The sequence below is a fragment of the Tunturiibacter empetritectus genome (assembly GCF_014201375.1).
In the GTDB taxonomy this organism is placed as follows: domain Bacteria; phylum Acidobacteriota; class Terriglobia; order Terriglobales; family Acidobacteriaceae; genus Edaphobacter; species Edaphobacter lichenicola_D.
Genome location: NZ_JACHDZ010000001.1, coordinates 225,634 through 283,304 on the forward strand (window position 1 = coordinate 225,634; position 57,671 = coordinate 283,304).

The 57,671-nt window shown below is 57.6% G+C and carries 48 protein-coding genes, 4 tRNA genes and 1 riboswitch (2 of these 53 only partly in view); of the genes, 24 read left to right on the top strand and 28 right to left on the bottom strand.

What is annotated here, in order from left to right:
• From HDF10_RS01110 to HDF10_RS01120, 3 genes are all read left to right on the top strand, one after another.
• Window positions 1-847, top strand: partial view of a tetratricopeptide repeat protein gene (locus tag HDF10_RS01110; RefSeq protein ID WP_183809655.1) — the 3' portion only. The gene continues 20 nt to the left of window position 1, outside the view; only the last 847 of its 867 coding nucleotides appear in the window; its start codon lies beyond the left edge, outside the window; it ends in the stop codon at window positions 845-847.
• A gap of 124 nt (window positions 848-971) precedes the next feature.
• Window positions 972-2,138, top strand: coding sequence for an acyl-CoA dehydrogenase (locus HDF10_RS01115; protein WP_183809657.1), 1,167 nt, complete (start codon window positions 972-974; stop codon window positions 2,136-2,138).
• Between the two features lie 70 nt (window positions 2,139-2,208).
• Window positions 2,209-3,447: an MFS transporter gene (locus HDF10_RS01120; protein WP_183809659.1), complete on the top strand. Its 1,239-nt coding sequence runs from the start codon at window positions 2,209-2,211 to the stop codon at window positions 3,445-3,447.
• A 153-nt stretch (window positions 3,448-3,600) separates the two neighbouring features.
• On the opposite strand, the gene HDF10_RS01125 is transcribed toward HDF10_RS01120, so the two are convergent.
• From HDF10_RS01125 to HDF10_RS01145, 5 genes are all read right to left on the bottom strand, one after another.
• A tRNA-Arg gene (locus HDF10_RS01125) sits at window positions 3,601-3,677 on the bottom strand.
• A gap of 60 nt (window positions 3,678-3,737) precedes the next feature.
• Window positions 3,738-4,337: a hypothetical protein gene (locus HDF10_RS01130; protein ID WP_183809661.1), complete on the bottom strand. Its 600-nt coding sequence runs from the start codon at window positions 4,335-4,337 to the stop codon at window positions 3,738-3,740.
• Between the two features lie 11 nt (window positions 4,338-4,348).
• The gene (locus HDF10_RS01135; protein WP_311732623.1) at window positions 4,349-5,389 is read right to left on the bottom strand and encodes a YheT family hydrolase; all 1,041 of its coding nucleotides are present in this window, start codon (window positions 5,387-5,389) and stop codon (window positions 4,349-4,351) included.
• The gene (locus HDF10_RS01140) at window positions 5,386-6,183 is read right to left on the bottom strand and encodes a DUF72 domain-containing protein (protein ID WP_183809663.1); all 798 of its coding nucleotides are present in this window, start codon (window positions 6,181-6,183) and stop codon (window positions 5,386-5,388) included. The genes HDF10_RS01135 and HDF10_RS01140 overlap by 4 nt, the downstream gene beginning before the upstream one ends.
• Window positions 6,184-6,215: 32 nt before the next feature.
• Window positions 6,216-6,290 (bottom strand) — tRNA-His (locus HDF10_RS01145).
• 66 nt (window positions 6,291-6,356) lie between these two features.
• Between HDF10_RS01145 and HDF10_RS01150 the strand changes: the two genes are divergently transcribed.
• Both HDF10_RS01150 and HDF10_RS01155 read left to right on the top strand, forming a co-directional pair.
• Window positions 6,357-6,899: a DUF4112 domain-containing protein gene (locus HDF10_RS01150; protein ID WP_183809665.1), complete on the top strand. Its 543-nt coding sequence runs from the start codon at window positions 6,357-6,359 to the stop codon at window positions 6,897-6,899.
• A gap of 38 nt (window positions 6,900-6,937) precedes the next feature.
• Window positions 6,938-7,014 (top strand) — tRNA-Pro (locus HDF10_RS01155).
• Here HDF10_RS01155 and HDF10_RS01160 read toward each other — a convergent pair.
• The 15 genes from HDF10_RS01160 to purS all read right to left on the bottom strand — a co-directional run bounded on the left by HDF10_RS01160 (window position 7,015) and on the right by purS (window position 21,512).
• Complete coding sequence (locus HDF10_RS01160) at window positions 7,015-8,130, bottom strand: aminotransferase class I/II-fold pyridoxal phosphate-dependent enzyme (RefSeq protein ID WP_183809667.1); 1,116 nt, start codon at window positions 8,128-8,130, stop codon at window positions 7,015-7,017.
• The gene (gene cbiB, locus HDF10_RS01165; protein WP_183809669.1) at window positions 8,127-9,080 is read right to left on the bottom strand and encodes an adenosylcobinamide-phosphate synthase CbiB; all 954 of its coding nucleotides are present in this window, start codon (window positions 9,078-9,080) and stop codon (window positions 8,127-8,129) included. The genes HDF10_RS01160 and cbiB overlap by 4 nt, the downstream gene beginning before the upstream one ends.
• Window positions 9,077-10,669 carry a cobyric acid synthase gene (locus tag HDF10_RS01170; protein WP_221271343.1) on the bottom strand — a complete coding sequence of 531 codons (1,593 nt, stop codon included), beginning with the start codon at window positions 10,667-10,669 and terminating at the stop codon, window positions 9,077-9,079. Before HDF10_RS01170 ends, cbiB begins: the two co-directional genes overlap by 4 nt.
• Window positions 10,670-10,683: 14 nt before the next feature.
• Window positions 10,684-11,373 (bottom strand): 5,6-dimethylbenzimidazole synthase, encoded by a 690-nt coding sequence (bluB, locus tag HDF10_RS01175; RefSeq protein WP_183809673.1) that lies wholly within the window; start codon window positions 11,371-11,373, stop codon window positions 10,684-10,686.
• Window positions 11,364-11,942, bottom strand: coding sequence for a cob(I)yrinic acid a,c-diamide adenosyltransferase (locus HDF10_RS01180; protein WP_183809675.1), 579 nt, complete (start codon window positions 11,940-11,942; stop codon window positions 11,364-11,366). Before HDF10_RS01180 ends, bluB begins: the two co-directional genes overlap by 10 nt.
• Window positions 11,939-12,808: a hypothetical protein gene (locus tag HDF10_RS01185; RefSeq protein WP_183809678.1), complete on the bottom strand. Its 870-nt coding sequence runs from the start codon at window positions 12,806-12,808 to the stop codon at window positions 11,939-11,941. Before HDF10_RS01185 ends, HDF10_RS01180 begins: the two co-directional genes overlap by 4 nt.
• Window positions 12,805-13,392, bottom strand: a complete 588-nt coding sequence (locus HDF10_RS01190; protein ID WP_260177531.1) for a histidine phosphatase family protein — start codon at window positions 13,390-13,392, stop codon at window positions 12,805-12,807. The genes HDF10_RS01185 and HDF10_RS01190 overlap by 4 nt, the downstream gene beginning before the upstream one ends.
• A complete protein-coding gene (cobS, locus tag HDF10_RS01195) occupies window positions 13,389-14,153 on the bottom strand; it encodes an adenosylcobinamide-GDP ribazoletransferase (protein WP_183809682.1) in 765 nt (254 codons plus the stop codon). Before cobS ends, HDF10_RS01190 begins: the two co-directional genes overlap by 4 nt.
• Window positions 14,150-15,202 carry a nicotinate-nucleotide--dimethylbenzimidazole phosphoribosyltransferase gene (cobT, locus tag HDF10_RS01200; protein WP_183809684.1) on the bottom strand — a complete coding sequence of 351 codons (1,053 nt, stop codon included), beginning with the start codon at window positions 15,200-15,202 and terminating at the stop codon, window positions 14,150-14,152. Before cobT ends, cobS begins: the two co-directional genes overlap by 4 nt.
• Window positions 15,203-15,216: 14 nt before the next feature.
• Window positions 15,217-16,608, bottom strand: coding sequence for a cobyrinic acid a,c-diamide synthase CobB (locus HDF10_RS01205; RefSeq protein WP_183809686.1), 1,392 nt, complete (start codon window positions 16,606-16,608; stop codon window positions 15,217-15,219).
• Entirely contained in the window at window positions 16,605-17,159 is a 555-nt protein-coding gene (cobU, locus tag HDF10_RS01210) for a bifunctional adenosylcobinamide kinase/adenosylcobinamide-phosphate guanylyltransferase (RefSeq protein WP_183809688.1), read from the bottom strand. The genes HDF10_RS01205 and cobU overlap by 4 nt, the downstream gene beginning before the upstream one ends.
• Before the next feature lie 125 nt (window positions 17,160-17,284).
• Window positions 17,285-17,459: riboswitch (cobalamin riboswitch) on the bottom strand.
• A 25-nt stretch (window positions 17,460-17,484) separates the two neighbouring features.
• The gene (gene hemG / locus HDF10_RS01215) at window positions 17,485-18,897 is read right to left on the bottom strand and encodes a protoporphyrinogen oxidase (protein WP_183809690.1); all 1,413 of its coding nucleotides are present in this window, start codon (window positions 18,895-18,897) and stop codon (window positions 17,485-17,487) included.
• A gap of 79 nt (window positions 18,898-18,976) precedes the next feature.
• A complete protein-coding gene (locus HDF10_RS01220; RefSeq protein ID WP_183809692.1) occupies window positions 18,977-19,999 on the bottom strand; it encodes a ferrochelatase in 1,023 nt (340 codons plus the stop codon).
• Window positions 19,996-21,132, bottom strand: coding sequence for a uroporphyrinogen decarboxylase (hemE, locus tag HDF10_RS01225; RefSeq protein ID WP_183809694.1), 1,137 nt, complete (start codon window positions 21,130-21,132; stop codon window positions 19,996-19,998). Before hemE ends, HDF10_RS01220 begins: the two co-directional genes overlap by 4 nt.
• Window positions 21,133-21,266: 134 nt before the next feature.
• On the bottom strand, window positions 21,267-21,512 hold the full coding sequence (gene purS / locus HDF10_RS01230; RefSeq protein ID WP_179581391.1) for a phosphoribosylformylglycinamidine synthase subunit PurS: 246 nt from the start codon (window positions 21,510-21,512) through the stop codon (window positions 21,267-21,269).
• A 139-nt stretch (window positions 21,513-21,651) separates the two neighbouring features.
• On the opposite strand from purS, the gene HDF10_RS01235 reads away from it, so the two are divergent.
• Window positions 21,652-22,209: an inorganic diphosphatase gene (locus tag HDF10_RS01235; protein ID WP_183809696.1), complete on the top strand. Its 558-nt coding sequence runs from the start codon at window positions 21,652-21,654 to the stop codon at window positions 22,207-22,209.
• A 172-nt stretch (window positions 22,210-22,381) separates the two neighbouring features.
• Here the strand turns inward: HDF10_RS01235 and HDF10_RS01240 are convergent, their stop codons facing one another.
• Window positions 22,382-23,764, bottom strand: a complete 1,383-nt coding sequence (locus tag HDF10_RS01240) for an APC family permease (protein WP_260177532.1) — start codon at window positions 23,762-23,764, stop codon at window positions 22,382-22,384.
• A 133-nt stretch (window positions 23,765-23,897) separates the two neighbouring features.
• On the opposite strand from HDF10_RS01240, the gene HDF10_RS01245 reads away from it, so the two are divergent.
• Window positions 23,898-23,989, top strand: a tRNA-Ser gene (locus tag HDF10_RS01245).
• A 295-nt stretch (window positions 23,990-24,284) separates the two neighbouring features.
• Window positions 24,285-26,657 (top strand): spermidine synthase family protein, encoded by a 2,373-nt coding sequence (locus HDF10_RS01250; RefSeq protein WP_183809698.1) that lies wholly within the window; start codon window positions 24,285-24,287, stop codon window positions 26,655-26,657.
• A gap of 413 nt (window positions 26,658-27,070) precedes the next feature.
• On the opposite strand, the gene HDF10_RS01255 is transcribed toward HDF10_RS01250, so the two are convergent.
• Window positions 27,071-27,991, bottom strand: a complete 921-nt coding sequence (locus HDF10_RS01255; protein WP_221271345.1) for a hypothetical protein — start codon at window positions 27,989-27,991, stop codon at window positions 27,071-27,073.
• A gap of 21 nt (window positions 27,992-28,012) precedes the next feature.
• Here HDF10_RS01255 and HDF10_RS20535 point away from each other — a divergent pair, with 21 nt between their 5' ends.
• The 7 genes from HDF10_RS20535 (at window position 28,013) to HDF10_RS01285 (ending at window position 38,237) form a co-directional block, all read left to right on the top strand.
• Window positions 28,013-28,249, top strand: a complete 237-nt coding sequence (locus HDF10_RS20535; protein WP_221271347.1) for a hypothetical protein — start codon at window positions 28,013-28,015, stop codon at window positions 28,247-28,249.
• Window positions 28,250-28,671: 422 nt separating this feature from the next.
• Window positions 28,672-31,884: a TonB-dependent receptor gene (locus HDF10_RS01260; protein ID WP_183809702.1), complete on the top strand. Its 3,213-nt coding sequence runs from the start codon at window positions 28,672-28,674 to the stop codon at window positions 31,882-31,884.
• A gap of 25 nt (window positions 31,885-31,909) precedes the next feature.
• Window positions 31,910-33,637 (top strand): carboxylesterase/lipase family protein, encoded by a 1,728-nt coding sequence (locus HDF10_RS01265; RefSeq protein WP_183809704.1) that lies wholly within the window; start codon window positions 31,910-31,912, stop codon window positions 33,635-33,637.
• Window positions 33,638-33,644: 7 nt separating this feature from the next.
• The gene (locus HDF10_RS01270) at window positions 33,645-35,228 is read left to right on the top strand and encodes a carboxylesterase/lipase family protein (protein ID WP_183809706.1); all 1,584 of its coding nucleotides are present in this window, start codon (window positions 33,645-33,647) and stop codon (window positions 35,226-35,228) included.
• A 115-nt stretch (window positions 35,229-35,343) separates the two neighbouring features.
• A complete protein-coding gene (locus tag HDF10_RS01275) occupies window positions 35,344-35,775 on the top strand; it encodes a glycoside hydrolase family 3 N-terminal domain-containing protein (RefSeq protein WP_311732625.1) in 432 nt (143 codons plus the stop codon).
• A 301-nt stretch (window positions 35,776-36,076) separates the two neighbouring features.
• The gene (locus HDF10_RS01280; RefSeq protein WP_183809708.1) at window positions 36,077-36,754 is read left to right on the top strand and encodes a response regulator transcription factor; all 678 of its coding nucleotides are present in this window, start codon (window positions 36,077-36,079) and stop codon (window positions 36,752-36,754) included.
• A gap of 4 nt (window positions 36,755-36,758) precedes the next feature.
• Window positions 36,759-38,237: an ATP-binding protein gene (locus HDF10_RS01285; protein WP_183809710.1), complete on the top strand. Its 1,479-nt coding sequence runs from the start codon at window positions 36,759-36,761 to the stop codon at window positions 38,235-38,237.
• Between the two features lie 127 nt (window positions 38,238-38,364).
• Here HDF10_RS01285 and HDF10_RS01290 read toward each other — a convergent pair whose 3' ends face one another.
• Window positions 38,365-38,748: a hypothetical protein gene (locus HDF10_RS01290; protein WP_183809712.1), complete on the bottom strand. Its 384-nt coding sequence runs from the start codon at window positions 38,746-38,748 to the stop codon at window positions 38,365-38,367.
• 386 nt (window positions 38,749-39,134) lie between these two features.
• On the opposite strand from HDF10_RS01290, the gene HDF10_RS01295 reads away from it, so the two are divergent.
• From HDF10_RS01295 to HDF10_RS01325, 7 genes are all read left to right on the top strand, one after another.
• Window positions 39,135-40,061, top strand: coding sequence for a bifunctional 5,10-methylenetetrahydrofolate dehydrogenase/5,10-methenyltetrahydrofolate cyclohydrolase (locus HDF10_RS01295; protein WP_183809714.1), 927 nt, complete (start codon window positions 39,135-39,137; stop codon window positions 40,059-40,061).
• A 36-nt stretch (window positions 40,062-40,097) separates the two neighbouring features.
• The gene (locus HDF10_RS01300; RefSeq protein WP_183809716.1) at window positions 40,098-43,457 is read left to right on the top strand and encodes a TonB-dependent receptor; all 3,360 of its coding nucleotides are present in this window, start codon (window positions 40,098-40,100) and stop codon (window positions 43,455-43,457) included.
• Between the two features lie 31 nt (window positions 43,458-43,488).
• Complete coding sequence (locus HDF10_RS01305; protein ID WP_183809718.1) at window positions 43,489-45,084, top strand: ATP-binding protein; 1,596 nt, start codon at window positions 43,489-43,491, stop codon at window positions 45,082-45,084.
• A gap of 14 nt (window positions 45,085-45,098) precedes the next feature.
• Window positions 45,099-45,548 (top strand): response regulator, encoded by a 450-nt coding sequence (locus HDF10_RS01310; protein ID WP_183809720.1) that lies wholly within the window; start codon window positions 45,099-45,101, stop codon window positions 45,546-45,548.
• Window positions 45,545-47,779: a sigma 54-interacting transcriptional regulator gene (locus HDF10_RS01315; protein WP_183809722.1), complete on the top strand. Its 2,235-nt coding sequence runs from the start codon at window positions 45,545-45,547 to the stop codon at window positions 47,777-47,779. The genes HDF10_RS01310 and HDF10_RS01315 overlap by 4 nt, the downstream gene beginning before the upstream one ends.
• 98 nt (window positions 47,780-47,877) lie before the next feature.
• Window positions 47,878-48,183, top strand: a complete 306-nt coding sequence (locus HDF10_RS01320) for a hypothetical protein (protein ID WP_183809725.1) — start codon at window positions 47,878-47,880, stop codon at window positions 48,181-48,183.
• A gap of 190 nt (window positions 48,184-48,373) precedes the next feature.
• On the top strand, window positions 48,374-48,784 hold the full coding sequence (locus tag HDF10_RS01325) for a sensor histidine kinase (RefSeq protein WP_183809727.1): 411 nt from the start codon (window positions 48,374-48,376) through the stop codon (window positions 48,782-48,784).
• A 244-nt stretch (window positions 48,785-49,028) separates the two neighbouring features.
• On the opposite strand, the gene HDF10_RS01330 is transcribed toward HDF10_RS01325, so the two are convergent.
• On the bottom strand, window positions 49,029-51,539 hold the full coding sequence (locus tag HDF10_RS01330; protein WP_183809729.1) for a glycogen/starch/alpha-glucan phosphorylase: 2,511 nt from the start codon (window positions 51,537-51,539) through the stop codon (window positions 49,029-49,031).
• A 356-nt stretch (window positions 51,540-51,895) separates the two neighbouring features.
• On the opposite strand from HDF10_RS01330, the gene HDF10_RS01335 reads away from it, so the two are divergent.
• Complete coding sequence (locus HDF10_RS01335) at window positions 51,896-52,132, top strand: hypothetical protein (protein WP_183809731.1); 237 nt, start codon at window positions 51,896-51,898, stop codon at window positions 52,130-52,132.
• 368 nt (window positions 52,133-52,500) lie between these two features.
• On the opposite strand, the gene HDF10_RS01340 is transcribed toward HDF10_RS01335, so the two are convergent.
• The 3 genes from HDF10_RS01340 to HDF10_RS01350 all read right to left on the bottom strand — a co-directional run bounded on the left by HDF10_RS01340 (window position 52,501) and on the right by HDF10_RS01350 (window position 55,393).
• On the bottom strand, window positions 52,501-53,799 hold the full coding sequence (locus tag HDF10_RS01340) for an MFS transporter (protein ID WP_183809734.1): 1,299 nt from the start codon (window positions 53,797-53,799) through the stop codon (window positions 52,501-52,503).
• Between the two features lie 127 nt (window positions 53,800-53,926).
• Window positions 53,927-54,313 (bottom strand): MliC family protein, encoded by a 387-nt coding sequence (locus HDF10_RS21300; protein ID WP_221271349.1) that lies wholly within the window; start codon window positions 54,311-54,313, stop codon window positions 53,927-53,929.
• Window positions 54,314-54,814: 501 nt separating this feature from the next.
• Window positions 54,815-55,393 (bottom strand): RNA polymerase sigma factor, encoded by a 579-nt coding sequence (locus tag HDF10_RS01350; protein ID WP_183809736.1) that lies wholly within the window; start codon window positions 55,391-55,393, stop codon window positions 54,815-54,817.
• Window positions 55,394-55,785: 392 nt separating this feature from the next.
• Between HDF10_RS01350 and HDF10_RS01355 the strand changes: the two genes are divergently transcribed.
• Window positions 55,786-57,327, top strand: a complete 1,542-nt coding sequence (locus tag HDF10_RS01355) for a CoA-acylating methylmalonate-semialdehyde dehydrogenase (RefSeq protein ID WP_183809738.1) — start codon at window positions 55,786-55,788, stop codon at window positions 57,325-57,327.
• Window positions 57,328-57,429: 102 nt separating this feature from the next.
• Here HDF10_RS01355 and HDF10_RS01360 read toward each other — a convergent pair whose 3' ends face one another.
• Window positions 57,430-57,671, bottom strand: partial view of an aminotransferase family protein gene (locus HDF10_RS01360; RefSeq protein ID WP_260177533.1) — the end only. Its footprint extends 1,144 nt past the window's final position; 242 of the gene's 1,386 nt are visible here — the last part of the coding sequence; the start codon falls outside the window, past its right edge; it ends in the stop codon at window positions 57,430-57,432.

A 57,671-nucleotide genomic window follows, 5' to 3' on the forward strand; every position in this document is an offset into this window, starting at 1 on the left:
AGCGTGGGAGCGAGCGGGACTTATCTCTCACAAGGACGACTACTCTTTTGACGCGCTGGGGCAGCTGCGCAGACTGCGTGATCTGCAGGCGACGACAAAGATCTCTGCGAAAAATATACGAGCGTCGGTGGAGGCCATGCAGCGGCTGGGGGGAGTGCGAAATCCGCTGCTGGAGGCGAGCTTTGTGCGGCGCGGGTCGCGGTTGAGCTTTCGGCATGGCGGCGCGCTGATGGATCCGCTGACGCAGCAGCTTGCCTTTGACTTTGAGACTGCGCCGGCGCGTCAGCTTCGTGTCGTGGGCTCGGGAGATGCTGCCCTGCGGCAGGCGGCAGAGATTCAGGAGATGTTTTTGCGGGCGGTGCAGCTGGAGGAAAATCCGGCTACGATCCAGGAGGCTGCCGAGATCTACGCGGCGATTCTGGTGATGCGTCCGCAGCATGCGCCGGCATTGATCAATCTCGGGACGATCCACTACAACCTGCGACGGTTTGAGGATGCGGAAGGACTCTATCGGCAGGCGACGGTGGCCGATCCGGAGTATGCGCTTGCGTTCTTCGATTTGGGCAATGTGCTGGACGAGATGCAGCGGCTGGCTGACGCGACGACCGCTTATCAGAAGGCTGTTGCGCTGGTTCCGCAGTATGCGGATGCGCACTACAACCTGGCGCTGGCGTATGAGCGGCAGGGGCAGCGTCGGCGGGCGTTGCGGCACTGGCTGGCTTACGTGCGGCTCGATCCGGTGGGGCCGTGGGCCAATCATGCCAGAGAGCAGGCTCGGAAGATTTTGAATACCGAGAAGCTCTCGATCGTCACCCGGCGTGGGCGGCTGGTGAAGGTCGCGGGATAGCTTCCGTCCTCTTTCGCCGGAGACTTGACACATCTTCTTGGCCGCCCGGTGGGTGAATGGCTATTCAGTCGAGGGTTCAAAGTGCTAGACTCGCCTTTTCCTGAATACTGGTTGAGGTGAGTGGATGTCGCAGCAGGTTGGACCGATGGGGTTGACGCAGTTGGGGGATGATGAGCAGCTTTTTCGCGATACGATACGGCGTTTTGCGGTGGAGCAGATCGGTCCGCTGGTGCGCGGCATGGATGAGTCGCAGCAGATGGATGCCGGGCTTATTCGAAAACTCTTTGAGCTTGGGTTGATGGGGATCGAGATTCCCGAGGAGTACGGCGGGGCGGGTGGGACGTTTTTCAACGCGATTCTCGCGGTCGAGGAGATCTCTGCGGTCGATCCGTCAGTCGGGGTGATGGTCGATGTGCAGAACACGCTGTGCATCAATGCGCTGGTGCGTTGGGCGAATGAAGAGCAGAAGAAAAAATATCTGACACGCCTTGCGACAGACACCATTGGATCGTATGCGCTCAGCGAAGCGTCGTCCGGGTCTGACGCCTTTGCGCTGCAGACGCGGGCGGTGAAACGTGGGGACGACTATGTTCTCAACGGACAGAAGCTGTGGATTACGAATGCGAAAGAGGCAGGACTGTTTATTGTCTTTGCCACGATTGATCCGGCGGCTGGGTACAAGGGGATTACCGCATTTCTGGTCGAGAAGGGTGCGGCTGGATTTACGCTTGGGAAGAAGGAAGACAAGCTTGGTATTCGCGCGTCGAGTACGTGCGAACTTATCTTTAACGACTGCGTTGTGCCTGCGGCGCAGGTGCTGGGCGAGCCGGGCAAGGGATACAAGATCGCTATCGAGACGCTGAACGAAGGCCGTATTGGGATTGGCTCGCAGATGCTGGGGCTGGCCGAAGGTGCGTGGGGCTATGCGGCCAAGTGGGCGAAGGAGCGCAAGCAGTTCGGCAAGACGCTGGTGGAGTTTCAGGCGATGCAGTTTCAGCTGGCCGAGATGGCGACTGAGATCGAGGCGGCGCGGCTGATGGTCTATAACGCAGCTCGGCTGAAGGACGCGAAGCTCGACTTCCTGAAGGAGGCGGCGATGTGCAAGTACTTCACGTCGCAGGTGGCGGAGCGCGTTGCCAGTCTCGCGGTCGAGGTCTATGGGGGATCGGGCTTTGTGAAGGACTACCCAGTCGAGAAGCTGTACCGCGACGCGAAGATCGGCAAGATCTATGAAGGCACTTCGTTTATGCAGCTAGCGACCATTGCTAAGTTGACGCTGGGCAAGGTTTAGCGGCGCCACATCGATCCCGGCCTCTGGTCGAATCTGCTCCAATGCTTTACACTTGAGTTAGAGCATTGGTATGACCACTTTATTGCAATCCGAAAAACGTGCCCCACTGCCTTTTCTGGGGATGGCCTGCGCTGTGGGCGTTTCGACGATGTACTACAACCAGCCGCTTCTGCTGGAGATGGGCCGCTCCTACGGGGTTACGGCTGGTCATGTGGGCTTCGTGGCGGTGGCGACGCAGGTGGGTTACGCGTGTGGCTTGCTGTCCTTTGTTCCGCTGGGCGATGTGCTGGAGCGCCGTGCGTTGATGATGAAGATGTATGGCGCGGAGGCGATTGCGCTTCTGCTGGTTGCGGTTGCCCCTGGACTAACCTGGCTGATTGCTGCGAGTGTGTTGATTGGACTCTTTGCGTCGGTCACCCACGTTGCGCTTCCGATTGCGCCCGATCTGGTTTCGCATGAAAAGCGCGGCCGGGCTATCGGTACGGTGATGACCGGGCTGCTGCTGGGTATTCTGCTGGCGCGCACCTTTGCTGGGTGGGTGAGCGGCATCCACGGCTGGCGCTGGGTCTTTGTGGTGGCGGCGGTGGTGAATGCAGCCTTTGTTCCGCTGATGGGGAGGGTGATGCCCAAACTGCCGCCGAAGCAAAAGTTGCGCTATGCGGATGCGATGAGGTCGCTCTGGACGCTCTTTCGCACGCAGCCTGTGTTGCGGGAATCCTCTGTTGTCGGCGCGCTTGTCTTTGCGTCGTTCAGCTGCTTCTGGACGACGCTGGCTTTTGTGCTGCATAGCCATTACGGGCTGGGTGCGGGGGTTGCCGGTACCTTCGGGGTGGTGGGCGCGGCGGGAGCATTGGTCGCACCACTGGCGGGGAGGCTGTCGGACAGGCATGGGTCACGGTGGGTGATCTCGGTTGGGGGAGGACTGCTGACGTTTTCCTACATCCTGTTGTGGGTCGAAGAGTTGACTAGGCTGCCGATTGCAGTCCACATCATTGCGCTAGCGGCCGGAGTGCTGGTGCTCGATATCGGGGCGCAGATGATCCAAGTGGCGAACCAGACGCGGATCCTCGGGCTGGTGCCCTCTGCGCGCAGCCGGATCAACACGGTCTATATGACGGTGTACTTCAGCGGGGCGGCCGTGGGGTCGGCTCTGGCGACGATCGCGTGGGAGCACTGGAAGTGGAACGGAGTCTGTTGTCTGGCGATCGGCTTTATCGCGCTGGCTGGGCTGCGACATGCGGCCGGAAGCCGCGATGCTGGAGCAGATCACCACCGGATCACGGAAGAAGATATTTTGCTCGAGGCTTAGGAGCTGTCCTGCCGGACGGGCCTCCTGCGCGGAGGGCGGTCACTTCGTGACGCGTATACCCCTTCGGTTGGCGCTCCCGTTGGTCGCGAGGAAGATGATTCTGACCAACGGGAAGGGTAGGGAGGTTTGGGAGTCGCAGACGCCTGGTGCGGATGGTGGGCGAGGCGGGGATCGAACCCACAACCCCGAGCTTAGAAGGCTCGTGCTCTATCCAATTGAGCTACTCGCCCGCGCGCGTCTCTATCGATTGTATCGGGGAAGGCGAGGGTTCGGGTTTGGAAAATTGGCGGCTAGCCCAGGGCAAGATCCTTGCTGCGCAACAGTGCGACGACCGCGTCCAGAGCCGAGGCCCAGTTCTGTTCCGCGGCGTGGGGGTCGTGGCCGATGGCCTTCACATACAGGCTGACGGCAAAACCCTCCTGCGGGCCAGCGAGATCGACGAGTGCAGGACGGATGACGCAGTCGAGCATGGCGTAGGGCTGATCGAGCGGAGAGGAGTGGCGTGTCAAACGATGTACCCTCTGCTCCATCTGGTGGTAGGAGGCGAAGAGAGATCGCTCACGCCAGAGGAGGTCGATGTAGCTGCCGAAGCCTGCCGGGGCATCGTCGGAGCTGGCGTCAAGATTTGCGCGAAGATCGTCGAGCTCATCTGCTTCGAGCGGCCATGCATCGCACTTCGCGGTGAAGACAGCGGATCGCGGGGCGTTGAGCGCGCGCAGGGCATGCATCAGCGGGGGATGCTGTTCGACTTCGGGGAGGTGGTCGAGATCGTAGGGGTTTTCGCGGAGATCGATGAATCTGCGATTGCCGGAGGGATCGGATGGGTCAGACCAGGGAACCACGAGTACAGGATCGTCTGAAGAACATTCGGCGGACCAGTCAGAGAGCATTAGGAACTATCTTATGCGTTGGCGAGCAGGAAGCGCAGCAGGGTGTGCTCGGCCCAGTAGCCGTCGTAGCCGGTGTCGGCGTCGGGCTGCGCAAGAAAGGCGCAGTGGCCGCCGTGATGGGTCGTGATCAGCTGGATATTCGGATTCGCATCGAGTCTGCTGCAACTCTCATCGGTGATGCGGACGAAGGGATCGTCCAGCGCATGGAGGACGAGTGTCGGTACGGCGATCTGGTCGATGACGCGGGCGGCAGCGGCACGATAGTAGTAGTCTTCCGCGCCGGTGAACCCTGAATAGAAGGCGGTGATGCGATCATCCAGCTCGCGCAGAGAGCGTATTCCGGTGGCGAGATTGGGATTGTAGACATGGGGAAACAGTGCGACCTTGCGGCGATAGCGACTTAGGAGAGCGCGCAGGAACTTCATCTCGTAGATCCGATTGTGCGGGCGATGCAGAGCGTCAGCCGATGCGCCAAGATCGAGCGCGGGCGATACACCGATGACGGAGTGCAGCTCTGGTGGAGCAGCGGAGCCAAGCTCGCCGGCAAGCTTGAGGACCAGATTTCCGCCCATCGAGTAGCCGATCAAGGAGATCGACCGCAGCCCGTGTTGTGCGACGAAGAAGTTCACTACGGCGAGTACATCGTTGGAAAGCCCCGAATGGTAGAGCGTCGGCGTGAGCGCCTCGGTGCCTCCGCAGTTACGCATGTTCATGCGGATGATGTTGCATCCGGCTCGCCAGAGCTTGTTCGAGTTGCCGATGACGTACTGCGAGTTCGAAGAGCCTTCCAGCCCATGCACGAGGATGGCGGTTGGGCGGGAGGAGCGAACGTCCTCGGGCTGCCAATGACAGTGGCATAGGACCTGGCTTGCGATCTGGCTGGTTGTGGTCGGCGAAACCTCGACGAGCGTTGCCTCGGGCGCGGGCAGACTGTTGAGTCGCGGCAGGTAGTTGCCCATGATCGTCTGCAGATGTCCGTTGATGATGAAACGCCGAGGCTGAAACTCTACGGCGTGGCTCTCGATGCTCTCGATCTCGGCTGTCTGCGTCACTGTTTCTCCGCCAGTGCCTGGATGCGAGCAAGAAATTGCGTGGCGTTGAGTGCTCCGGTTGGCTCGTCCTCGTGCTTGAAGTAGACGTAGACATCGCGCTGCTGGGCGAGAGTTGCGAAACGCTGCGCGAAGGCGTCAAGCTCGATTGGCGAGTAGCCGCTGCTTCGCCGCAGCCGGTAGCAGGTATGGTCCTTCGCGGTGTGTACCTCCGGCGTTAGCAGGTCATCGCTCTCGGCGATGCAGACCGCTGCGTTGTGTTCGCGCAAGACCGCATAGATCTTCTCGTCGAACCAGGACTCGTGGCGAAATTCAAAGGCGATCGGCGGGGCGCTGTTTTCGTGAAGGGCGGAGAGAAAAAGGAAGGTGCTGAGAAGTTCGGCGTCAGCCTTGAAGTTAGGGGGAAGCTGAAAGAGCAGAAGGCCAAGTTTGCCCGCCTGACGAACTGGTTCAAGGGTTGCCACAAACTGAGCTACAAGTTCTTCGCAGTTGCGCAGTCGCTTGAGGTGGGTGATGCGTTGTGGTGCCTTGAAGCTGAAGCGAAACTCTGACGGGGTCGAAGCGAGCCAGCTCTCAAGTATCTTCGCCGTCGGCAGGGCACGGAAGGTGTAGTTGACCTCTACCGAGGTGAGTTGCGAGGCGTAGAACTCTAGAAATTTCTTCGCTGGCGTGCCCGCAGGATAGAACTCCGGCTTCCAGCTCGGATAGGCCCAACCCGATGTCCCGGCGTAGAGGCGCGCGAAGGGTTTCGGAGCGGCGACCGGGACGGGCGTTGAGGATTTGGGAACGCGGGGCAAGGTTGATCCGCAGTCTGAAGATTTGAGAAGTTTGGGGCGGCTAGTGGGTTTCGAACCCACGACATCCGCTGCCACAGAGCGGCGTTCTGCCACTGAACTATAGCCGCCGTATACTGGAATTATAGCACTGGCCGCCTGCGGGACAATCTCTCGGTTGGGGCGAGGAGGGTCCGATGCCGTTTACCGCAAAGCCTGAGGTCCTGTCCCCTCGCCTGAAGCGTGGTGGAAAAGCCTTTGATGACGAGAATCTGGACCTGCTTTCGCATGTTTTAGACGATTTCATCAGAATTCCCGGCACCTCGATCCGATTCGGTCTGGACGGGATTGTGGGCTTCATTCCCGGCATCGGAGATTTGATCGGCGGGATCGCCTCTTGCATCATCATCATCGCGGCGTGGGTGCGTGGCGTATCGTATGCCACCGTGGCGCGCATGGTGGCCAACGTTGCGATCGAAGTTGTGGTGGGGTCTGTTCCGGTTCTAGGCGATATGTTTGACATCGCGTGGCGTGCGAATCGACGGAACTACGCTCTTCTAGTCGGCAGCGTAGATGAGCCGCGCAAACATACGCTGCAGAGCTGGCTTTTTCTTGGGGTGCTCTGTCTTGTGTTGGCTGGGCTGGTCATTCTGCCGCTCCTTCTGCTCACGTGGGTCTTTGACGGTCTCTTCCACGCACTCTTCGGTACAAGCAGCCACGGCATGTTTCGAACACTCTGATCGCGGTGGCTGGCTCGATGCGATAAACTAAATGAAGTCGGGGCGTAGCGCAGTCTGGTAGCGCATCTGGTTTGGGACCAGAGGGTCGGGGGTTCGAATCCCTCCGCCCCGACCATTACTCTTTCGCTCGGCAGAGCGCTCCCTCCAGACCGCGAATCAATTTCTCATTGTCTGCTTCGGAACGGACTGCGATTCGCAGGTGACCTGCTGCGAGTCCTTCAAAGTTGATGCAGGAACGAAGCACGATCTGGTGTTCAACGATCATCTTTTTCCAAAGCAGCGAGACGTCCACCTCCGCGGAAAATCGTAACAGCAGGAAGTTCGTGCTCGAGGGATATGTGATGATCTTCAGGCGAGCGAGTTCCCGCACCAGACAGTTTCGTTGCAGGGAGTTCTTTCTGCGAGTGTCCTCCGCATAAGCGTCGTCCTGCAAAGCAGCGCAGACCGCACTCGAGGCTAAAGTTGTAACTGGCCAGGGCGCAAGCCTGCGATTCAGATCGTCTATTGAGGAAGCACTGCTGACGGCATAGGCGACGCGTAATCCGGGGATGGCAAAAAATTTTGTGACAGAATGGAACACAACCAAATTCTCGAGTTCGGTGGCAGTCTGCGTGAGGGACTGTGCTGGAACATAGTCTATGAAAGCTTCATCAAGCAGCACCTTGATTCCATGCTCTGCGGCCATATCCACGAGGCATCGCAGCCTCTCGGCTTCGCAAAGTACGCCAGAAGGATTCTGCGGATTCGCCAGCAGGATTGCGTCGCACCCCTCTTCCAGCACAGCCTGCAACACGGAGTCCGGAGCGTACGAGAAACTATTTTCCTGAGAGAGGCAGTATGGAACGACCTCGACGCCGGCGTTCTCGAGCGTGCGCCGATACTCGCTGAACGAGGGCACAGGCAGAAGACAACGTGCAATCCTGAGCGAACGCAGAGCGGCTTCGAGCAGCGGTACGAAGCCATTCGCCACGGCGATGTTTTCTGGCAAGATCTTCGCAGTTTTCGCCAGTATCTTCTTGAGCTCGGTGAGTTCAAGGTCGGGATATGCTGTCAGCGTGGTGGGGTCTGCTAAGGCTCGATTTAGAGCCGCAAGCACCGACGGAGGAGGACCAGTCGGGTTGATGTTGGCGCTGAAATCAATAAGTTTCTCGGCCGGAACTCCATATCGCGCAGCGATCAGACGGAGTTGCCCACCGTGTGCCGGCAAGAAAACCTGCGGAGGATTCTTCATCTTCGTCCCCTGTGCAGTAACAGTACAGCAGCTGCTGCAACGGCAGAGACGACTGCGACAATCCTGATTGCCTGTCTTGCCTTGAGCGCATCAGGCGGCGGAAAATCCGCTCCAAGCAGAGGCGCTGCCATTGGCTCACCAGCGTAGTAATTTTTCCCTCCCAGCCGAACACGCAGCGCACCCGCCATGGCGCTCTCTGGCTGTCCGGCATTCGGACTTTTGTGTTTCATGCCGTCGCGTCGCCATGTTTCAAGCGCCGCCGCAGGATTCGCGTCTTCTACGGTGGCTGCTGCCGCTATGCCCAGGGCTGTCAATCGTGACGGTACAAAATTGGTCACATCATCGAGCCGCGCTGCGATCTTTCCGAAGTAAAAATATCTATCATCTGCATGGCCGATCATCGAATCGAGAGTGTTGATCGCCTTGTAGGCCATAGCAAGCGGAACCCCTCCGATAGCCATGTAAAAGAGCGGCGCGACGACGCCATCCGAGCTACTCTCTGCAACGGTCTCGATTACCGCGCGGCTGATCTCATGCTGGTCGAGTGCCTGAGTATCGCGACCGACGATTCGTGCCAGCCGCTGTTGCGCTAGAATGTTGTCGCCTTCCTCCATAGCGTCGATGACAGCGGAAGCTTCGTTGTGCAGACTGCGCGATGCAAGGCACGTCCATGCGAGCAGCATCTCCACCGCGAATCCCAGCCGCCGGTCCCTTTTATGCGCCAAGACAATCGTCTTTGCCGTAGCTAGATACGTCGCAACGACTATGCCAAAGGTCAGCACTCCACCAGCGGCAAGCTCAACTGCGGGAGTCTGTCCAGGCCTTCGTAGAATTAACTCTCCCCCTTCTATGCCTTTGCCAATCAATCGAACGGGATGAGGGAACCATTCAGGATCGCCGGCCACCCAGTCGAACAAATATGCTGCTGCGAGAACACTTCGACGACTCATCGCGCCACACCAGAACCTCGACGCTGCGGGGATGCGTCTTCCGGAGGAGGGACCTCGTAAGGCAGGCCCACCCATTCGAAGATTTCTTTCATATCAAGCGAGCTTTCTACCTCGCGCGCCAGCCTATTCAGGGAGTCTTCCCGAAGTTGCTTCCATGGATTCATCTTCGTCGGTGCGGAGAGCTTGTGAAACCCGCGAGCGGCACTGAGAAACTGATGACGGAAGCTGTCATCGTCGAAGATTCCGTGGAGATAGGTGCCGAAGACGCGTGTGTCAGCGCTGACGCAGCCATCTCTGCTTCTGCTGGACGAGCCGTTCTCAGAGGAGAGAGTCGAGAAGTGCTTTGCTCCAATCTCATAGTCAGTGTGTCCAATATGAATTTCATATCCTGCGAGCCGGCTGTCAGTAATGGGTTGCCCGAAGAGAACCGCAACCTCTACCTCGCCTTTCGCATTTCGGGTCACCTTCTCGGTATGCATGACGGTGCTGATAGGCAGCAAACCCATACCCGCAACCGATCCCTTGTGCTCCATCCCGGAAGGGTCGCTGATTGCCTTGCCGAGCATCTGCATGCCACCGCAGATACCTGCAACAAGACCTCTCTGCGCGTATCGCTTTATAGCGACATCCAACCCTGAACTTCTCATCCACAACAGGTCATCTACGGTCTGCTTACTGCCAGGCAGAATGACTACATCAGCGTGTGCGATTGCCTCTGCTGTGCGACAGAACAGAAGAGATACAGATGGTTCCGCGCGCAAAGAATCGAAGTCAGTGAAGTTCGAAAAAGAGGGGAGCGCAATCACAACGATCCGCAAAGCGCGATCAGTCGATCGGTCTGCAATCTGCTCTCCCGTCCACTGAGTTTGAGCCGACACAGGCAGACCCAGGCTGTCTTCCTCTTCGAGCATGAGAGAAGTCAGATAGGGAACTACACCGAGGCATGGTTTGTTCACACGCTCTTCCATCATTCGTATGCCGGGCTCTAAGAGGTTTGCATCGCCGCGGAATTTATTGATCGCGAATCCACGAACCCGCCGCCGCTCGTCGGGCTCCAGCAGTTCCAGCGTCCCCAGCAGCGACGCGAAGACCCCTCCCCGATCTATATCCCCAACAAGCAGACAGCTGGCATCAGCCATCTCTGCCATTCGCATGTTCGCAATGTCATGTTGCTTAAGATTGATCTCCGCGGGCGATCCGGCGCCCTCGAGAATGATCACGTCGTACTGAGAGGCCAGCGAATCATAGCTCTCGCATACCACCGGCAGCAACTCTTCTATGCGCCGCCGATGATAGTCCGCTGCCGTGACACGTCCCCAGATCCTGCCGCGCACAACCACCTGGGAAGACTGATCGCCCGACGGCTTGATCAAAATCGGATTCATGTGGACCGACGGGGCAACTCCGGCGGCCTCCGCCTGCAACGCTTGCGCGCGCCCGATCTCGAGACCCTCAATAGTTGCTGCAGAGTTCAACGACATATTCTGCGATTTGAATGGAGCAACGCGATAACCGTGTTGCGCGAAGACGCGACATAGAGCAACAGTCAATAACGACTTGCCGACATGAGAGCCCGTACCCAAAACCATGATTGCTCGCGCTCTCACGATGCCGGCCGTCCTTTGTCCCAGCTGCTGTCATATTCATCCAGCGAGAGCACGTTCTTCAGAGGCGTTCTCGTCTCCCATCCTGCGCGCTCCAGATCCGGCTCTGTCGCAAACGCATCGACGTATCCCAGGCACAGATAAGCCACCGGGATGATATGGCCGGGAATCTTCAGAGCTTCGCGTAACAAAGTTGGCTCGAGAATACTCACCCAGCCAACGCCAATGCCCTCGGCTCTTGCGGCGAGCCACAGATTCTGAATTGCGCAGACAGCCGAGTAGATTGCGGTCTCAGGCATCGTGCGTCGCCCTAGCTGGTGCCCCTGGCTGCTCTGCGAATCACACACGATGCACAGATTCTGTGGTGCTTCGAGTATGCCTTCGAGCTTCATCCCCGCATAGCTCTGTTGTTTTTCTCCCTCGTAGCTCGCGAGTGCCTGTTTGTTGGCATCGAGAAAGATCTGGTGGACCTTTTGACGCACGGCGAGTTCGCGCACGACGATGAATCGCCATGGCTGCATCAGGCCAACGGAAGGTGCGTTGTGTGCGGCTTCAAGCAGCCGATATAACAGTTCGTTTGGAATAGGCTCCGGTAGAAAGCCGCGGCGTACATCTCTCCGCTCGCGAATAGCCCGGTAAACGGCGTTTCGCTCACTCTCGTCGAAGCCTGTAGCCTTCGTCATTTCCATGCCCTTGACCACTTCGGTCCAGCAGTGTCGCCGCTGCGCAACCGCGCATCTACGCCCGCCTTTACTTCAATGAGTCGCCCAAAGAGCCAGATTACATCTGACAGTCGGTTGAGGTACGAGAGTATTTCAGGCTTAATCTCCACGCCACTGTTCGCAAGTCGAACCGCATTTCGCTCTGCGCGCCGGCAAACCGTGCGAGCAACTTCGTAAGCGGCAGACTCGGTGTGCGCACCAGGCAAAGACCAGTCGGAGAGTATGCCTTCGGTCGCCTCGATCTGATGAACCAGATTGGTCAGCATATCAACGTCTTCGGTCAAAACAGACGGTGGGCTCTTCTTGCTCTCCGGCGGAGTAGCCAGCGCGGACCCCACTCGAAACAGCGTGCGTTGAATCGTCTCGGTCCAGTCATGGATCTCCTTGTTCGTGCAGATGCTTCGGGCAAAGCCTAGAGTCGAGTTCAACTCGTCGACCGTCCCGTAAGCTTCAACGCGCAAGTCAGCCTTCGAGATGCGAATCCCGCCGGCCAGTCCAGTCTGGCCGCCATCTCCTCGTTTTGTTGCGATGCTCATAGTCTCTCCCCTTGTTCTTGAACTTCGTCAAATGGCTCCAGCGACTCTTCCACACGAATACGAATGACTTTGCGAAGAGCAGTTCTTTCGTAGCTCAGGATCATGCCGCTATCAAGAAAATCCTTGACCTGTGGAGGGCGGTCAGAGAACAGCTGCTCTTCATCAAAAAACCATGAGGCGGTCGCGCCAAGTTCCTCGATGCTCCGGGCATAGATCACCACTGCGGGAATGCGATTTACTCCCGCCTGCAACAAATGGTAGGCGCGATGATAGCCATCGCGCAAAAACCACCGTCCGCGAAACTCTGCTACTTCGAAGAAAGGGCTGCCGCCATAAAGCGAAAGTGGCAAAGCTCCGCATCCGCTCGTCTTCGGAGTCAATCGTAGCTGCAGGTCAGGATTGCTCGAATGCAGACCAATATCCAAGCGGTCAATATCGCTGCCGTTACGAACCAGAACATGCTCGGTGCTTCGTTGTGAGCCGACTGCGAGTGAGATCAATCCGGGCCAATCACCTTGCACTGGTATGGTCGAAACTTGCTGCGACGGACTAAAGATCAACCTGCGTTGAAATGCAAGCAGAAGGCGCAGGTCGACCACGCCCAGCGTCCAGTCGAGGCCCCGATACTCCAAGAGTAAGTCTTCGCGTTGCGTTGCCGTCGCGAACAAAGGTTGAATGTCTCGTGTCTCTTGGTCGAGCAAGGCGCTGGCACTTGTGTAACGATCACGTTCGGCTAATCTCGCGCTTGCTTGTCCGATTCGGGCATCTAACTCCATCGAATCGAAACCTGCGGCGTCGTCGCGGTAGGAGTACTCATCCAAACCCCAGGCTATCAACTCATGTACATCAACCTTACGGGAAGTCATGAGCGCGCTCCTATGCTCTGCGCCTGGAGCGATGGTGCAACAGTATGTCGAACGATCGCACAGTAAGTCTTGGTCTGCCTCCAGGCATCGTCCTGACTGCAGTTGTTCAGCGAGCACAGCACGGTTCTCAGCACTCCCGCGTGCGTCACAACCGCGATCTTTTGCTCCGCAGCCTCCGTGGACAAGAACTCTACCTCTCTCAACACACGTCGTTCAAAGTCGCTGAAAGCTTCCCCATTAGGCGTCGGCAGCATTGGATATTCCGCTATCCAGCGACGAGCATAAACCGCATCCCGTTGCTCAATCTCCTGCCAGCTAAGCCCCTCCCATGTCCCGAAGCCGATCTCGCGCAGTGCCAGACGCGCATGGCATCCGACTCCGAATGCCTCGGCGATTGCGTTGGCGGTCGCCACGGCGCGGCGCAGATCGCTCGTGTAAACGACGTCGATATTCTCATGTTGAAGTCTGTGGATCAACTCGGAGATCTGTTCACGACCAAGCGCATTAACCTCAGGGTCGGAGTGGCCGCAGAAGGTCCCCGCCATATCTGTCTCTGCATGACGAACGAAGAGTATCTCGCTCATGCGATCCATATCCCACAAAAGTAAACCGCGATTTCGGTGAGCTGATTGGTTGCACCGAAGCAATCTCCAGTCACGCCATCGATCTTTCGATAGTAGAACCAACCACTCAATATCACTATAACGAGAGAGACAAGAAGAGGTTGCATGGAGGCTCTTCGAAGAGCGAAGATCACTATCCCGGCAGCAACGAGTGAACCGAACAACAGCGAAGGGAGGGATGTGAGTCGAGCGATGCGCGCACCTTGTCCCTCCTGTTCTCGAGCAGGGGGAAGAAAATAACTCAGCGGAAGGGAGCTCCATCGGCAGAGCACGTGGGCCGAGATGACGTATGCGGCAAAGTGCTCCATCGGTATCGAAGACAGCAGTAGATAACGCGCCAGCAACGACAGGACAAGAGCGGTTGCACCATAACTTCCAATCCTGCTGTCGCGCAGGATGGCCAATACCCGATCCTTCGTCCAGCCGCCACCGAAACCGTCTGCAGTATCAGCAAGGCCATCTTCGTGCAGAAAGCCGGTAATCAGCACGAGGTAAGTCAGCACGACCAGCGCGGCGAGTGGGCGAGTCAGGTGCGTTATCAGCAGCTTTTGCAGTAGCACAGCTCCTGCCCCGACGATCAATCCAACCAGCGGAAAGAATTTGACGGCGCGCGAGAGGGAATCGGACTCGAACGCAATCGCAGGCATGGGGATTCGCGTAAGAAATTGAAAGGCGACCACGAGCTCTTCGCCAAACCTCCGAATCTGTCCTGCTGCGGTCAATCCTTAGCCTCGCTCACACCAGCAGATTCGAATGTCGCCATCTGGTTGTAGAGGCACATCGCGGACTCGAGGATCGGCATAGCCAGGACTGCGCCAGTGCCTTCGCCGAGGCGCATATTCAACTCGAGAATTGGCTTCAACTCCAGATAGTCGAGCAGTATCTGGTGCCCTGGCTCTTCGGATTGATGTCCAGCAAAAAGATAGCCGCGCACCTGCGGCACTAACGCAAAGGCAACCGCAGCAGCAGCCGTCGAGATGAAGCCGTCGACGACTACCGCGATTCCATGCCGCGCTGCGCCGAGTATGAAACCTGTCATCGCGGCGATCTCCAGTCCGCCGACGATACGGAGCACATCGACGGGATCAGGCAGAGTGTCGCCTCCCGCTTCTCCGAAGTGCTTCTGCAAAACCGCTTCGATGATCCGGCGCTTGTGCTGCAACGCCTCGGTGTTCAGGCCGGTTCCTATGCCGGTCGTGAACTCAACCGGTTTCCGGGTAAGCAGAGACGTGATGGCGCTCGCAGCCGTGGTATTTCCAATTCCCATCTCTCCGACAGCGACCAGGTTGTGTCCCTTCGCCTTCGAATCGTCAGCAAGGTCAAGTCCAACACCAAGAGCTTCCGTCAGCTCGTCGCTGCTCATCGCGGGCTCATGCATCATATTGCGTGTTCCCCTGCGCACGTTGCGCTGCAGCAGGCCGTCGATCAGATCGAAGTCCGCATCAACGCCCACATCGACTACATGCATCTCGACGCCATGAAGCTTCGCAAGCACATTGATAGCCGCACCATGAGCAAGAAAGTTAAGCACCATCTGTCGCGTCACTTCGCTTGGATACGCACTGACGCCCTCAGCGGTAATCCCATGATCGGCAGCAAAGATGTAGACAGCCTTGCGTAGCGGCTCCGTATACCCCAGCTGTCGAATCGACACCATCTGCGCCGCAAAATCTTCCAACCGGCCAAGGCTGCCCAGCGGCTTGGTCAAAGTATCGAGATGCGCTCGTGCCTTTGCCAGCCATTGCTCGCTGGTGGGCTCAATTGTCGACATGACGTTAGAGTCGCTCACCGCGCCACCGTCTGCAGTGGGCGCGCTCGTCGCATGGCAGCGACAAGATCTCTCGCGATGGTGAGATTCGCTCGCAAGTGCAGATGAACATAGCTGGCCAGCACATTGCCCTGCTGAAATCCTTCAAGTTCTTCTTTCCCAGACATGGAGTACTGCACCCGATAAGTTGTTGCCACCTCTCCACGTGACACAAGGCATGAATAGTGAAAGCTATGCCCGCGAACTGTGGTTCCTTTCACGCCCAGCAGACAGTCTTCCGTGAACTCAACAGTGACGTATCCGAACTGCACGAGCTTGTCGGTCATCTGCATTGACAGCGGCAGCACGCCAGCCATCGTATACGTCTCCCCATCGTTGGTGCTGAGGCTCCTGGACAGATAGATCATCCCGCCGCACTCCGCATAGACCGGTCTCCCCGAAGCAGCGAAAGCGCGAACATCCTCGAGCATCCCACGATTGCTGCTCAACTTTTCTGCATGAAGTTCGGGATATCCTCCTCCTAGATACAGCCCGTCCAGTCTGGCTGGAAGACACCTGTCGTGCAGTGGACTGAACCAAACGATCTCGGCTCCCTGTTCGCGCAGCAGGTCCAGATTGTCCTCGTAGTAGAACGAGAAAGCGTGATCAGACGGCACGCCGATTCGCACACCTTCTTCTGATTGCGAACGCCTCACGCCGAAATCATGATCCTCGTTCAGCTCCAAACCACACTGCAGCTCAAGCAAGCGATCCAGATCGAAGAACTTTTCCGCAAGCGCAGCCAGTGTATCGATCGCAGCATCCTCACCAATCGCAGCTTCTGCCGCACCCCGCAAGCCAAGATGTCGCTCAGGAATCGCGATCGTCTGATCTCGCGGCAGCCAACCCAGAATCTTTGTCCTGCAGTTGGTCTCAATCGCCGCCCGCAGCATCTCGTAATGTCTCTCTGTCGCAACCCGATTCAGAATCACACCCGCAAGCCGTAACTCGGGATCGAACATCTCAAAGCCGAGCACCACCGCTGCGATGCTTCGCGCAGTCTTAGCCGCATCGACCACCAGCACCACCGGCAGCTTCAGCAGTTTGGCAATCTCCGAGGTGCTCCCCGCTTCGGTGTTCCCGCTCTTCCCGTCGAACAAGCCCATCATGCCTTCAGCGACCAGAACATCCGCGCCCCGTGCTGTATCACGCAGAACACTGCGGTTCGCCCCTTCGCTCAGCATCCACGTATCAAGATTACGAGCCTTTCGCCCACATATTCGTGTGTGATGTCCGGTATCCAGAAAGTCGGGCCCACATTTGAACGGCTGCACTGCAAGTCCACGTCGTCGCAGGCCCGCCATAATCGCAAGCGCAACTGTAGTCTTCCCCACGCCGCTAGCCGCGCCCGAAATCAACAGCCCTCTCACAGAGTAACCTCGAGGTGTCCCTTCAAGGCAAGCGGCAGTCCAGCTACCATCAGCACCACATCATCGGCGACTCTCGCCACGCTCTGATTGATCTCGCCCAGCAGATCGCGATAACGCCGCCCCAACGGATACGCCGGCACCACTCCGCTGCCCACCTCATTTGAAACCAGCACAACCGAGCAACTAGCCGACCGCAATGCCGCACATAAAGCCTCAACGCGCCGATCCACAGCACCCTGATCGTCGCCCTCCGCCTCAAGCAGATTCGCCGCGAAGATCGTCAGGCAATCCACCACCATCACATCGCAGCTGGGTCCACGCTGCGTCAATACCTGAACCAACTCCAGCGGCTCCTCCACGGTAGTCCACTCCGCCAACCGCTCTTCGCGATGCCGTTCGATCTTCCTCCGCATCTCGTCGTCCGAAGCCTTCGCCGTCGCTACAAAGATTACGCGGCTCTCCCGCTCTGCAAGTTGTTGCGCATAACGGCTCTTGCCGCTGCGAACGCCGCCAAGAACGAGTGTCACGGAACTCTGGCGCATCTCCTGCATCGTTAGCTCCTTGCCCGGCATCTTTCGAAGCAATCGAGCAGAGCGGGATGAATTTTAGGCAGCGCTCGGGCAGACCTATTGCAGTCAGCGAGAATGCTCTCCAGCTCTCCCAGCGAAGCTGAATCAAGCCTGGTCGGCCACCGGCAGGTCTCCTGACTTACGCCTCATCGAGCTTTGACTCACCTTCCCAGGACAAATCCCAGTGGCTTAGTACCAATCGTCAAAACTCTCAGCGCTTACAGTTACGGGGTAGCGACGGATTCACACCGTCTTCCCAACACCAGTGTAGAAAAGACTATCCCGGTCACCCCGCCGGGTCAAATCTTTACAACTCCGCGACCCCGGTGAGACTTTCGCTCTTACCAACGATTCTCCTCGCCGCAACCCGAGCATCCCGAATTAGATCGGGCACGCCTACGCCGCGATATCCGTTGCCAAGCAGCGATAGTCCATCGAGTGCACTCACTCGTTCATCGAGCCTCTTCATCCGTTCCAGATGCGCGACGGCATACTGCGGGAGGCTCCGCGGCCATCGCCGAACCACGGTCACCTGAGGCTCCGGCAACGGCCCCAGAATCCTCGCCAGCTCCATCCGCGCCACTGCGGCAGTCTCATCGTTACCGCATCGCATCAGCCGTTCGGCAGCTTTGCCACCAAAGAAGGCTCGCACTAAGCGCCCACCAGGCGGCACCCTATCTTCAAACTTCTGATCGACAAAGGTCGCCGCAAGCAGCAGACTATCGGAGCCCGGGGGCACCAGAAAGCCAAATCCAGGCGGAACGGGAAACCTCGCCGCGTCAGGAAATCCAAATGCCACCACCACCGCAGAGCTTGCCTCCATCTCCATCAACGGAGCCATCTCCGCGTCCACCGGCTTCAGCAAGGAGCAAGCAACATCAAGAGGAGCAGCCATCATCACGGCATCGAACCGTTCCACACCGCGAGCTGTTCCCACCAGCCACCCTTCGTCGCCGTACGACACAAATCGCACTTCGGCAGCCAGCCGAATCCAGTCTTCAGGAATCGCCGCGATCATACGATCCACCAGCGTTCCCATACCGCTGCGCAGTGTAGTAAACACTGAGTGTTTCTTCGCTCCCGCATCACGCGCCCGCAGTGCGACGATCAGGCTGCCGTGCTCTCGCTCCATCGCGACGAAGGGAGCCATCACGGCACGCACACTCAACTTCGTTAAATCGCCGCCAAACACACCGCTCAGCAAAGGCGCACCGATCTTCGTCAGCACCTCTTCCCCAAAGTGGCGCCGAACAAACTCCGCGATGCTCTCGTCCTCGTCAGGAGCGTCCGCCCGCAACTGCTCCGCGCGCCCCACCTCTTCGTGATAAGCCAGCTTCGCCGTCGCGCTAAAAAGCTCCGAAGCATCCAGCGCATCGAGATCGACCGGCACCATCATCCGCATACCGTCCGGCATCGCCTGCAGCTTCTTGTCGACCAGCACATAGGTCTTCCGCGTGGCATCGTTGGAAGGCATCACTTCATCACCCATGCCAAGCTCTTCTGCCAACTCACGCGCCCACGGCTTCTCCGTCACCCACGCATCGGGTCCGCACTCAATGACGAACTCACCTTCATGTACCGTCTCGATGATTCCACCCAGCCGCGTCGAGGCTTCGAACAACACCACCTGCAGCGACGCGCCGTTGCGAGCCTGCCGCGCCAGCTCATATGCCGCCGCCAGCCCTGCGACTCCACCGCCAACGATCGCAACGCGCTTCATTTTCTCTCTCCAGAAAAACATCTGCCAATAAAAAGAGCGGAGAGCAGCCTCCGCCTTCGGCCCTCAAGACAGCCTATACCTACGCCGGAACCATCACCTCATCGACGGTCGCCTTATATTTACCGGTGACCACATCCACAAACGCCTCCACCAGCACCGGGGAGTCGTTCAGACTCTCCGCCCGCCACAACTTCAGCCCCAGCTCGATGGCTTTCTGACGAAAAGCAATGTCGACGTCGTACAGAATCTCCACGTGATCGCAGAGAAACCCCACCGGTTGCATCACCACACCCACGTGCCCTTCGGCTTTGATCGCTTTGAGCGTGTCCTCCACCGTAGGTCCAATCCACGGTCCTCCGCTCATTCCCTGGCTTTGAAACGCAAAGTACCAATCGTTCTCGCGAAAACCGACTGCCGACATCCGCTCCGCCACCATCTGTGCAGTGCGCTTGGCCTCCACCGGATAAGGGTCCGGCGAATCCTGCACCGGAGTTCCCGGCCTTGCTCCCGCAATTGAAGCCTCACCGGTCATAATCGTTCGGCATGGCACGCTGTGCGCGGTAAACAACACAGGCACCCGCTGTCCCGACTCAGCGCAGGCTTCCGCCCACACCGGCCGCAGTTTCTCGGCAAACGCCTCTGCCAGCAGCGGACTGTCCGCCCATCCAGCAACAAACTCAACCTCAATACCAGTCGCGGCAGAGAGCACAGCCTTCCGGTAAAGTCCCACGCTGGTACGAGAGTTCTGCGGAGCTAGACACACGGCCTTGATCCGCGTCACCCCATCCCGCCGCATCTCTGCGACTGTGTCCGCAATATAAGGATGCCAGTTGCGCATGCCGACATACACCTTGCCCGAGCCCAGCACGTGCTCCAGCATATGTGCCTGCACCATCGTCCACTTCGTCAGCGGCGGAGGCTCCAACCCAGGCGCCTCCTGCAGCCCAATCTGCGCATACCGATGCTGAAGTTCTTTCACAACCTCCTGCGGCATCGCCCGGCCACCGGTCACCTTGTTCAGATACTCGGCCATCTCGCCCAGCATGTCCGGCGTTCCATGTGCCAGCAGCAGTACCGCGCTCTTACCTGTCTCAGAGCTCATCGTCGTGTCACTCCCACCGCGCTCAGCTCTTTGCTCAGATCCTTGACCCACTCCACCACGCGGATCACATTTTCGACGGGCGTCCCAGGCACGATGCCGTGGCCCAGATTGAAGATGTGTCCCGGCCGTCCACCAGCAGCAGCCAGAATCTCGCGCACCTGCTCCTTCAACACCTCTTCGTTTGCAAACAGCGCAATCGGATCAAGATTCCCCTGTACCGCGCAGCCCGCGCCCACAGCCTTCCAGCCGGCATCGAGCGGCGTCCGCCAATCCAACCCAATCACATCCGCTCCCGTCTCACTCATCGCCGGCAGCAGGGAAGCAGTCTCCACGCCAAAGTAGATCACCGGCACTCCAAGTGTCTTGATGCGCTCGACCAGTTCCGTCGTCCAGCCCAGACAGTACTGCCGATAGTCTCGAACGCTCAGTTTTCCCACCCAGCTATCGAAGACCTGAATCACATCCGCGCCTGCCTCCACCTGCTGCTGCGCATAAGCAACTAAAACAGTAACAATCTTCTCCATCAGCAGCGACCATGCGGCTCCATCGGAGTACATCATCTTCTTCGTCTCGATGTAGTTGCGGTCCCCGCCACCCTGCTTGCCGCCCTCAATCATGTATCCAGCAAGCGTCCAGGGAGCACCGCAGAATCCTATGATTCCCAACTCATCCCCATCGGCACGCGGAGCGGCAAAGTGCTTCGCAACCTTTTCGATCGCCCGCGCAACGTACTGCAACTCCTCCACGCGATCGGTCCGCAGCGCCTTTACATGCTCTAGCGTCCGCATCGGCGTATGAACCACCGGCCCTTCGCCCGCAACAAACTCAAAGTCCAGCCCCATCGGCGTAAACGGCAGCAGCAGATCGGCAAAGATGATCGCAGCATCCACGCCCAGCCGCTCAGCAGCCGTAATTGTCACCTCGGCCGCAATCTCCGGCGTCCGGCAGATCTCCAGCAGCGAATGGTGCTTCCGCACGGCCATATACTCCGGCATGTACCGCCCTGCCTGCCGCAAAAACCACACCGGCGTCCTGTCCACTGGACGACGCAGGCACGCCCGCACAAATCTGCTGCGGCCCGAACCCGCATCGACAGAATTCACTGCCGCACTTTCCACAATCGCATCACTCAAAAGGCTCGTCCTCTATAACCTTTTAAGCCTAGCACCCATGGCTCGCCACGCGAACTCGCATCAGCTCCAGCTGTTCATGACCCCGAAAAAATCACGTCAATTTATCGTCGACTATCGCCCCAAAAAGCCTGCGCTCAGGCCTCAAGCCGGAACGTAAACTCCTCAATCACAGGGTTTGTCAGCACCTCACGCGCAATCCGCTCCACCTCGGCCTGCGCGGCGCTCTGTTCCAATCCATTCTCCAAGGTCAGCAGGAAATACTTCCCCTGCCGCACATCGGCAACGCCGCGATATTCCATCCGCCGCAATGCATCTGCAACCGTCTGCCCCTGGGCATCCAGCACCGTTCGTTTCAGCGTGACATAGACATGAGCCTTCATCTTGTCTGATTATAGACAAGGTGCAGCCTTCGTCCTCAATCGAGGTCACGAACCTCCGCCAAGGCAAGCTCGGCCACAGAAACACAACGCCGACCGCCGCCTAAATTTTTGTTGGACAAGAGAAGAGATCCCAGCCTTTATGACGAACTACCTGGAACTCCCCGTAGGGCCTCACAGCCCCGAGGTCATCAACGCAGTCATCGAGATTCCCTACGAGGGTGTCAACAAATACGAGTACGACAAAGAGCTCCACGTCTTCCGCCTCGATCGCAACCTCTACTCCCCCGTCCACTATCCCGGCGACTACGGCTTCATCCCCAGCACCCTCGGCGACGACGGTGACCCCCTCGACTGCCTCGTCCTCGTCGACACCCCCAGCTTCTCCGGCTGCGTCATGCAGGTCCGCCCTATCGGTGTCCTCGAGATGCTCGACCAGGGCCTCGGCGACGAGAAGGTCCTCTGCGTCGGCCAGGACAATCCGCGCTACAAAGACGTCTGGAACTTCTCCGAGATCTATCCCCACATGCTCAAGGAGATCACCCACTTCTTCGCCATCTACAAGGACCTCGAAGGCAAGCGAGTAGAAGTCAAAGGCTGGCGCGACGCCTCCTTCGCCCGCAACAAGGTCCTCGAAGCCCAGCAGCGCTTCCTCGACAACAAGGTCACTCCCATCCCCAAGCCAGTCCCAAAGAAATAGCCGAGCCCAGATCCCGACCAACGGGAGGGCCCAAGCCCACATCCTGCCGAGACCGGTACACAAGTCACGAAGTGACCGCCCGAACCGGGGTCCCCGCAAACAAGTCTTCGTTTGCGGGGTGGCCTAGCGAAGTGGGCCCGTCCGGCAGGACAAGCGCCTTTAGCCACACCCGTCAGCTAGCAAAACGCCCCCGCCGCACCATCCGCGCCGCCAGATAAACCACCGGCCCCGCCGCCGCCACAATCCCCGCAAACTCCAGCGCCGGCAGCCCAGCCACGCGCTCTCCCCGCGCCGCCCAAAGCGCAAACGCGATCAGACCCCCCGGCCCAACCCCCATCCCCACCGCCCCCAAAACCCCACCCGGCACCTTGAACGGCCTCGCCAACTCAGGCTCCTTCACTCGCAGCACCACCAGCGCCACAAACTCCAGCATCAGCGCCGCCCCATACAGCACCAGGTCAATCGAGATCAGCCGCTCAAACGACAACCGCAGCGCCAACGCCCACCCCACCGAGCACACCGCCAAACTCACCCACGGCACACCCCACCTGTTCTTCCGCTCCATCACCTCCGGCAGCATCCCCTCCTCTGCCAGCGCATACGGCACCCGCGTGTAGCTCATCATCAGCGCATTGAACATCCCCCCACCGTTGATCATCCCGCCCAGCACCACGCACACCGCCAACCACGGCCCCGCCAGCTCCCTCGCCGCATCCACCCACGCCCCCGTAGAAAACCGAGCCGCCGGAATCCCCGCCAGCCCCACCGCCGCCAGCGGCAGCACATACGTTAGCGCCACCAGCCCCGTCGCCAACAGCATCGCCCGCGGATAGTTCCTCTGCGGCTCCTCCACCTCCTGAGCCACCGTCGACGCGTTGTCCCACCCCATATAGTTCCACAGCGTCACCGACACAGCCCCGGCCCAATCCGCCCGAGGCAACCCTGTCCCAACCAAGCCCCCGCCCATCCCCGAACCACCCATGCCCGCCAACCCATGCGCACCCATCAGCCCCTTCCACAACCCCACCGCCGTCAGCACCACAAACGGCGACAGCAGCACGCAGAACAGTCCCACCGACCCCTCGCCCACCGCCCGCGCGCCCAGCAGATTCCACGCCATGCACACCACCACCACCCCCAGCGCCCACGCCGTCCCGCGATACCCCGCCGTCCACGCCGGTTCCATCCTCCCCATATACAGCACAAAGATCGTCGGGTAGATCGCCATATCGAACACGCTCGCCGCCAGGCTCAGCCACGCCTCCTGAAACCCCCAGAACTCCCCCATCGCCCGCCGCACCCACCGGTAATACCCACCCTCCTCCGGAATCGCTGCCGCCAGCTCCCCCACCATTAAACTAGTCGGCAGACTCCACACCACCGGAATCACCAGCAGCAGCAGCAGCGCCCGCACATATCCCGCCATGCCGATCACATCTTCCAGCCCATACGGCCCACCCGAAACCATAAAGTAGGTCGCGGCAATTAACGGCAGCAGCCGCATCTTCCCCCCACCCGCCACCGCTCGCCGCAAACCCACCCGCCCCACCGCCATTCAGCCTTTATATAGTCCCCAAGCGTCGTCATGCCACGAAGTTGCTGACTCGCTAACCCGCTGACTAGCTGACTTGCTATAATTCTCTTCAGCCGGGCATCGCCGAGAGGCAGATGCTCACCGCAACACAGACGGAGAGTTGGCCGAGTGGCTGAAGGCGGCGGTTTGCTAAACCGTTATAGGGCGAAAGCTCTATCGGGGGTTCGAATCCCCCATTCTCCGCCATAATCTTGTTTTTAGGACATCCAAGCACATCCAAAGGAATTATCACAACCTCAGCAAATGCTGGGGTTTCGTGCTTTTACCCCGACGCTTCTCTTCTCGACAACTCCGCATAGCCTTTCCTGTTAGACTGCGTCGTACAAACGCACTTGAAGAGAATTTGCTGGAGGCTCCCCTGAATTCTTCCTGTTCCATGCGCAAAGGCCCATTCCTCTTCGGAGTATTTCTCCTCACTTTTTCACTGCTTACATTTCAGATCATCCAAACGCGAATCCTTTCAGTGATCGCTTGGTACTACATGGCTTTTTTCGCGATCAGCGTAGCCATGCTGGGCATGACCGTCGGCGCGGTCTGGGTCTATCTGCGCCGCGAGCGATTTGAATCCGACTCGCTGTCCCTTACCCTGACCAACTTCGCCCTCGCAACGGCAGTGGCTATGCCTGCATCGGTCATGGTGCAGTTTTGCCTCATCACCATTATTTCGCTTTCGCTTACCACCGTCGTTTCGTGGAGTCTGCTTCTGATCTTCATGGCCATCCCCTACGCCTTCGCGGGGGTTGTGGTCAGTCTGGCGTTGACCCGCAGCCCATTCCCCACCGGACAGGTCTACGGAGTCGACCTCTTGGGCGCTTCGTTCGGCTGCCTGGGAGTCATTCTGCTCCTCAATCTTCTGGATGGCCCGACCGCTGTGATCGCATCCGGCGCCGTATGCGGTCTGTCCGCTATAGCATTCGCCGCCAGCGCCCCCTCCGAAGATCGGCAACGGTTGGAATCAAGGTCCTGGTGGCGTCGTCCAATTCCCATCACGATCGCGCTCATGGTGTTCGCGATACTCAATTCAATCGCGCCTGTCGGCATGCGTCCCATTTTGGTGAAAAACAGCTTTGAGACCTACGCCCTGGGCGTATACGAGAAATGGAACTCCTATTCCCGAATCGTCGCAAGCTCTCCAACACTGCACTTCCCTGACATGTGGAGCGTCTCCCCTGCCCTTTCGGGGAATACGCGTATTATGCAGGCGGAACTGAATATCGATGGCGCGGCAAGCACTCCCATGTCCCACTACGATGGAACGCCAGACTCCATCTCTTTCCTGCAATACGATCTGACTAGCCTGGCTTACCGCCTTCCTGGTATCCGCAAATCTGCGGTCATTGGAGTTGGCGGCGGCCGCGACCTGATGACGGCTCACTTTTTTGGGGTTCCCGACATCACAGGAGTGGAGCTCAATCCCATCTTCATCAATCTCCTTACAAAGAATCCGTTCTATAAGAACTTTAGCAATGTGACTGCTGTGCCAAATCTGAAACTCCATGTCGACGATGCCCGTAGCTGGTTCGCAAGCACAGACGAAAAATTCGATCTCGTACAGATGAGCATGATCGACACCTGGGCGGCAACCGGAGCCGGAGCCTTCAGCCTCAGCGAAAACGGACTCTACACGCTTGAGGGTTGGCACGCCTTCTTCGGAACACTCAACGATGACGGCATCTTTACCGTGAGTCGCTGGTACAGCCCCGGCAATATTGACGAAACCGGAAGGATGATCGGGCTGGCGACAGCCATCCTCCTCGACTCCGGTGTCAAGGATGCCCGCCCGCAGATGTTCGTCGCCAGCGCCGGCAAAATCGCCACCCTTGTGTTATCGAAGAAGCCCTTCACTCCGGAGCAGCTGCGTATATTGCATCAGACAGTGCGCAGCCTCGGCTTCGACGTAGTGCTTGCGCCTGACCAGCCACCGCAGTCTCCGCTTCTGCGCGCGATCACGGAGAGCCACGATCGCGCCTCCTTGGATCACGTAGTGGATGAAACCTTTCTGGACCTCAGCGTGGCCACCGATAACCGGCCGTTTTTCTTCAATCAGCTCCGTTTCCTCAGTATCCCGCGCGCAGCAGAACGTTTCTTCCACAAGACTCTCGGCGTTGGCGTCGTACTCGGCAATCTGACGGCGTCAGCGGTACTCATCATGATTCTGTTTATCTCGATCCTGGCGGTCATCGCCACCATCCTGGTGCCTCTCAAAGATGCGGCCAGCGCATGTCCATTACCCCTCGCCGTTGCCGGTAGCCTTTATTTTTCGCTCATTGGCATGGGCTTCATGCTGGCCGAGATCGCCCTGCTGCAGCGGTTCAGCATCTATCTCGGCCATCCCATCTACTCTTTAAGTGTGTGCCTCTTCAGCCTCATTCTGGCCTCCGGCCTGGGCAGCCTGACATCAGACCGGCTGAAGCTGGACTCACGAGGCAAGTTGCAGACATGGGCCATTCTTGTCGTCGCCTACCTGGTGGCCTTGGGCCAGATCCTACCCATCATCTTTCAGCACACCACCGGTCAGGACCGTCTGGTGCGGATAGTAATTTCGGTGGCCGTCATCACGCCGCTCGGCTTTCTGCTCGGCTTTGCCTTTCCTACTGGCATGCGACTGGTCGAAGCAGTAGACCGGCAACCAACCCCGTGGTTTTGGGGAATCAATGGCGCAACCGGCGTTCTGGCGTCGGTGTTGGGTGTGATGTTCAGTATGGCACTGGGCATTCATGTGACCATGCTTTTATCTGCACTCTGTTATCTCCTGCTCATCCCGGCAGCCTTTGCTCTGTTACGAATGAGACAGGGAATCGCGTCAAGCGTTCCTGTTGCTGAGTTCGAAGGCGAGCTTCCCCGCGGCGTTTAACAAGATCCCCAAGCCAGATGCCCCACCCTTAGCTCGCAAACAAACAACAAATCTCGGGTGCCCCATCCTTCGCGCTCTTTGCGAAGGGTGGGATGTAACTGCCAATACAGCCATGCCCACCGGCCTCAAACGCTTCCAGCAAACCAAACAACTCCACTCCGGCGCCACGGCTTTGTCCGTACCGCAAAGTTAGGTAGAAACGACAAACCCCTCGCACATGGCGAGGGGTCAGCCGATACTCTTCACCGTTTATGCGAAGGTCTCGCCAATCATCTCTTCGCTCTTCTTCCAGAGCGCAACAGCGTTTTGTGAATCGAGAGCGAAGCCGCGTACTCCTTCGTCAAGCATGCCCGACCCTTGAACTTTTTTGGGCCGACCCTTGAACTAACGTGTGCTCGATGTATGCGGCGCGACTACCAGAAAGTGCTGGCTACGATCTGTGGAGGACCTGCTTCCCCGTCAATGAGGTCAGTCTTGATCAGAATCTCCAAGTTTTTGTGAGACCAGTCAGATGGGGCTCGCCGGGAAAGCTCCGCGATGGAAGCTGGATCTGTCGCAAATTCACCTGCGGACTGTGTGCCGTAGGGTGTAAGCCCCGCCGCGATGACGACTATCTGCTTGGTTCGAGGGTCAAGCATGCGGACTACGACGCCGTAATCCTCTTTCATATCCGAAAACTGGGTCAGGTGACTGAGGTCGCCTATCTTCGTTTCAGGATGTTCGCGGTTTGTAATCCATGTCCCACCTTTCGAATCAACATCGAAGTGGAATCGCAGGGGGTTCGTGAACATAATGGTCCAGTCATTGTTGAAGGCTCCAATCAACACGGAAGGGCCTTGTTGAAGGTCAGCGAACGAAGTCGTCGACTCTGCATGGATTTTGAATTGTCTGCCATGCGTTTTAAGCAAAGCAGCGATGTTCGTCATAGCAATGGAATCTCCCAGCACCGTGACGGCGATCTCTCTGGGATATCCCTCTTTTCCGAGTACCATCGGTCCGGCGATCGAACTCCGAAGATGGTTGGGTTCAACCTGGGCATACTTTGGTCGAATCTGCCCTATCGAAATCAGAACCGGATTGGTTGAGGCAAGCACGGGCTCCCAGAACTGATCGATCGGTGCAGGTGGTGGATGCGCGACGCGGTGTAACACTGCCCATCTTCCCAGGCCGACCAAAAGAAGCAGAAGAACAGCGGCCCAAGCCACTGCGCCGAGCCTGCGTTGAGGTTGGGTTGTTTGAGCAAGAGGTTCAGTCGCTTTCTCTACCCCCTCTATCCCAGGATCCGCAACCTCGGGAGCCACGCTCAGAACCTGATCGACGATGGCGTCCGGCAAAAGAGGACTTACAGGAGTCACTTGGAAACGCGGGACATAGGAGCCCACAGGGAGTTCAATACGCAGTCCAGAGTCCCCCGCGACACCCTGATAGTAGAGCGCCAGTCGCTTGCGGACCTCTCCGGCAGTCATTCGCACAACAGGGTCGAGGTTCGTATCGTAAGTTGGATTCCGCTCGAAGACTTCGATCCCGATCGATCGCTCTTTCAAATCCTGGCGACCAGAGAGAGTCTCCTCCACCGCGTAGCGCAGGAATGACTGACAGCGCTTGCTTGTCTGAAAGTGATGACTAGAAAGAACTCGTTCCAGCTCTTCACGGACAACCGAGGCATCTGGCTTGGTCTGTTGGGGAGTGACAGTGTCCAGCAACGGTTCCTGAACAATGGAACTCGGTGGCTCGGCAAGGCTTTTCATGCCAACCTTCTTATCTGGACCCGTTTAATACTCATTTATTTCTTGTGGGGGGTATGCTACGTACCCATAGAGCCAATTGTCCAGAACTATTTCCTTTCAGCAGTAGGCTGGCCTCTCCGGAACTCTCCCCTCTTTACCCCCAAAAACCCCAATGAAATTACGGTATCGTACTTGCCCTCGCCCATCCTGGCGACGAGGATTCGCTGGTCCAGAGATCTGGGCGCGCGCCGTTCCCAAAGCGTCGCGGAGATTGAAGGGGATATCAAATGATAAAGGGATGGGCTGTTATTTTTCGGAGGATCTTCCTGGGCTTAGGGCTGCTATTTTCTCTGGCCGCCGTTACAGCTCAGGCGCAACAGACCACAGGCGACATCCTCGGCACCGTCATGGACGAGACTGGTGCCGTAGTTCCCGACGCCTTGGTCACAATCGTAAGTCTTGCCACCCACGAGACCCACGTCGTCAAGAGCAGCAGCAGCGGAGACTTCGTCGCCAACCTGCTCAATCCGGGTAACTATTCCATCAGTGCCACCGCGACCGGGTTCAAGAGCTATGCCGTTCCATCCATTACGCTCTCGGCTGGCGACCGTATTCGCGTCAATGTGCAACTCACGATTGGCGCCGCCACTGAGACGGTCACTGTCAACGCGCAAGCCTCCGAACTGCACACCGATAGCTCCGTTCTCTCCCACACCATCGATGCGAAGCAGACTCAGGACCTGCCGCTCAACGGACGCAACTTCGTCCAGCTTGTTCAGCTTGCGCCCGGCGTCAACGAAGGTCCTCCTGACAGCCTCACAAACGGCAGCAAGCTTGACGATCGCCGTCAGTCGGCCTCCTTGTCCGTCAACGGACAGTCCGACGTGCTTAATAATGAGATGATCGACGGCGCGGACAACAACGAGCGCCTCATCGGCACCGTCGCTGTCCGTCCCTCGCTTAAAGCCATCGCCGAGATCAGTGTCCAGACCAACACCTATACCGCTGAGGTCGGCCGCACTGGCGGCGGCATCATCAATATCATCACCAAGTCCGGGTCTAACCAGTTCCACGGCTCTGCCTTCGAGTTCTTCCGCAACGACATCTTCGACGCCTCTACCTACAACTTCGGCAATAAGCTGCCCAAGAACGAACTCCGTCAGAACCAGTTCGGAGGCAGTCTTGGCGGACCCATCTTCAGAGACAAGACCTTCTTCTTCGGCGACTACGAAGGCTATCGCCAGATCGCCGGGACAGCGCCTCAGTCCTTGATCGTTCCCACGCTTTATGAGAAGCAGCACCCCGGAGACTTCTCGGACACTGGCGGCCCCGTCATCGCCCCTGCAGACTTCGATAAAGCCGGGATCGCCTACTTCGGACTCTTCCCGGCCCCTAACAACGGCCCGAACACCTATACGTCCGGCTATAAGAACACGCAGTACAGTCATGACTTCGACGCGCGTATCGATCAGATCTTCAATCCCAAAAACACCTTCTACGCCCGCTTCGCCTACAACAACGTCTCCACCAACTCGCCCGGTCCCTTCCCCGACGCGACCATCGCCGGCATCACAATCAATCCGAGCTTCATCGGGAACGGCCTCGGCTCCGCCAAGGATCTCGCCTACACTGGTTCGCTCAACTACGTCCACATCTTCAACACCAATCTGCTGCTCGAACTCAAAGCTGCCTACACCCGTGTCGACAACCAGAGTTTCCCCAATGCGGACGGCACCAACCCGAATGAAGCCATCGGCCAGCCCAACGTCAACACTCCCATCAGCGATTCCACCGGACTTGCGCCCATTGTGGTCGTCACCGGTGCAAGTCTTGGAGGCGTCCTCTTCCAGCCTTTGAAGGATCAGGACAACACCTTCCAGTATCTCGGCACCCTCACCTACACCCACGGCGATCACAACTTCAAGATCGGCGGAAATTTCATCCGTCGTCAGCTCACTTCCTTCCAGAGCAGCTACCCGGAAGGACTCTGGATCTTCCTCGACTACCCGGGCCTGATCCAAGGCAACTATCTCAACACCCAGCGATCGCTTCAGCTCGTCGTTCCTCATCTCCGCGTCTCGGAGACTGGCGTTTATATCCAGGATGACTGGCATGCCTCGAAGATCCTCACCATCAATGCGGGCCTGCGCTACGACCACTTCACCCCTTACACAGAGATCAATAACAACATCTCCACCTTCAATCCCGCGAACGGTACGCTGCAGATAGCCGGCGTCGACGGCGTCTCGAACACCGCAGGTATCCAATCGGACTGGCATGGTCTTGCCCCGCGCCTCGGCTTCGCCCTCACCCTTGCCAAAAATCTGGTCGTTCGCGGTGGTTACGGTATCGGCTACGTCCCGATGAACACCACATCGAACGCTAACCTCAAGAATCCACCTTTTGTTTCGACCGTAAGCTCCTGCGGCTTCTTCAGCTGCGGGCCGGGCTTTACCAAGTTCATCGATGGCTTCCCGGTGCCTACGCCGACCAATATCAGCAATCCCGGCTCTTCGATTCCAGATGCTGTCAGCCCGCACTTCCGCACCAGCTACCTGCAGCAGTTCAACCTCACGGTCCAGAAAGAGGCCGCAGGCAACGTGTATACGGTCAGCTACGTAGGCCTCCTCGGCCGTCAACTCGCTCAACTGCTGCCGGACCTCAACGCCCCGCCGCCGAACACATGCGGAGCCAATGCCACCTGCTACACCCCGCTTCGGCCCTATGTCTCGAAGCTCCCCAACGTCGGCGTCATCGGCTACTTCCAGACCGGGGGCGTCTCCTCCTACCACTCCCTCCAGACCTCAGTCGAGCGTCGCTTGAGTCATGGCCTCACCATGAACATCAACTACACGCTCGCCCACAGCCTCGATAACTCCACCGGCCTCAGTGAAGAGGGTGCTGGCGGGTACGGCAGTGTTCCCAACCTCGTCGACACTCTCGACTACGGCAACAGCGCGCTCGATATCCGCAATCGTTTTGCCGGCACCATCAACTATGAGCTGCCCTTCGGCAAAACGGCTTCAGGTCTTAGAGCTCTTGCCCTCAAGGGCTGGCAGCTCAATACCATCGGCGTCTGGAACACAGGAACTCCCTTCAGCATCACCAACTCCAGCGACGTCAGCAACACCAACCCCGGCGCCAACAACGCCGATCGTCCCGACCGCATTGGCAGCCCTCGCGTCTCCACCCCCACCGTCAACGAGTTCTTCAACCCTGCTGCCTTTGCGGCACAGTCTACCGGCACCGTCGGCAACGAGCGTCGCAACGCTCTCTATGGGCCACACTACCGGCACCTCGATCTGTCTCTCTTCAAGACCTTCCCAATCCGCGAGCGCTATTATCTCGAGTTCAGAGCCGAGTCCTTCAACATCCTCAACATGGCTAACTTCGCTACCCCGAACGCATCACTCGGCGGCTCCAACTTCGGCAAGATCACATCCATGAGCACTGCCTACGCCCCTCGCCAGTACCAATTTGCGCTGAAACTCACCTTCTAACCACGCCATCCGGAGAACAAAACCAATGAAGATCAGCTCGAAGGAAGAAGTATGTCCTCCAGAAATCACGACGGGGATAGCTCGCCGCTCAGTCCTCAAATCACTCGCACTGGCGGCAGGCGCAGTCGGCATGGGAGTACCGGCAGCTCATGCCGCTGGCAACTCCAAGTCCAAGAGCTCACCGCTGGCCAAAGACCCCATCTTTGCTGACGCAACCAAGCCAATCGTCGAAACTGATCTGGGCAAGGTTCGCGGCTACATCCGCAACGGAATCTTCACCTTCAAAGGCATCCCGTACGGCGACGACACCGGCGGCTCTGCCCGTTTCATGCCGCCAAAGAAAGCCAAACCGTGGACCAACCTCCGCAGCTCGATGCACTACGGCAGCTGCTGCCCGCAGCCCGACGGCCACGGCTGGAAGCACGACGAAGAAGCCTGGATGTTCGCCTGGGACGACGGCACTCCCGGCGAGGACTGCCTCTGCCTCAACGTCTGGACTCCCGGTATCAACGACAACAAGAAACGCCCCGTCATGGTCTGGCTCCACGGCGGAGGTTATACCGCAGGTTCCGCGCAGGAGCTCAAGTCCTACGACGGTGAAAACCTCGCTCGCAGAGGCGATATCGTCATGGTCTCGATTAATCATCGCCTCAACGTCTTCGGCCATCTCGACCTCTCCGCCTACGGCCCCCAATATGCCGAATCCGGCAACGTCGGCATGCTCGACATCGTCCTCGCACTCGAGTGGGTGCGCGACAACATCGCCAACTTCGGCGGCGACCCCGGTTGCGTCACTGTATTCGGCCAGTCCGGCGGCGGTGGCAAAGTCTGCACTCTCACCTGTATGCCCTCCGCTGAAGGCCTCTTTCACCGCGCCATCGTTCAGAGCGGCTCACTGGGCCACTCTCGCACTCCCGAGAACGCCGCCGGGACCACCGATGCCTTCCTCAAGCAACTCAACCTCGACCGATCCTCCATCGCCAAACTCAACGACATCCCCTGGCGCGAGATCGAAGCCGCAGCCGTCATCGCCACCAGGCCCACAGCGCCGCCCACCCTCATCAACTTCCGCCACATGGGCAACCTGCTCGGCTGGGCTCCAGTCCTCGACGGCAAAGTCGTCACTGAAAATGCCTTCGATCCAAAGACCCCCGACCGCGCAAAGAAAATCCCCCTCCTCGTCGGCACCAATCTCAACGAGTTCGTCACGGCCATGGACCATCCCGAGTACTGGCAGTGGACTGACGCCGACCTCCAATCCCACGTCCAGAAGGTCATGCCTCAGCAAGCAGACGCTGCCATCAAGGCAGTCAAGGAGCTCTACCCTAACGCCAAGCCCTTCCAGCAATGGTCGATCATCGCCTCTTCCTCGGTTCGCGGAGCAGCCATTGATCAAGCTATCAGCAAAGCCGCGGCCAGCGGTGCTCCCGCCTACCTCTACTACTTCACCTGGCAGCCGCCCATTCTCGATGGAAGACCCATGGCCTTCCACTGCGCCGAGATGTCCTTCACCTTCGACAACGTCCAACGCTGCGAAAACATGACCGGAGGCGGCCCCGAAGCTCAGGCTCTAGCCGACAAAGTGAGCGGTGCATGGATCACCTTCGCGCGCACGGGAAACCCCAACCACCCCGGCCTTCCCAAATGGCCGGAATTTACTGCCGAAAACAAGTCCACCATGGTCTTCGACAACACGTGCGTAGCCCGCAACAATCTGGATGACAACCTGCAAAAAATCGTAAGCGAGGTTTAGGAGACCAATGAATATTCAGCACACGCGTGTCCCTTTTGAGCGAGCCAGCATCTTGCTCGCAACGGCATTCCTTTTTCTGCCTGGCACCATAAAGTCTCAAACCGTCAACACGGAATCCGGCCCCGTCACCGGCGCCACCGCCGATGGAGTCATCTCCTACAAAGGGATTCCGTACGCAGCCCCACCCATCGGAGAGCTGCGCTGGCGTGCCCCGCAGCCTCCTGCCAAATGGTCCGCTCCATTCGCTGCCACAGCCTACGGCCACGACTGCATGCAGCTCCCCTTTCCCAGTGACGCCGCACCCCTCGGCACACCGCCCGCGGAAGACTGTCTCGTCCTCAACGTCTGGGCTCCAGCGAAACCCTCCGCAAAAAAACTCCCGGTTATGTTTTGGATCTACGGCGGCGGCTGGGTCAACGGCGGAAGCTCGCCTGCAGTCTACGATGGCAGCCAGTTCGCTAAAGGCGGCGTCGTCCTCGTCAGCTTCAACTATCGCCTCGGACGCCTCGGCTTCTTCGCCCATCCCGCCCTCACGAAAGAGCATCCCGACGAAGCGCTCGGCAACTATGGCTACATGGATCAGATCGCTGCTCTCAAGTGGGTCGAACGCAACATCGCCGCCTTCGGTGGAGATCCCGCCAACGTCACCATCTTCGGAGAGTCCGCAGGCGGCTTCTCCGTCCATATGCTCATGACGACCAAGCTCTCCGACGGCCTCTTCCAGCGAGCCATCGTGGAGTCAGGCGGTGGCCGCTATGGTCTTAACAGTTCCTACCTCCACACCGTCTCTCCCACCGGTCGCCCCTCGGCCGAGAGCATCGGCGCGGCCTTCGCAAAAAAGAACAGCATCGAAGGCGAAGACGCCGCAGCTCTCGAAAAACTGCGGGCCCTGCCCGCCGAAGCCATCGTCGACAACATGAACATGGCCAACATGAACGCTGAGGCAGCCACCTACTCCGGCCCCGTCATCGACGGCACCATCATGCGCGGCGAGGTCGGCGCCATGTACGCTGCCGGTATGCAGCACCCTGTCCCCATCATCGTCGGCGCCAATAGCATGGACATTGGCTTCTCCCCCGCAAAAAATAAGCAGGGGCTCTTCGCCTCCTTCGGCCCAAACGCGAAGGCCGCCCAGCAGGCCTACGATCCCGACGGCACAGCCGACTTCCGAGCCCTTGTCTTTGCGGTAGGCGGAGATCAGTTCATGATCGAGCCGGCTCGCTTCATCGCCCGCAAGGTCGCCGATGCCGGACAACCTGCCTATGAGTTCCGCTTCTCCTACGTGGCCGACTCCATGCGCAAAGAGTGGCCCGGTGCTCCCCACGCCAGCGAAATTCCCTACGTCTTCGACACCGTCAAGGCACGCTACGAGAAGGCCCTCACCGACTCAGACGAAAAAGCCGCGCGCAACACCAACGCCTACTGGATCAACTTCGCCAAGACCGGCAACCCCAACGGGCCTGGTCTTCCCAAATGGCCCGCTTACCAAACCAAATCCGATCAACTCATGAACTTCACCAACGACGGCCCGAAGGGAACGCCTGATCCCTGGAAGGCTCGTCTTGACCTCGCAGAACCGGCAAGCAAGTAGCGACTCTGCAACTTGAGAACCGCAGATCCGGCGGGGGAAGCACTCTCACCGGTTCTGTGCTCAAATTCGGATGCAGATTAAACACCATCGTCTATCAACACTATTTAGACAAAGGATGACATCTACAAATTGCGAGGCTACCTTTCCTCCGGCGCACTCCTTGCGTCAACCTGTCGTCGGCTTCGATGTGATCCACGGCTACAGAACAATCTTTCCGGTGCCGCTTGCCATGGCCTCGTCATGGGACCCGGCTGTCGAACAAGCAGCCCAACAGCAGGCCGCGAAGGACTCTCGTGCTGCAGGAATCCAGTGGACCTTCACTCCCATGGTCGACATAGCGCGCGATGCCCGTTGGGGGCGCATCGTCGAAGGCGCGGGCGAGGAGATCCATACCTGGGATCGGCGACGGCGGCCGCGCAGGTCCGTGGTTTTCAGGGTGACTCCATTGGTCCCGATAACGTTCTGGCCTGCGTCAAGCACTTTGCCGGCTACTGTGCAGCCGAAGGGCTCGGGGAAGACTCAACCGCGAGACTGCATACAGAGTTAATCGTCACCAAATAAGGAATGTCGCATCGCCTTGCAACCGCGGGTATCTTCAGTGGTATCCCGCGGCAGCAATGGTAAATAAGTGGCTTATGCTGCGATATGGAATCCCATGCCCCAAACTACTCAGAAGAAGAACGCACCCCCGCATCGCGCGAATCATCAAGTTCGGATCTTCTAGTCCAGGTTCAGACTCTTCCCGGCAGACCCACACGACTCGCCGCGGTTATCTCAAGAGAGTGATCTCTGTAATCGTCTGTTCACATCCAACGCCGCGCCAGACTGTAGTCTGAAAAGACGGCTCTATGAACGTATTAGTCATAGAAGATGACACGCGGATCGCGAACCTTGTCGAACGTGCTCTGAGAGAAGACGGCCACAAGGTCACTCTCACCCACGACGGGCAAGAGGGCGCCGATCGGCTGCTCACCGGAAAGTTCGACGCCGCTCTCCTCGACATCCTGCTCCCCGGCATGGACGGTTTCGAGGTCCTGCACAAAGTCCGCGCGAAGCATTGCAAGACTCCCGTGCTAGTCCTCACCGCAGTCGATGCAGTTCCAAAGATCCTGCACGCATTCGACCTCGGTGCCGACGACTATCTCGTCAAGCCCTTCATCCTCGAGATTCTGCTGGCGCGCGTCACTGCGATCGCACGAAGAGTCGTCAGGCCAGAACCGGTCATCGTCAGCGCAGGCGACGTCACGCTCAACCCAAGCCGCCGCCTCGCAACCCGTCACGGAAGAGACATTCCCCTCACGCGCAAGCAGTTCGAACTGCTGAATCTTCTGATGGAGCGCCGCGGCCTCATCACCTCCCGCGAGCAACTCATCGAAGCCGGCTGGGGATGTACCTCCGAGGTAAAAGAAAACACTCTCGACGTCTACATCCACGGCCTCAGAGCCAAGCTTGAAAGCCCGCTCGATCATGGCGAGCCGCTCATCCGAACCGTCCACGGTACCGGTTACATGTTCGAGGCGACCTGACCCCATGCACGCGCTCTCCGTCCGTGCGAAGTTGATGTTCCTCTACTTCCTGGTCACCTTTACAGGTCTTCTCCTGTTCGGGCTTATGAGCTTCGGAGTACTGCAGTACACGCTGCTGCAAGCCAAGAAGACCCACCTGCAGGGCAGGGAAGACCGCCTCCTCAGCCTCCTCAACGAAAACAACGCAAGAAAAGACCCGGTCAACTTAGAAGAAGAGCTCCGCAACTACGCGCTCGTCACTCACGAAGGAAATCTCTTCGCGATCCACAATCTCGACGGCACCCCGCTCTTTCCATCCAAAGGCATCGCTCCCGACTGGCCCCTGCCCAAGGGCGAAGACTGCGCCCACCCGGTCTTTCGCTCTGCCATACTCGCCCCGCAGCCAGCCATGATGATGTGCCACATCATCATGCTCGACGGACGCCCCGTGCGTCTCCACATCGGCGGATCGCTCGAGGAAGAGGTAGACATCCTCAACAAGTATCGCAACGCCCTGTTGCTGCTGATGCCCGGCCTGCTCATCCTCTCTTCTCTCTGCGGCTACCTCCTCAGCGGCCACGCCCTCAAACCCGTCGACCGCATGACCCGCGCAGCGTTAGGCATCGGCATCGGCAATCTCTCCGAGCGCCTTCCCGTCCCGCAGGCCAAGGACGAGATACAACAGCTCGCCATCGCCTGGAACCAGCTCCTCGCCAGGCTCGACGCCGCCGTCTCGCGTCTCAGCCAGTTCTCCGCCGACGCCTCCCACGATCTCCGAACCTCCATCACCGTCATCCTCGCAACCGCGCAGCTCTCGCTTCACCGCCGCCGCTCCGAGGACGAGTACCGCGAAGACCTCGACAAGATCGTCACCGAGTGCCGCACCGCCTCCACCCTGCTCGACGCACTCCTCGCTCTCGCCCAGAGCGATAACTTCATCCACGAGGTCGCCTTTAAGGAGATCGACCTCTGCGAACTTCTAGTCAGCGGCTGCCGGCGCGTCGAAGACCTCGCCGAGTCCAGCGACATCATGCTCGACTGGTATCTCCCCGCCGAACCCGCCTTCATTCAGGGCGACGAGCTTCTCCTCCAGCGCCTGCTCGGCATTCTCCTCGACAACGCAATCCGATACACCCCGGCCCACGGCGAGATCCGCGCCGAGGTCCTCCTCGTCGACAACGCCGCCATCGTAACCGTGCGCGACACCGGCGTCGGCATGTCCGAGGATGTTCGCCAACACGTCTTCGACCGCTTCTATCAGGCAGATCTCCGCGAGAGAAAATCTAAAGCAGGCAGCGGTCTTGGCCTCTCCATCGGCCGATGGATCGCAGACGCCCACGGCGCCGACCTCACCGTCGAGAGCACTCAGGGCAGAGGGTCCGCATTCCAGATACGCTTTCCCATCATGTCCGAGATTCGCCCCGCAATCATCGGGGAAGCCGCGGAAGGAGCCTCCACCATCGGACCCAGACAAGCTCCTACCCAACGGCCACTGGCCCGATGACGTCTTTGATTGGGTGTAGTCGTGACGATGGGGCCAGACGGTCAGCTCGTATCGCAAAAACTAATTCACGAACAACTGACCGTAAATCTCGCCCGCTAGGTAGTCCCGAGGCTAAGAACACGTTGAATCAGGCCAGGTAGCCCGACACAGTCACGAACAGCGTACCCGTTGAGCCTGCCGGGCTGTACCCTGTGACGGAGATAGACGTTCCCGGGTCAACGTAAAGGCGCACCGCCTGCAGAGCGACATAAAAGTCATAACCATTAGAGCTCTGTGCGTATGCAAAGGTCAGCGGAACAAACAAACTGACACTCACGCCCCCGCAGATGTAGTTCACGAAGGCCTCGAGTTGGCTCCCCGCCGGAGTCACATCCAGCTGAAGACTCAGGGTCTCTACTACCAGGTGACTCCCGGCTGGCACTGTGACGGAGGGTGACCCGGTGGCTCCAAACGGACTGGCCGGCAGCCCTGGTGCGGAAGTAACGGCATTGATCACATCGACCTTCTCCATGAACGCCTCCAACGACAGGAACTGTGTTCTGGGCCCGGTCGCACTACCATACCAAACTCACCAAAACCTCTCCTGAAGCGGGAAGCCCCCAAAATAAATCCCAAATCCCTGTCACATTTCGAGCCCTCGAAAAAGCGACTGCCAAAACACCACGTTCACCATACAAAACACCACAACTTCACCACCAAAACACCACGTCAAAACACCCGATTTCTCCAAAACCCCCCGCAAAACCGCACAAACCCCGCGCAAAAAAAATTACTCCACTCCGGCGCCCAGTCGAACGCCAAACCCGATCCCCAAACTCAAATCCGGAGACGCCGTCCGTCGGCGCAGCCCCTATCGTCCCGGCAACCAGACTGTAAACTGTCCTAAGGACCACACTTATGACAGCAACTCCAATGCTAGGCAAACCGGTGGCCGACGCCATCGTGACTAAAGTAAAAGCCGATGTCGCTCATTTAAAAGAGCGCTACGGAATCACCCCGCAACTAAGCGTGATCCAGGTAGGAAGAGACGCAGCCTCTGAAGTCTATTTGCAGAACAAAATAAAGAGCTTCGCCAAAATCGGCATCTCAGTAAAGCCCCACACCTTCCACTCCACCGTCAGCGCCGCAGAGCTTGAAGACACAGTCAGTGCCTTGAGTGAAGACAAATCCGTTCATGGAATCATGATCGGCCTACCGCTTCCATCTCACATCGAAGATTCTACAGACGAAAACAGAGGTAAATTCGATATCTTCGATCGGATCAATCAATTCAAAGACGTCGATGGTGTATCGCGACATTCCACAGCAGAGCTCTATCGAGGACAGCTCGAACGCCTGACGTTTCTTCCCTCAACTGCCCTGGCTGTAAGTCGAATGCTGAAGTTCTACGGTGTCGAAACGACAGGAAAACGAGTCGTAGTCGTAGGCAGGAATGACATCACTGGCAAGCCGATTCATCATATGCTGGGCGGCCGAATGGGAAATGCAACAGTCTCATGGTGCCACCGGTTCACCCCGAAGGAGACGCACGATGATCTGACGAGAGCGGCAGATATCGTCATCACCTGCGTCGGTAGCCCTCGATATCAATTGAAAGAGGATGTTCTTCGCAGCGGATCCACAGTGATCGACGTAGGCACCCGAGTAGACAAGGATGGCAATTTGATTGGAGATGTAGACTTCGATGGCGTGAAGCACGTCGCAGCCTTCTTGACGCCAGTCCCCAGAGGCGTCGGGCCCGTTACAGTCGCCTGTCTGATGGAAAACGTCGTCAGGGCTACGAGATTTTGCGCCGGAGAAGATGTGCGCGGATATCAGCTCTAGGCCAATTCTAGGCAAGTCTCAATATAATGGCGTCTCATGCGTTTCATTCAGACAGCCCTCCTCGTATTTTTCGTATCTTCTTTGCTTTGCGCCCAGCAACTGGCCACTCGATATTGGGGCGGAACGCTACAGAATAACGCCGGCGCATCGATCAATGGCGCAACTATCCGTTTGGTTGCGAAACAAGGCGAACTCAGCTCAAAGACATCCTCAGACGGTAGTTTCCAATTTCCCAATCCAGCCCCCGGCGACTATACGCTCGAGGTAACGATAGACGGAGTCGTTCACCGCTCTGTGGAGTCACTCAGACTCAAAGCAGACTCACCTCCAGCAATTGTGACCCTCTCCGCTGAAGGCACCGTCGCGGTTACATTTCGTGTGGAGGACACTGCGAAGGCCGGCGGAGAGAAGCTCTCCAGTCAGACCGTCAGCGCAATTCCGCTGAACAAACGCGACTTCAGCCAGTTATTGCTGCTCGCGGCTGGAACGATGACCGACGCGAATGGCCAGACAAACTTCACCCAGCAGTTCGCTATCAACGGACAGCGCGGCGTCGAGGCAGTCTTCGCCATGGACGGCGCAGACACGAGCGACCCGGAGTTGGGAGGCGCAACGTTCAGCAACTTCAACGTCGATGCCGTCCAGGAGATTCAATCGACCTCAGGCTGGATGCCCGCAGAGATCGGCCGCGGTGCCGCGGGCTTTACAAACATCACCACACGCTCCGGAAGCAGTGGTTTTCACGGTTCCGTCTTCGAATTCCTGCGCAACTCTGCGCTCGATGCGCGCAACTACTTCGACCATCCCTCCATCGCTGAACCCGGCCGAATCCCGCCGTTTCGGCGCAATGAATTTGGCTTCACCAACGGCGGCCCGGTCATCCTGCCCCATCTCTACGATGGAAGCGGCAAGACCTTCTACTTCGGGCAATATCAAGGCTTTCGACAGGTACTTGGAACGACGCAGGTCCTCCCGGTGCCCACGGCCTCCGAGCGGCTTGGCATCGACACGACCGCGTTTCCAGGCGATACGCTGGTCATTACGCCTACTCCTGAGATCGCGAAGATTCTCTCCCGCTATCCGTTGCCGAATAACCCGACAGGCTCCTACGGCGCCAACACCTACGCGGTGTCCTCCAAGGTAGTCACGAACGCCAACCAGTTCTCCGTACGGATCGACCAGGTGCTTTCCGCAAACAAACATCTCACCGCAAGATTCAACTTCAACAATCTCTTCGGCCCCACCACCAACCCCGACCAGACTGCCATTGATCCCAGCTTCGGTGTTGTGTACGTCGATCACCAGCGCAACGGAGTCCTTACCTACAACCAGACGGTCTCCCCTCGCTTCTCCTTCGAGAGTTCCATCAGCGCAACCAGAACGACGCCCCAGTTTCCAACACCGAATCGCACCGACCCCGCGGTCAAGTTCAACGACGGCCTCTTTGAAGCCTTCAACTCGGCGGCTGGCTCAGTCATATCCGCATACGGCAACCTCTTTCAGGCCAGACAGAACTTCGTAATCACCATCGGACGTCACCTCATCAAGGCTGGTGGAGAGTTCCGTGCCAATCGCGATACCACCTACTTCGGCACCAGCCCAAACGGCGAATACGACTTCGGTGGAGGGACGGCCTACTCCCCTGTAAACATCACCTCACAGAGCGGCGCTCACAACATCCGCGTCGGCGACCCTCTGCCAGATACGCTTAGCGGGCTGCTCACCGGGAGCGCTTTCGTCTACACCACGGCTGTCGCGTCCCCATACGTCTCGGGCGGTGATCACATCGGCCCCGCAGCAATCTCACGTAACGGCGGAGCGATCTATGCCCAGGACACCTTCAAGATCTCCGACCGGGTCGTCCTCGACTACGGCATTCGCTATGAGATCTACTCTCCCATCACCGAACGTGCTCACCGCACCTCGGGCTTCCTCATCAACGGTTCGCAGCAGCAATATGTCGTCAATCCGCAGCCCGGATACCACTTCGACTGGGGCGGGATTGCTCCTCGCGTCCAAGTCGACTGGAGGGTCACGAACACGCTTCACCTTCACGCCGGCGGCGGCATCACAACAATTCCGCCCAACATCTGGCAAGACAATTTTCTAACCGGCGCTGTCCCCTTCGTGATCTATCCCCATATTACTGCCGCTGTCGGAGCGCCAATCCTCTATGGATTTCAGATCACCTCAGCGCAGCTTCCCACCTTCTACACTCCCACCGGACAAAACGTCTTCGCCAGCGGCAATACCAAAAGTGTTCCATCCAACACCGTTCTCGACGTGGAGCGCTACCAGAGAGATCTCGCCGCGCTCTCGCCAGGCGCTCAGTTCACGCCGCTGAATTTGACGGGAATCGATCGCCACTTCGGCAACGGTTATCTGCAAACGTGGACACTTGGCGCTGAACGTCAGTTCGGTAAGCTCACCGCGGACGCCGCCTATGTCGGTACTGCATCGGCCAAGCTGCCGCGTACCACCTTTCCCAACAGCTACTCCGGCGCCAGTCCGGGATTCGCCCCGTATACCCAGTTTGACGGTTCAGGCAACGCGATCGGTGGCTTCGGGACCGAACAGCTCATCACCAATAACGCTCACTCCACCTATCATTCGTTGCAAACATCGCTTACCGGTACACCTTTTCAGGGCGGCCCTGGCATGCAGCTAAGCTACACCTGGTCCAAGTCGATCGATGACACGAGCGGGGTCACGGCAAATGGAAACACCACCGGCGCAATCTCCAATCCATACCCACAAAATCCGTTTAATACCCAAGCAGAAAAGGGGCCGTCCAGCTTCGACGTTACGCATGGATTCACCATGAGTCTTGCTCAGGATCTGCAGTTGGAGAAGATTGAGCTGCTGCAACCGATCAACCGAAAAGTCACAGCCGGGTGGGAGTTGCTGAGCATCTCCACGATCAGCAGTGGCCAGCCCTTCACGGTCTACTCCGGCGTACAGCAGACAGGCGCCGGCTCCAACGGAGTAGATCGGCCTAACCAGATCGCGAAGCCCAATCTCTCCACCGCCAGAAAGGTTCGCGAAGATTATTTTGGACAGGGAGCAAACAACGCCAGCTTCTTCTCAATCCCAATCAATGAACCAGGCGGCACTGGGCCTAACCAGGGATTCTTCGGCTCTCTCGGTAGAAACACCTTTCGCGGACCGGCCTACTACGACTTTGATTTCTCGCTTATTAAAGACACTCCCGTCGGAAGGCGCGCGGGTGGTTCCGAGCTCTTTGACGTACAGTTCCGGTCAGAGTTCTTCAACATGTTCAATATCGTGGATATGGGTTTGCCGGCCAATACGATCAAAGGATCAGGCTTCGGCGTAATCAGCAAAACCGCAGGCACCTCGCGGCAGATTCAATTCTCCGTAAAGATACTTTTCTGAGCCCCTCTGATAGGTGAGGATGCGTCAGGAGATGCGTCTTCCATCGACCGAGAGCCTTCCCATCAGGTTGGCTCCGGAGATATGGGCGTTATACTTGTGCGACAATTCCGCCAATGATAAAGGTGGAGGCAAGCTGATGGCGCAATGGAACTCTCGTTCGCACAAATTCCTGCCGATCATCCAGCGATACGGCTTTGCGGTGGTTTCCATTATCCTCGCCCTTCTGCCAGGGCTCTTACTCCAACACTATAAGTTTCACGATGTGGAGCTTCCGCTTTTACTCTTTGCGATTGCGCTCACCGCATGGCATGCCGGAGTAGGACCGGCGGTGCTGTCAGTTGCCCTTTCGAGCCTGTGCTTCGATTACTTTTTCGCTCCACCTCTCTTTAATTTTTCTATAACTCCCGCTGACATCCCGACAATATTGGTCCTGATCTGCTTTGCCGTGTTGATCATCCGTTTCAGTGCCATAAGACACCGAATCGAGAGCCAGCTCCTTCAGGCTCGAGACAACCTTCAGGCGGAGGTAGTCGAGCGAACCCAACAGGCCAGCCTGCTGAATCTCACCCATGACACTATCTTCGTCCGCGACATGAGCGATGTCATCACTTACTGGAACAGGGGAGCCGAAGAACTATATGGGTGGGCGCCCTACGAGGCGATTGGAAAACGTTCCAGAGATCTCCTGCGGACCGTCTTCACCACGCCAAGCGACGACATCAGCGCAGAGCTATTAGAAACCGGCCGCTGGGAGGGCGAACTGAGACATGGAAAGGCCGACGGAACTGAGGTGGTGGTAGCGAGCCGATGGTCGTTGCGGCGCAACGAGAACAACCAACCTGTCGCCATTCTGGAAACGAACAACGACATCACAGACCGTAAACGTCGAGAAGAAGAGATTCGCAGCCTCAATAGCGAGCTCGAAAAACGGTCCACCGATCTCGAAGCCAGCAATAGGGAGTTGGAAGCTTTTGCCTACTCGGTCTCCCACGATCTACGGGCACCTCTCCGCCACATGGTCGGATACGCGGAGTTGCTCCAGAAAAACTCATCTGCCACATTGGATGACAAGGGGTCGCGCTACATGCGGATGATTCTCGAGGCCGCCAAGCGGATGGGCAACCTGATCGACGATCTGCTGGCATTTTCACGAATAGGCCGCGTCGAAACGCAAAAAACACAGGTAAACCTAGAACATTTGGTGAAGGAAGCTCTCAGCGAGGTACGTCAGGAGACGAACGGTCGTAATATTGTCTGGAGAATCGACACCCTGCCGGTCTGCTATGGCGACCGCTCCATGCTCAAGCTCGTTCTCGTCAACCTTCTCTCCAATGCCGTGAAGTTCACGCGCCCTCAACCGAAGGCCGAGATCGAAGTCGGATGTGTCGATGGGAACAAGGATGAGGTCGTAGTATTCGTAAGAGACAACGGCGCAGGCTTTGATATGAAATATGTAGACAAGTTATTCGGCGTGTTTCAACGCCTGCATCACGTGGACGCGTTTGAAGGTACTGGTATAGGGTTAGCTACTGTCCAACGCATCATCCATCGTCATGGAGGCAAAGTCCGGGCGGAGGGCGCAGTTGATCAAGGCGCGACTTTTTATTTCTCAGTTCCTAAAATCTAAATCAGGAAGAAAACATGGAAAGACTGGGACGCATTTTGATGGTGGAAGACGACTCCAAGGATGTTGAACTTACCTTGACGGCACTTGAAGACTACAACCTTGCCAATGAGGTCGTCGTCACGCGAGATGGCGAAGAGGCCTTGGATTACCTCTATTGCCGCGGCAAATTCTCAACGCGTTCTTGCGACAATCCGGCCGTCATCCTGCTCGATCTGAAGCTGCCCAAGGTCGATGGATTAGAGGTGTTGAAGCAGGTAAAATCCGATGAAAATTTGAAGTTTATTCCTGTCGTCGTGCTCACCTCCTCCAAGGAAGAAAAGGATCTGGTGACCAGCTACCAGCTTGGAGTGAACGCCTACGTTGTAAAGCCAGTCGACTTTCATCAGTTCGTCAATGCCATTAAAGAGCTTGGCGCCTTCTGGGCGGTCATCAACGTTCCCCCACCAGGGAGCGTAAATAAGTGAGCACGAGTCACCGTCTGCGGATTCTTTCCCTTGAAGACGATCCCAACGACATGGAATTGATCCACGCGACACTTGAGGCAGAAGGCATTCACTGCGAAGTGGCACGGGTCGACACTGGATCTGAGTTTCACACCTTGCTGGAAAAAGGTGAAATTGATCTCATTCTGGCCGACTACAAACTCCCCTCTTTCGACGGCCTTTCAGCCTTGAAGCTCGCGACAAACATCTGCCCGGAGGTGCCATTCCTCTTTGTCTCCGGAACGCTCGGGGAAGAGGTGGCCATTGAAGCGCTGAAGATTGGCGCCACAGATTATGTTCTCAAGACCAGGCTGTCGAGGCTGGCACCGTCCGTGCGTCGCGCCCTGCGGGAAGCCAGTGGGCTAGCTGAACGCAAGCGGGCTGAGAAGGCGCTAAGCCGGAGCGAAGCATTTTTGGCCGAAGCACAGCGTCTAAGCCGCACCGGCAGCTTTGAATGGACCGTGCTGACCGGAGAGGTCGTTTGGTCCGCGGAAACATACCGCCTTTTTGAATGCGCACCAGAGACCACGCCCACGGTCGAACTGGTGATTGAGAAAACTCATCCAGAGGACCGGCAAAGACTTCAACAAGTCTTGGAACACGCCCCCGCACATGGAGGCGACTTCGACCTCGAGCACCGGCTGGTGATGGACGACGGTTCCATAAAGGATGTTCGCGTGGTCGCGCGTAAGGTAAGAGGCGATCACCCGGAAGATCAGAAAATTGTTGGGGCGGTCACTGACGTCACGGAGGCTAAGCGGGCAGAAGATGCCCTGCGGCGCAGCGAAGCTTACTTGGAAGACGCGCAGACATTAACTCACACAGGGAGTTGGGCCTATGACGTGGCCACCGCACGGGGTACTCATTGGTCCCGGGAGAACTTTCGGCTACTGGGCTTTGATCCAGAAGAAGGGGTGCCTCCACACGACAAGTTCCTTCAGCGAATTCATCCAGAGGACCGAGAAAGTTACAGCAAAGCCTTCGACAAGGCAATCTCTCATCGACAGTCGAATCTCGACCTCGAGTATCGGGTCGTTCTTCCTGAAGGAAAAATTCGGTACGTCCACTCGATAGGCCATCCAGTCTTCGACAAATCCGGCAATTTCTTTCAGTACGTCGGTACGGCGATGGATGTGACCGAACAGCACAACGCGAGAGAAGCACTGGAGACGGCCTTTCATGAGATACAAACGCTCAAAGATCAGCTCTACAAAGAGAACATAGCCCTGCGCGAAGAGATCGTGCAAACCTCGATGTTCGAGGAGATCGTGGGGGAGTCGCCTGCTCTGCAGGCCGTGCTCGTCCGCGTCACCAAAGTAGCCCCAACTGATTCCACCGTCCTGATCACCGGCGAAACGGGAACCGGGAAGGAGTTGATTGCTCGCGCAATTCACAAACGATCCCAGCGCGCAGCTCGCGCCTTCGTCAGTGTCAACTGTGCCGCCATCCCTATCTCATTAATCTCATCCGAACTCTTCGGCCACGAGAAGGGCGCGTTCACAGGTGCCACGCAACGCCGTCTCGGCCGCTTCGAGTTAGCCGAGGAAGGTACCCTCTTTCTCGACGAAGTCGGGGAGCTTCCACCCGAGACGCAGATTACCCTGCTGCGCGTCTTGCAGGAGCGCGAGTTTGAGCGCGTCGGCGGCACCAAGGTGATCAGTGCGAACGTGCGCGTGATTGTTGCAACCAATCGCGACCTCCAGGCCTCGATCGAGGCGGGCACCTTTCGTGACGATCTCTACTATCGCTTCAACGTATTTCCAATCGAGATGCCATCTCTTCGGCAACGAAGAGAGGACATCCCCCTCCTGGTCGAATACTTCATCGCCCGCTACTCGGCGAAGACTGGCAAAAAGATTCGAAGTATCGAGAAGTCCACGCTTGAACGGCTTCGGCTTTACGCGTGGCCCGGCAACATTCGCGAGCTGCAAAACGTGGTCGAACGATCCGTAATTCTTTGTGAATCCGAGATCTTTACCGTGGACGAAAGCTGGCTATCCGGAGGATTTGACCAACCCGACCGAGCCAGCCAAACCCTCCTCAAAATTCCCCCCTCCCAGGAGAAGAAGGCAATCGAGGCCGCGCTCGCCGAGGCTCAGGGGCGAGTGTCGGGCCCGTCAGGCGCCGCAGCCAGACTTGGAGTCCCGCCCTCAACCCTCGACTCCAAGATTAAAACGCTCAACATAAACAAACACCGCTTCAAGACGGACTAGAAAGTCCGAATCTTCCCTCGAAAATTCACGAAATTCGTTAATTTACGAAATTCGTGAATTATGCTGAATAGAGTCCTTTCCCTATCAGCAACTTGCAAATGGCCACGCAGTTGCTTCTCAACGCCCAAATGTTCAAGATTCGAAGATTCGAGGACAAAGGAATCGTGACCTTCGCACTCAGTGGCCGAATTGAAGAAGAGCATTTACCGGAGTTGCAGGGACTCTTCGATGCCGAGTCTGCAGCCAATCCGACAGCCCTCGCCCTCGATCTGGTGGATGTCAGGCTCGTAGACCGGCAAGCCATCAAGTTCCTGGCCACATGCGAGGCCCAGGGGATCCTTCTGAAAAACTGCCCATCGTACGTCCGTGAGTGGATTGAAACAGGAAGGGGGTATGAGCAATGAATCAAAGCATTGAACAGACCACGACTGAGATGGCCGCCCGAGCCGTCTTCGCATCGGATGCAACTCCGTTCGTAAAAAAGATGTCCGCGGATCTACCCCAGCGCACTAGTGGAGGAGTTTTGCGCCTTGTTCGTCGCATTCTTGACGAGAGCATCATCTTGCCTGGATTTCGCACCCAAGGGGCGCATCTTTGACTATCGAACAGTCTCTCTCCGGATTCCTCGAAAACGTCTCCCCAGCCGGGCCACGATGTCAGATCTGGGTGACCGGGAGGTCGCAGTCTCTAACCCCCGCGATCCTCGAGCAGATCACTTTGATTGCGCGAGAGGCGCTGGCCAACGCGTTCCTGCACTCTGACGCGACGCAGATCGAAGCCGAAGTCGAATACTCCACACGCGGACTGCGCCTGATCGTGCGCGACAACGGGCGAGGAATGGACCGCATCGTGCGTCAGGGAAAGGACTCGCACTGGGGCCTCTCTGGAATGCGTGAGCGAGCCAAAACAATCGGCGCGCAGCTCAGAATATGGAGCAGGTCCGGAGCCGGCACGGAGGTCGAAATTTATGTGCCGGGTCACATCGTCGCCAGCGCCTGCGCCTGAAAATCGACGTCGCAAAACTGATCGACGATCACTTTAAAATATTCCCCTCTACATAAGGCCGTCGTAGGTTCTCCGCCTCCTCTGTCGCCTCCAGGTTTGTACCCTCCCATCGGTAGTCTTCCGCTAACCCTAACGAGGCTTTTCAGTGAAGCCATTCGCGGGAAAAATGTATTCAGAGATCAACCTCGCGGCTTGAGAGAAACAGTCCTGCGCCGAAGAAACAAAATCAGCGATGCTCGAACACTTACTTACCTGCCGGAGCCTGAGGTGCATCGACTCCGAAACGAGTGATGTTCCAGATATTCCTGCAGTATTCCTGAATCGATCGATCGGAGGAGAACCGACCCATGCGGGCAGCATTGTAGATCGACATCTTCGACCATCCCTCCTGGTCCGAATAAGCTTTTCCCACCTGATCCTGACAATCGACATAAGACTGATAGTCAGCGAACAAAAGATAGGGATCGCTATTGAGCAGACCGTCAACCAGCGGGCGGAACAGGTTGCGGTCGCCTCGTGAAAACTGCCCGGAGACGATACTATCGATGACCTCGCGCAGCCCCCCATTCGACTCGTAGATTTGATGAGGGTGGTAGCCGGCAGCCTTCTTCGCGGCAACCTCTGCTGCGGTCAATCCGAAGAGGAAGAAGTTTTCGTGCCCCACAGCCTCGCGAATCTCAATGTTGGCTCCGTCGAGAGTGCCGATGGTAATCGCTCCATTCATCGCAAACTTCATATTGCCAGTGCCAGACGCCTCTTTGCCGGCCGTGGAGATCTGTTCGCTAAGATCGGCGGCAGGGTAGACCAACTGGCCGAAGGTGACGTTGTAATCGGGAAGAAAGACCACCTTCAGTTGTTGATTTACCTCCGAATCATTATTGATCACCTCGGCGACTGAGGTGATCAGCTTGATGATCAACTTCGCCATGAAGTATCCAGGAGCAGCTTTTCCGCCGAACAGGAAGGTGCGGGCAGGAATCTCCAGTCTGGGATTCTTCTTCAAGCGGTGATACTGCGTCAGGATGTAAAGAACGTTCAGATGCTGCCGTTTGTACTCGTGAATTCGCTTCACCTGGGCATCGAACATCGACTTCGGATCGACGGCGATCCCGGTCGTGTCGGCGATGTACTGTGTCAATCGAACCTTGACGGCGTACTGTACATTGCGCCAGTCCGCGCGGAAGGCGGAGTCTTCAGCGTAGCGCTCCAGCTGCGAAATCTGATCGAGGTCCCCAATCCAATCCTGCCCAATCTTGCTGATCATCAGCTCCGTCTGCTCAGGATTGCTAACCGCCAGCCAGCGCCGCGGCGTCACGCCGTTCGTCACATTGATGAACTTCTCAGGCCACAGCTCATAGAAGTCGTGAAGCACGTCGCTCTTCAGCAGCTCAGTATGCAATCGAGCGACCCCGTTGATATGCTCGCTTCCAACGCAGGCGAGGTGCGCCATGCGCACGTACCTCTCCCCATGCTCGTCGATCAGAGACATGCGAGCCACGCGATCTTCATCGTTCGGAAACCGCTCGCGCAGCGCACTCAGAAAACGCGCATTGAGTTCATAAATGATCTCGAGGTGGCGAGGCAGCAGCGAGCCGAACATCGGCAGCGGCCAGCGTTCGAGCGCCTCCGGCAGAAGAGTGTGGTTGGTGTAATTAAAGGTATGCGAGGTAATCTCCCAAGCCTTGTCCCAGCCCAGACCATGAATATCGATCAGGAGCCGCATCAGTTCGGCGACGCCGATCGACGGATGAGTATCGTTGAGCTGGACGACACACAGTTCGTGGAAGTTCTCAATGGCATGGCCCGCATTCTGATGCCGCCGGATCATATCCTGCAGCGAACACGAGGTGAAGAAATACTGCTGCTGCAGGCGAAGTTCTTTACCGCGAATCTCTTCGTCATTCGGATAGAGAACCTTGGAAATATTCTCGGCGAAGACCTTGGCCCCGACCGCACCCTCATAGTCGCCGCTGTTGAAGCGTTCAAAGTAGAAGGATTCAGTCGCTTCCGACCTCCACAGCCGAAGAGTGTTTGCCACCCCCGAACGATACCCAAGAATCGGCGTGTCATAAGGAATCCCCTTGACCACCTCCCCAGAAATCCACTGCACCTTATACTCGCCGAAAGAATCGGTCCACGATTGAGTGTGGCCGCCAAAGCCTACCTCGACGTCCGCCTGCGGACGCCGAATCTCCCAAGGATTGCCGTAGCGCAGCCAATAGTCGGTAAGCTCGACCTGCCAGCCATCACGAATCGTCTGATGAAACATACCGTACTCATAGCGAATACCGTACCCCATCGCAGGAACTCCCAGCGTTGCCAGGGAGTCGAGATAGCACGCTGCAAGCCGGCCCAGTCCGCCGTTTCCCAGTCCAGGCTCACTCTCCTGCTTGATCAATAGATCGAGGTCAAGGTCGAGCTCCGTCGTCGCTTGGCGGACAGCCTCCTGGAGTCCAAGATTGAGCAGATTGTTTGCCAGGTGAGGTCCCATCAAAAACTCAGCCGACAAATAATGGACAGTACGTACGCGATGCTTCACATAGTCTTCTTTGGTCGTAAGCCAACGCGCCAGAATCCGGTCTCGCACCGTATAAGCGAGAGCCATGAAGTGATCCATGTCCGTCGCCACCTCGGCTCGCTTGCCCACAACGTAGAAGAGATTATCCAGAATCGCCTGTTTGAGCGCCGGGACCGTAGTGCTAGTCCGATCGTCATCAACGATCAGGTCATGCCCCTTGGGCGTTGGTTCCTGCATGGCGTGCCTCGTTTCTGTTGGCCTGCTTCTGTTGCAGAGAGCGAGAACCTTGACTTGGAGTCCCGATAGGGTGCGAGTGTCGCCCCGACTCCCTCCATAGTCGATGCTAGAGACCGCTCGAAAGCGGTAGCAATAAAATATCGCGAACTCTAAAGAATTCACGAAAAAGAATTCATAGGACATTCACGAATGAAGAGCGATAGCTCTAACCGTTTTTGCTCGTCTTTTCGCTGGACGATAAGCAAAATCATGGAACTCTGTGTGCAATCGGGGCGGTTCGACGTCTTCCATTCGACTGGCACCTTGAGGCTCGATCATGAGCCTGTGGATTTGCATCGAATATACTAAGTGCTGGCATGAGCGAAGAAGATCTTAAACAACGGCTTGCGTATTTTCAGCAAAGGCTGGAAGAGGCCAAGCGAAGGCATTCCGCCAAAGAGCCGCACCCCCGAACCTTCGATGCCGGGTACACCACCGAAACTTTCAAAACCTGGGCCGAGTCAATCGCCGTTATAAACGAGCGCCTTGCAACCATCAACGATCAGCTGAAGGCGGAGGCCCGAAAGTCGAACTCGTCTCAAAAAGACCTTTAAGAAAAGGTCATCTCTAAAGGGAAACACCCGCAAGTCCACACCGACGGTAAGTTCCAAGTGGCCCGGGCAACTTCGCCAAGCGTTCACCCATCCAACAACAAAACACTGCTTAACCTTCTCGTAAGGAGACACTATGGCCAATCAAGCCGCTGCAACACCTCCCCGTCGCCCAAAGATGGATGGATCATCTGATTCGATTTGTTTGAACTGTTTAGCGACTGTTGTTGCAAAGCATGATCACGAAGCCGATAAGTCCAACGTTGAGTCGCGCCACATCTGCCATCCTTACTTCTCAGACAGACGAACCCCAGTCCTGCTGCAGTCGGCATGAATCAGAGGCGTCCCTCACCAACCTCTGTAACTTAAACTTATTTCAAAGCAGCGACATCCGTCGCGGGTTCCTCGATCGCGTCCAAGCGCTGGCCCGTCACAAAGCTTCTGCCTCGCTTCTCCGGACCAAACCAGAAGATCAGAAGCAGCGCAACAATCACCAGCGTCTCAAAAGAACATAACGCCCAGGGATAGCCAAATCTGCTCCGCAGCAGGTTCTGCAGTGGCAGCACCGGCGAAGCAAACAGCACGCCGAGCTGATACACAAACCCGGGAAACAGCCCGCGAATCGCATCCGGAGCCAACTCATTCAGGTGCGCCGGAATCACGCCAAACGCCCCCTGCACGCCGCTCTGCATCAGGTAAGACCCAACCACAATCGCCAGCACCGAGCCGCCGAACGCCCACATCGGCATCGCCAGCAGACACACCCCAAGCGCAGCCATCACGGCATACCGCCGCCCAATTCGCTCCGACATCGCTCCCACTACAACGGCCCCGATGATCGCCCCGACGTTGTAGATCACCGGAATTCCAAACGTCGCCTTCATTCCCAGTACGGTGATGCCATTCATCCACGGCAGCGTCTTCAGGAAGTCAGGATAAAGATCCTGAGTGCCGTGAGAGAGACAGGTGATCGCTGTCATCAACACCAAAAGATATCCGAAGACGCCTAAATGCTGAAACAGCGTTCCGAATATCTTTCCGAGCGATGGCGTTCGATGCAACCGCCAAGCTGCCGATTCAGGCGCAACTGCAGCCAGCAAAACAATAACAAGCGTGACCCCAACCCCGACAAAAAACATCGCCTGCCAGCCGAACCTCGGTGCGATCGTCTGCATTCCGATCGCCGCCATGAGATACCCAAAGGGATAACCGCCCTGCATCAGGCCAGAGAGGACGCCGCGCCTGTGCCGAGGCGCGCTCTCCATCGCATAGGAGGCGCCGATGCCCCAATAGCCACCCATCCCAAGACCGTACAACAGCCTCATCGCCATAAATATCCAATAGGTCGGCGCAAGCCCGCTCAGTACGGTCACCGTAGAAAAGTACACAACGCATGCAATCAGCGGTTTCTTGCGTCCGAACCTGTCAGCCAGAGCTCCAAAGAACAGCGCTCCAATCGGTCGCATGGCCAGCGTCAGTGTCATACTCCACACAATCGCGGCCTTCCCCACGTGAAATTTTCCCATCAGCTCCGATATCAGAAAGACGACGACAAAAAAATCGAACGCGTCGAGAATCCAACCCAGGATGCCGGCTGCCACAGCAAACCTCCATCCTGGAGCGCCAGTCTCGGAGCTTGCAGCAGCTGCTTCGGTCTCTTCAAAATGCATAAAAAGCGGTCTCTCTTCCGACGAGGCAGGGCATGGGCGGTGGGTGATCAACAATGAATCCAGAACAGGCCAATCGTCGAGTCACAACAGCGTCTCTATCCTTGCAGGAATACTATCGTGACGCGGCTTACTCCGCACGGTGACATTCAGAGGTCATATTCCCCGCGATAGAGTCCGACGAAAAAGTAACCCCCCGACCACCCGCTTCCCACCAGATATAGCTTCCGGCCGCATATCGAGCTCCCGACCCCGAAGCCACATTTGCAAAGATCAACGAATGCCCAGCGACTGGAACAACCGCGAGGCTGTTTCCTGCTCCGTTTATATATTCAACCGAAAAGACTCCTGCAGGCAGTCCCATCTTGCTTCCCTGGGCGTCACACCGGTACTTCATCATGCTCCGCGAGATCGGTTCCGAGCCGCTCAAGTGGATCGTTACGTCAGTCGCTCTCGCAAATGCGCAGCAGGCAAGAACAGCCACACCAGCCAGAACCTTTTTCCATGATGCACCCATAATCTATCTCCTCGTTCTAAACCTCGAAGATGCAAACATCATACCTTCAAAGTTTGTGGCTCTCGATATGCGCACGAGCCTTCTATAACCACCTTAGTTGGCATCTGTAGTAGGTCACTCAAGGAAACGCTTCACGCGTAGAGAATCTGCTCTCATTGATGAAAGAGATCGGCCAAAGAGATAGAAGCCTGCGGAGGTGATGTCTCCCGTCACCTCTCGCAGGCATCACCAGCCCGAAGAACTCAACTGGCTGGAACTCAAGATCAATCAGTTTGTGCACACTGTAGTGATGACCAGCACAAAATCGTTTCAATCATTCCTGAACTATTTGCTTGAACTCTTCGAAAGATAGCGAATCGATCGGCTTTCGATCTCTGCCGTCTGAAGATTGAGACAAGCCTCTTACGAGCTGGCATAGAGCTGAAACGCCGCCCATACAATTGACTTTCGCATAACTCTGCTGGAATGCCAGGAGGAACGCCCAGAACAAACCCAATGCTTCTAGTTCATCCTGTTCTCGCCCAAGCGGCCTATGTAAAAAGTCTTGAACGACTGCTTCGCGCGATGGACCAACACCCTCAGATACTCGCGGGTTATGCCGAATTCAGCGCACACTTCATCTTTATCGCGCTCATCCAGCAACACCGATTGCAGCAACTTCCGATCCCGGTCGGTCAACTCCATCAAAATCTGACGAACGATTCGCTGCGCATCCTTCGTCTCCAGAAGACTCAGAGCACTCGGCTCGTGATTCACCAGAGTAGCTACCGTGTCGTTGTCGAGGAAGGACTCGGTCTTATTCCTGGAACGGTAGTACTCCAGCAACACATGGTTACAAACCGAATTGACAAATGCCCCCAGCCGATCCGGCTCCCTCAGGCCATCGGCCGAGCGAACCAGAACCAACACCCGCACAAAGGTCTCCTGTCTGACGTCTTCGATTGCTTCTCTGGAGTTCAGTCGCGAACGCAGCTTAAGGTGGATCAGTTCCCCGAAATACCTGACAAAGTGCTCCTCGGTGCGGGCGTCTCCAGATCGGAGTCTCTCAAGATACGCCGCGTCGAACGCAAAAAATTGCAAGCTCTATCCCCCCAGGCGGCTGTACTTGCGCCCAAGTTTACACCGTGGGACGAACTTGTTACGAACCTCCAGGGTAATCGTAAGTTCTTATCTTTCGGCACCCTGACGCCTCGCTAAATCGGCTATCTGTACCGTGTGCGGCTGGCACCTCGCCAGAGGGGAATCAAGGCAGAGAAGCAATGCAAATCAAAACAAGAGTATCGCCTGTAAGACGCGACATCTGGATAGTGCCCGACAGGTGTCGATCGTTTCAGAAGGTCCAAAAGAATAAAGACGACTGCAAACCGGAACGATGCTTCTCTCGCCAAAGTCCGTACGATTGTGCCGTAAACAAAGCGGATACTGAGTTCCCCTCTGCGGCTGGTAGGATAATCCTCTTAGGAGGTTCGCCTATGTCCGCCACATCCACACTGACCCCGCCCGAATCCACCGCCCGCCAACTTCGAGAGGTCCATCACTGGGTAAACGGCGAAATCATGACCGGAGTCTCCGGACGGTTTGGGGATGTATACAACCCCGCCACGGGTAAGGTCCAGGCGAAGGTGGCCCTCGCAACCAGCGCGGAAGTGGACCGGGCCGTAGCCGCCGCCGCCGCCGCATTTCCAGCATGGTCGGCGCAACCGGTGCTTCGGAGAGCTCGCGTACTCTTTCGCTTTCGTGAGATCTTCGAGCGCCGTCTCGACGAGGTCGCCGCGCTCCTTACCAGCGAGCACGGCAAGGTCTTCTCCGATGCGAAAGGCGAGGCAACCCGCGGCCTCGAAGTCGTCGAGTTTGCCACCGGCATTCCACATCTGCTCAAAGGTGAGTTCACCGAGCAGGTCGGCTCTGACATCGATAGCTGGTCCATGCGCCAACCCCTCGGCGTCGTAGCCGGCATCACCCCCTTCAACTTCCCCGCGATGGTGCCCATGTGGATGTTCCCCATCGCCCTCGCATGCGGCAACACCTTCGTTCTCAAGCCCAGCGAGCGCGACCCCAGCGCATCGCTGCTCCTGGCTGAGATGCTCAAAGAGGCCGGCCTGCCCGACGGAGTCTTCAACGTCGTCCACGGCGACAAGACCGCAGTCGATGCACTCCTCGCCCACCCAACCGTGCAGGCGATCAGCTTCGTAGGCTCCACCCCAATCGCCGAGTACGTCTACCGCGAAGCAACCAGTCACGGCAAACGCGTCCAGGCTCTGGGCGGCGCCAAGAATCACATGATCGTCATGCCCGACGCAGACCTCGATCAGGCCGCCGATGCGCTCGTCGGCGCAGCCTACGGATCCGCAGGCGAACGCTGCATGGCCATCTCGGTCGCCGTCACAGTAGGCAACGCCACGGCCGACAAGTTGATAGGCAAGATCGAGCATCGCATCGAAGGCCTGCAGATGGGCGAAGGTATGCAGCCGGGCGCAGAGCTCGGCCCCCTCGTCACAAAGGCTCATCTCGAGCGAGTCACCGGCTATCTACAGCAAGGCCAGTCCGAGGGTGCAGAGCTACGAGTCGATGGACGCAACAACGCTCTCACCAAAGGAGAAGGCTTCTTCCTCGGCGCCTGCCTGTTCGATCACGTCAAGCCGGAGATGAAAATCTATCGTGAGGAGATCTTCGGTCCCGTGCTGGGCATCGTGCGAGCCAGCGACTTCGAAACAGCGCTGAAGCTGATCAACGAACACGAGTACGGCAACGGGACCTCCATCTACACGCGTGATGGCGACACAGCAAGAGACTTCGCGCACAGGGTCCAGGCCGGCATGGTAGGGGTCAACGTGCCAATTCCAGTGCCGATGGCATTCCACAGCTTCGGCGGATGGAAGCGTTCTCTCTTCGGCGATCACGCCGTCTACGGCCCCGAAGGCGTGCGTTTCTACACCAGACTGAAGACGATCACCTCACGCTGGCCCACAGGCATTCGCAAGGGAGTAGACACCTTGATGCCAACGCTAGGCTAAAATCCGACCCCGACCAACGGGAGGACCCACCGAAGGGGTATACCCACCACGAAGTGGTCGCCCCACGCGCAGTGGGCCCGTCCGGCAGGACGCAGGACACGATCACGCACCCAAAGCTGCATCCGCAATAGCAAGATGCTTATCCAGAACCGAGATCCCAAAATCGATCTGCTCCGTCGTAACAATCAGCGGAGGAGCGATCACAAAATGAGAAACCCACGCCTGAATCGTTACACCATCTGCAAGTATCTTCGCGGCAATCTGATCCACCAGCAACGGCTTTCCCGAAACCTTGTCTGAATAAGTATTGAAAGGCTCTTTAGTGGTTTGATCCTTCACCAGGT

Excerpts from the sequence above, each read along its gene's own strand:
- HDF10_RS01185 (WP_183809678.1), bottom strand. The coding sequence starts at position 12,808 with ATGACTTCCCGTAAGGTTGATGTACATGAGTTGATAGCCTGGGGTTTG.
- HDF10_RS01170 (WP_221271343.1), bottom strand. The coding sequence starts at position 10,669 with ATGGTTTTGGGTACGGGCTCTCATGTCGGCAAGTCGTTATTGACTGTT.
- HDF10_RS01190 (WP_260177531.1), bottom strand. The coding sequence starts at position 13,392 with ATGAGCGAGATACTCTTCGTTCGTCATGCAGAGACAGATATGGCGGGG.
- HDF10_RS01250 (WP_183809698.1), top strand. The coding sequence starts at position 24,285 with ATGGCTTTTTTCGCGATCAGCGTAGCCATGCTGGGCATGACCGTCGGC.
- HDF10_RS01150 (WP_183809665.1), top strand. The coding sequence starts at position 6,357 with ATGCCGTTTACCGCAAAGCCTGAGGTCCTGTCCCCTCGCCTGAAGCGT.
- HDF10_RS01295 (WP_183809714.1), top strand. The coding sequence starts at position 39,135 with ATGACAGCAACTCCAATGCTAGGCAAACCGGTGGCCGACGCCATCGTG.
- cobT (WP_183809684.1), bottom strand. The coding sequence starts at position 15,202 with ATGTCGACAATTGAGCCCACCAGCGAGCAATGGCTGGCAAAGGCACGA.
- purS (WP_179581391.1), bottom strand. The coding sequence starts at position 21,512 with ATGAAGGCTCATGTCTATGTCACGCTGAAACGAACGGTGCTGGATGCC.
- HDF10_RS01355 (WP_183809738.1), top strand. The coding sequence starts at position 55,786 with ATGTCCGCCACATCCACACTGACCCCGCCCGAATCCACCGCCCGCCAA.
- HDF10_RS01235 (WP_183809696.1), top strand. The coding sequence starts at position 21,652 with ATGACGAACTACCTGGAACTCCCCGTAGGGCCTCACAGCCCCGAGGTC.
- HDF10_RS01330 (WP_183809729.1), bottom strand. The coding sequence starts at position 51,539 with ATGCAGGAACCAACGCCCAAGGGGCATGACCTGATCGTTGATGACGAT.
- cbiB (WP_183809669.1), bottom strand. The coding sequence starts at position 9,080 with ATGAGTCGTCGAAGTGTTCTCGCAGCAGCATATTTGTTCGACTGGGTG.
- hemG (WP_183809690.1), bottom strand. The coding sequence starts at position 18,897 with ATGAAGCGCGTTGCGATCGTTGGCGGTGGAGTCGCAGGGCTGGCGGCG.
- HDF10_RS21300 (WP_221271349.1), bottom strand. The coding sequence starts at position 54,313 with ATGGGTGCATCATGGAAAAAGGTTCTGGCTGGTGTGGCTGTTCTTGCC.
- HDF10_RS01115 (WP_183809657.1), top strand. The coding sequence starts at position 972 with ATGTCGCAGCAGGTTGGACCGATGGGGTTGACGCAGTTGGGGGATGAT.
- HDF10_RS01220 (WP_183809692.1), bottom strand. The coding sequence starts at position 19,999 with ATGAGCTCTGAGACAGGTAAGAGCGCGGTACTGCTGCTGGCACATGGA.
- HDF10_RS01160 (WP_183809667.1), bottom strand. The coding sequence starts at position 8,130 with ATGAAGAATCCTCCGCAGGTTTTCTTGCCGGCACACGGTGGGCAACTC.
- cobU (WP_183809688.1), bottom strand. The coding sequence starts at position 17,159 with ATGCAGGAGATGCGCCAGAGTTCCGTGACACTCGTTCTTGGCGGCGTT.
- HDF10_RS01120 (WP_183809659.1), top strand. The coding sequence starts at position 2,209 with ATGACCACTTTATTGCAATCCGAAAAACGTGCCCCACTGCCTTTTCTG.
- HDF10_RS01270 (WP_183809706.1), top strand. The coding sequence starts at position 33,645 with ATGAATATTCAGCACACGCGTGTCCCTTTTGAGCGAGCCAGCATCTTG.
- HDF10_RS01340 (WP_183809734.1), bottom strand. The coding sequence starts at position 53,799 with ATGCATTTTGAAGAGACCGAAGCAGCTGCTGCAAGCTCCGAGACTGGC.
- HDF10_RS01180 (WP_183809675.1), bottom strand. The coding sequence starts at position 11,942 with ATGAGCATCGCAACAAAACGAGGAGATGGCGGCCAGACTGGACTGGCC.
- HDF10_RS01335 (WP_183809731.1), top strand. The coding sequence starts at position 51,896 with ATGAGCGAAGAAGATCTTAAACAACGGCTTGCGTATTTTCAGCAAAGG.
- HDF10_RS01265 (WP_183809704.1), top strand. The coding sequence starts at position 31,910 with ATGAAGATCAGCTCGAAGGAAGAAGTATGTCCTCCAGAAATCACGACG.
- HDF10_RS01240 (WP_260177532.1), bottom strand. The coding sequence starts at position 23,764 with ATGGCGGTGGGGCGGGTGGGTTTGCGGCGAGCGGTGGCGGGTGGGGGG.
- HDF10_RS01280 (WP_183809708.1), top strand. The coding sequence starts at position 36,077 with ATGAACGTATTAGTCATAGAAGATGACACGCGGATCGCGAACCTTGTC.
- HDF10_RS01320 (WP_183809725.1), top strand. The coding sequence starts at position 47,878 with ATGGCCACGCAGTTGCTTCTCAACGCCCAAATGTTCAAGATTCGAAGA.
- HDF10_RS01275 (WP_311732625.1), top strand. The coding sequence starts at position 35,344 with ATGACATCTACAAATTGCGAGGCTACCTTTCCTCCGGCGCACTCCTTG.
- HDF10_RS01305 (WP_183809718.1), top strand. The coding sequence starts at position 43,489 with ATGCGTCTTCCATCGACCGAGAGCCTTCCCATCAGGTTGGCTCCGGAG.
- HDF10_RS01260 (WP_183809702.1), top strand. The coding sequence starts at position 28,672 with ATGATAAAGGGATGGGCTGTTATTTTTCGGAGGATCTTCCTGGGCTTA.
- HDF10_RS01130 (WP_183809661.1), bottom strand. The coding sequence starts at position 4,337 with ATGCTCTCTGACTGGTCCGCCGAATGTTCTTCAGACGATCCTGTACTC.
- HDF10_RS01310 (WP_183809720.1), top strand. The coding sequence starts at position 45,099 with ATGGAAAGACTGGGACGCATTTTGATGGTGGAAGACGACTCCAAGGAT.
- HDF10_RS01300 (WP_183809716.1), top strand. The coding sequence starts at position 40,098 with ATGCGTTTCATTCAGACAGCCCTCCTCGTATTTTTCGTATCTTCTTTG.
- HDF10_RS01285 (WP_183809710.1), top strand. The coding sequence starts at position 36,759 with ATGCACGCGCTCTCCGTCCGTGCGAAGTTGATGTTCCTCTACTTCCTG.
- HDF10_RS01290 (WP_183809712.1), bottom strand. The coding sequence starts at position 38,748 with ATGGAGAAGGTCGATGTGATCAATGCCGTTACTTCCGCACCAGGGCTG.
- bluB (WP_183809673.1), bottom strand. The coding sequence starts at position 11,373 with ATGGAAATGACGAAGGCTACAGGCTTCGACGAGAGTGAGCGAAACGCC.